This window comes from Streptomyces vinaceus (assembly GCF_008704935.1).
Lineage (GTDB): Bacteria > Actinomycetota > Actinomycetes > Streptomycetales > Streptomycetaceae > Streptomyces > Streptomyces vinaceus.
The window spans coordinates 3,193,917-3,250,124 of record NZ_CP023692.1; the positions used below are offsets into that span (position 1 = coordinate 3,193,917).

The 56,208-nt window shown below is 71.3% G+C and carries 54 protein-coding genes and 1 pseudogene (1 of these 55 cut by a window edge); 20 read left to right on the forward strand and 35 right to left on the reverse strand.

What is annotated here, in order from left to right; translation table 11 throughout:
• The 4 genes in view from CP980_RS14135 to CP980_RS14150 are tightly spaced (each overlapping or abutting the next) and all read right to left on the reverse strand, a layout consistent with a single transcriptional unit that may run on beyond the window.
• Nucleotides 1-107, reverse strand: partial view of a complex I subunit 1/NuoH family protein gene (locus CP980_RS14135; protein WP_099889974.1) — the 5' portion only. The gene continues 853 nt to the left of window position 1, outside the view; 107 of the gene's 960 nt are visible here — the first part of the coding sequence; its start codon is at nucleotides 105-107; its stop codon lies beyond the left edge, outside the window.
• Nucleotides 104-1,324 (reverse strand): NADH-quinone oxidoreductase subunit C, encoded by a 1,221-nt coding sequence (locus CP980_RS14140; protein ID WP_150528297.1) that lies wholly within the window; start codon nucleotides 1,322-1,324, stop codon nucleotides 104-106. Before CP980_RS14140 ends, CP980_RS14135 begins: the two co-directional genes overlap by 4 nt.
• Nucleotides 1,321-1,923, reverse strand: coding sequence for an NADH-quinone oxidoreductase subunit B (locus CP980_RS14145; RefSeq protein ID WP_099889976.1), 603 nt, complete (start codon nucleotides 1,921-1,923; stop codon nucleotides 1,321-1,323). Before CP980_RS14145 ends, CP980_RS14140 begins: the two co-directional genes overlap by 4 nt.
• Entirely contained in the window at nucleotides 1,914-2,321 is a 408-nt protein-coding gene (locus CP980_RS14150; RefSeq protein ID WP_099889977.1) for an NADH-quinone oxidoreductase subunit A, read from the reverse strand. The genes CP980_RS14145 and CP980_RS14150 overlap by 10 nt, the downstream gene beginning before the upstream one ends.
• Before the next feature lie 147 nt (nucleotides 2,322-2,468).
• Between CP980_RS14150 and CP980_RS14155 the strand changes: the two genes are divergently transcribed.
• The 5 genes from CP980_RS14155 to CP980_RS14175 all read left to right on the forward strand — a co-directional run bounded on the left by CP980_RS14155 (nucleotide 2,469) and on the right by CP980_RS14175 (nucleotide 9,314).
• The gene (locus tag CP980_RS14155) at nucleotides 2,469-3,668 is read left to right on the forward strand and encodes a sensor histidine kinase (RefSeq protein ID WP_150528298.1); all 1,200 of its coding nucleotides are present in this window, start codon (nucleotides 2,469-2,471) and stop codon (nucleotides 3,666-3,668) included.
• Nucleotides 3,669-3,942: 274 nt separating this feature from the next.
• Nucleotides 3,943-5,226, forward strand: a complete 1,284-nt coding sequence (locus tag CP980_RS14160) for a sensor histidine kinase (protein ID WP_373312928.1) — start codon at nucleotides 3,943-3,945, stop codon at nucleotides 5,224-5,226.
• A gap of 144 nt (nucleotides 5,227-5,370) precedes the next feature.
• Entirely contained in the window at nucleotides 5,371-6,030 is a 660-nt protein-coding gene (locus CP980_RS14165; RefSeq protein WP_030161942.1) for a response regulator transcription factor, read from the forward strand.
• Nucleotides 6,031-6,310: 280 nt separating this feature from the next.
• Nucleotides 6,311-8,254, forward strand: coding sequence for a 2-oxoacid:acceptor oxidoreductase subunit alpha (locus CP980_RS14170; protein ID WP_150528300.1), 1,944 nt, complete (start codon nucleotides 6,311-6,313; stop codon nucleotides 8,252-8,254).
• Nucleotides 8,247-9,314 (forward strand): 2-oxoacid:ferredoxin oxidoreductase subunit beta, encoded by a 1,068-nt coding sequence (locus tag CP980_RS14175; protein ID WP_132759710.1) that lies wholly within the window; start codon nucleotides 8,247-8,249, stop codon nucleotides 9,312-9,314. The genes CP980_RS14170 and CP980_RS14175 overlap by 8 nt, the downstream gene beginning before the upstream one ends.
• Before the next feature lie 37 nt (nucleotides 9,315-9,351).
• Here the strand turns inward: CP980_RS14175 and CP980_RS14180 are convergent, their stop codons facing one another.
• Nucleotides 9,352-9,732: a winged helix-turn-helix transcriptional regulator gene (locus tag CP980_RS14180; RefSeq protein ID WP_150528301.1), complete on the reverse strand. Its 381-nt coding sequence runs from the start codon at nucleotides 9,730-9,732 to the stop codon at nucleotides 9,352-9,354.
• A 128-nt stretch (nucleotides 9,733-9,860) separates the two neighbouring features.
• Between CP980_RS14180 and CP980_RS14185 the strand changes: the two genes are divergently transcribed.
• From CP980_RS14185 to CP980_RS14195, 3 genes are all read left to right on the forward strand, one after another.
• Nucleotides 9,861-10,715: an NAD(P)H-binding protein gene (locus tag CP980_RS14185; protein ID WP_150528302.1), complete on the forward strand. Its 855-nt coding sequence runs from the start codon at nucleotides 9,861-9,863 to the stop codon at nucleotides 10,713-10,715.
• 154 nt (nucleotides 10,716-10,869) lie between these two features.
• Nucleotides 10,870-11,826, forward strand: coding sequence for an EamA family transporter RarD (rarD, locus tag CP980_RS14190; RefSeq protein ID WP_132759816.1), 957 nt, complete (start codon nucleotides 10,870-10,872; stop codon nucleotides 11,824-11,826).
• Between the two features lie 213 nt (nucleotides 11,827-12,039).
• Nucleotides 12,040-13,356 carry a M28 family metallopeptidase gene (locus CP980_RS14195; RefSeq protein ID WP_150528303.1) on the forward strand — a complete coding sequence of 439 codons (1,317 nt, stop codon included), beginning with the start codon at nucleotides 12,040-12,042 and terminating at the stop codon, nucleotides 13,354-13,356.
• A 22-nt stretch (nucleotides 13,357-13,378) separates the two neighbouring features.
• Here the strand turns inward: CP980_RS14195 and CP980_RS14200 are convergent, their stop codons facing one another.
• The 4 genes from CP980_RS14200 to CP980_RS14215 form a co-directional block, all read right to left on the reverse strand.
• A complete protein-coding gene (locus CP980_RS14200; protein ID WP_229907154.1) occupies nucleotides 13,379-13,774 on the reverse strand; it encodes a hypothetical protein in 396 nt (131 codons plus the stop codon).
• The gene (locus CP980_RS14205; protein WP_229337077.1) at nucleotides 13,771-13,974 is read right to left on the reverse strand and encodes a ribbon-helix-helix domain-containing protein; all 204 of its coding nucleotides are present in this window, start codon (nucleotides 13,972-13,974) and stop codon (nucleotides 13,771-13,773) included. Before CP980_RS14205 ends, CP980_RS14200 begins: the two co-directional genes overlap by 4 nt.
• Before the next feature lie 109 nt (nucleotides 13,975-14,083).
• The gene (locus CP980_RS14210; protein WP_150528304.1) at nucleotides 14,084-15,304 is read right to left on the reverse strand and encodes a LolA family protein; all 1,221 of its coding nucleotides are present in this window, start codon (nucleotides 15,302-15,304) and stop codon (nucleotides 14,084-14,086) included.
• A gap of 221 nt (nucleotides 15,305-15,525) precedes the next feature.
• Nucleotides 15,526-16,536 (reverse strand): polyprenyl synthetase family protein, encoded by a 1,011-nt coding sequence (locus CP980_RS14215; RefSeq protein WP_099889988.1) that lies wholly within the window; start codon nucleotides 16,534-16,536, stop codon nucleotides 15,526-15,528.
• 190 nt (nucleotides 16,537-16,726) lie between these two features.
• Here CP980_RS14215 and CP980_RS14220 point away from each other — a divergent pair, with 190 nt between their 5' ends.
• Both CP980_RS14220 and CP980_RS14225 read left to right on the forward strand, forming a co-directional pair.
• Complete coding sequence (locus tag CP980_RS14220) at nucleotides 16,727-18,253, forward strand: peptide MFS transporter (protein ID WP_189998900.1); 1,527 nt, start codon at nucleotides 16,727-16,729, stop codon at nucleotides 18,251-18,253.
• Between the two features lie 21 nt (nucleotides 18,254-18,274).
• Nucleotides 18,275-20,302: a CocE/NonD family hydrolase gene (locus tag CP980_RS14225; RefSeq protein WP_150528305.1), complete on the forward strand. Its 2,028-nt coding sequence runs from the start codon at nucleotides 18,275-18,277 to the stop codon at nucleotides 20,300-20,302.
• Between the two features lie 76 nt (nucleotides 20,303-20,378).
• On the opposite strand, the gene CP980_RS14230 is transcribed toward CP980_RS14225, so the two are convergent.
• On the reverse strand, nucleotides 20,379-21,200 hold the full coding sequence (locus CP980_RS14230; protein ID WP_123513095.1) for an HAD family hydrolase: 822 nt from the start codon (nucleotides 21,198-21,200) through the stop codon (nucleotides 20,379-20,381).
• A 140-nt stretch (nucleotides 21,201-21,340) separates the two neighbouring features.
• Between CP980_RS14230 and fahA the strand changes: the two genes are divergently transcribed.
• Complete coding sequence (gene fahA, locus CP980_RS14235; protein ID WP_150528306.1) at nucleotides 21,341-22,591, forward strand: fumarylacetoacetase; 1,251 nt, start codon at nucleotides 21,341-21,343, stop codon at nucleotides 22,589-22,591.
• Between the two features lie 170 nt (nucleotides 22,592-22,761).
• Here fahA and CP980_RS14240 read toward each other — a convergent pair whose 3' ends face one another.
• Nucleotides 22,762-23,061 (reverse strand): RNase A-like domain-containing protein, encoded by a 300-nt coding sequence (locus tag CP980_RS14240; RefSeq protein ID WP_150528307.1) that lies wholly within the window; start codon nucleotides 23,059-23,061, stop codon nucleotides 22,762-22,764.
• Between the two features lie 28 nt (nucleotides 23,062-23,089).
• Complete coding sequence (locus tag CP980_RS14245; protein WP_150528308.1) at nucleotides 23,090-23,680, reverse strand: hypothetical protein; 591 nt, start codon at nucleotides 23,678-23,680, stop codon at nucleotides 23,090-23,092.
• A gap of 123 nt (nucleotides 23,681-23,803) precedes the next feature.
• Here CP980_RS14245 and CP980_RS14250 point away from each other — a divergent pair.
• Nucleotides 23,804-24,306 (forward strand): annotated as a pseudogene (locus tag CP980_RS14250) (Uma2 family endonuclease).
• A gap of 66 nt (nucleotides 24,307-24,372) precedes the next feature.
• Here CP980_RS14250 and nuoN read toward each other — a convergent pair.
• From nuoN to CP980_RS14320, 14 genes are read right to left on the reverse strand one after another with little or no spacing between them, the layout of a single operon-like run.
• Nucleotides 24,373-26,019, reverse strand: coding sequence for an NADH-quinone oxidoreductase subunit NuoN (gene nuoN / locus CP980_RS14255; RefSeq protein WP_189998914.1), 1,647 nt, complete (start codon nucleotides 26,017-26,019; stop codon nucleotides 24,373-24,375).
• 5 nt (nucleotides 26,020-26,024) lie between these two features.
• The gene (locus CP980_RS14260) at nucleotides 26,025-27,617 is read right to left on the reverse strand and encodes an NADH-quinone oxidoreductase subunit M (protein WP_150528309.1); all 1,593 of its coding nucleotides are present in this window, start codon (nucleotides 27,615-27,617) and stop codon (nucleotides 26,025-26,027) included.
• Nucleotide 27,618: 1 nt separating this feature from the next.
• A complete protein-coding gene (gene nuoL / locus CP980_RS14265; RefSeq protein ID WP_150528310.1) occupies nucleotides 27,619-29,514 on the reverse strand; it encodes an NADH-quinone oxidoreductase subunit L in 1,896 nt (631 codons plus the stop codon).
• 12 nt (nucleotides 29,515-29,526) lie between these two features.
• The gene (gene nuoK, locus CP980_RS14270; protein WP_030864698.1) at nucleotides 29,527-29,826 is read right to left on the reverse strand and encodes an NADH-quinone oxidoreductase subunit NuoK; all 300 of its coding nucleotides are present in this window, start codon (nucleotides 29,824-29,826) and stop codon (nucleotides 29,527-29,529) included.
• A complete protein-coding gene (locus CP980_RS14275; RefSeq protein WP_132759695.1) occupies nucleotides 29,823-30,632 on the reverse strand; it encodes an NADH-quinone oxidoreductase subunit J in 810 nt (269 codons plus the stop codon). Before CP980_RS14275 ends, nuoK begins: the two co-directional genes overlap by 4 nt.
• A complete protein-coding gene (nuoI, locus tag CP980_RS14280; protein WP_099889996.1) occupies nucleotides 30,629-31,237 on the reverse strand; it encodes an NADH-quinone oxidoreductase subunit NuoI in 609 nt (202 codons plus the stop codon). Before nuoI ends, CP980_RS14275 begins: the two co-directional genes overlap by 4 nt.
• Entirely contained in the window at nucleotides 31,230-32,600 is a 1,371-nt protein-coding gene (gene nuoH / locus CP980_RS14285; RefSeq protein WP_132759693.1) for an NADH-quinone oxidoreductase subunit NuoH, read from the reverse strand. The genes nuoI and nuoH overlap by 8 nt, the downstream gene beginning before the upstream one ends.
• A complete protein-coding gene (locus CP980_RS14290; protein WP_150528311.1) occupies nucleotides 32,597-35,104 on the reverse strand; it encodes an NADH-quinone oxidoreductase subunit G in 2,508 nt (835 codons plus the stop codon). The genes nuoH and CP980_RS14290 overlap by 4 nt, the downstream gene beginning before the upstream one ends.
• A complete protein-coding gene (nuoF, locus tag CP980_RS14295; RefSeq protein WP_132759691.1) occupies nucleotides 35,101-36,447 on the reverse strand; it encodes an NADH-quinone oxidoreductase subunit NuoF in 1,347 nt (448 codons plus the stop codon). Before nuoF ends, CP980_RS14290 begins: the two co-directional genes overlap by 4 nt.
• Nucleotides 36,447-37,211, reverse strand: coding sequence for an NADH-quinone oxidoreductase subunit NuoE (gene nuoE, locus CP980_RS14300; protein WP_132759690.1), 765 nt, complete (start codon nucleotides 37,209-37,211; stop codon nucleotides 36,447-36,449). Before nuoE ends, nuoF begins: the two co-directional genes overlap by 1 nt.
• Nucleotides 37,208-38,548: an NADH-quinone oxidoreductase subunit D gene (locus CP980_RS14305; RefSeq protein ID WP_099890001.1), complete on the reverse strand. Its 1,341-nt coding sequence runs from the start codon at nucleotides 38,546-38,548 to the stop codon at nucleotides 37,208-37,210. The genes nuoE and CP980_RS14305 overlap by 4 nt, the downstream gene beginning before the upstream one ends.
• A complete protein-coding gene (locus tag CP980_RS14310) occupies nucleotides 38,548-39,267 on the reverse strand; it encodes an NADH-quinone oxidoreductase subunit C (protein WP_132759689.1) in 720 nt (239 codons plus the stop codon). Before CP980_RS14310 ends, CP980_RS14305 begins: the two co-directional genes overlap by 1 nt.
• Nucleotides 39,264-39,818 (reverse strand): NuoB/complex I 20 kDa subunit family protein, encoded by a 555-nt coding sequence (locus CP980_RS14315; protein ID WP_030028258.1) that lies wholly within the window; start codon nucleotides 39,816-39,818, stop codon nucleotides 39,264-39,266. Before CP980_RS14315 ends, CP980_RS14310 begins: the two co-directional genes overlap by 4 nt.
• Before the next feature lie 15 nt (nucleotides 39,819-39,833).
• Nucleotides 39,834-40,193, reverse strand: coding sequence for an NADH-quinone oxidoreductase subunit A (locus tag CP980_RS14320; protein ID WP_099890003.1), 360 nt, complete (start codon nucleotides 40,191-40,193; stop codon nucleotides 39,834-39,836).
• Between the two features lie 757 nt (nucleotides 40,194-40,950).
• Here CP980_RS14320 and CP980_RS14325 point away from each other — a divergent pair.
• On the forward strand, nucleotides 40,951-41,787 hold the full coding sequence (locus tag CP980_RS14325) for a C40 family peptidase (protein WP_132759688.1): 837 nt from the start codon (nucleotides 40,951-40,953) through the stop codon (nucleotides 41,785-41,787).
• A gap of 223 nt (nucleotides 41,788-42,010) precedes the next feature.
• Nucleotides 42,011-42,307 carry a hypothetical protein gene (locus CP980_RS14330; protein ID WP_150528312.1) on the forward strand — a complete coding sequence of 99 codons (297 nt, stop codon included), beginning with the start codon at nucleotides 42,011-42,013 and terminating at the stop codon, nucleotides 42,305-42,307.
• A gap of 20 nt (nucleotides 42,308-42,327) precedes the next feature.
• Here CP980_RS14330 and CP980_RS14335 read toward each other — a convergent pair whose 3' ends face one another.
• On the reverse strand, nucleotides 42,328-43,611 hold the full coding sequence (locus tag CP980_RS14335) for a geranylgeranyl reductase family protein (RefSeq protein ID WP_099890006.1): 1,284 nt from the start codon (nucleotides 43,609-43,611) through the stop codon (nucleotides 42,328-42,330).
• Nucleotides 43,612-43,709: 98 nt separating this feature from the next.
• Between CP980_RS14335 and CP980_RS14340 the strand changes: the two genes are divergently transcribed.
• On the forward strand, nucleotides 43,710-44,237 hold the full coding sequence (locus CP980_RS14340) for a GNAT family N-acetyltransferase (protein WP_150528313.1): 528 nt from the start codon (nucleotides 43,710-43,712) through the stop codon (nucleotides 44,235-44,237).
• Between the two features lie 54 nt (nucleotides 44,238-44,291).
• Here CP980_RS14340 and CP980_RS14345 read toward each other — a convergent pair whose 3' ends face one another.
• Nucleotides 44,292-45,203, reverse strand: a complete 912-nt coding sequence (locus CP980_RS14345; protein WP_150528314.1) for a glutaminase — start codon at nucleotides 45,201-45,203, stop codon at nucleotides 44,292-44,294.
• Between the two features lie 19 nt (nucleotides 45,204-45,222).
• Nucleotides 45,223-45,918, reverse strand: a complete 696-nt coding sequence (locus CP980_RS14350) for a demethylmenaquinone methyltransferase (protein WP_150528315.1) — start codon at nucleotides 45,916-45,918, stop codon at nucleotides 45,223-45,225.
• Nucleotides 45,919-46,091: 173 nt separating this feature from the next.
• Between CP980_RS14350 and CP980_RS14355 the strand changes: the two genes are divergently transcribed.
• Both CP980_RS14355 and CP980_RS36730 read left to right on the forward strand, forming a co-directional pair.
• The gene (locus tag CP980_RS14355; RefSeq protein ID WP_229907153.1) at nucleotides 46,092-47,033 is read left to right on the forward strand and encodes a DUF3152 domain-containing protein; all 942 of its coding nucleotides are present in this window, start codon (nucleotides 46,092-46,094) and stop codon (nucleotides 47,031-47,033) included.
• The gene (locus CP980_RS36730; RefSeq protein WP_150528316.1) at nucleotides 46,999-47,406 is read left to right on the forward strand and encodes a response regulator transcription factor; all 408 of its coding nucleotides are present in this window, start codon (nucleotides 46,999-47,001) and stop codon (nucleotides 47,404-47,406) included. The genes CP980_RS14355 and CP980_RS36730 overlap by 35 nt, the downstream gene beginning before the upstream one ends.
• Here CP980_RS36730 and CP980_RS14365 read toward each other — a convergent pair.
• From CP980_RS14365 to CP980_RS14380, 4 genes are all read right to left on the reverse strand, one after another.
• Complete coding sequence (locus CP980_RS14365; RefSeq protein ID WP_150528317.1) at nucleotides 47,372-48,016, reverse strand: imidazolonepropionase-like domain-containing protein; 645 nt, start codon at nucleotides 48,014-48,016, stop codon at nucleotides 47,372-47,374. The genes CP980_RS36730 and CP980_RS14365 overlap by 35 nt on opposite strands.
• A gap of 7 nt (nucleotides 48,017-48,023) precedes the next feature.
• Nucleotides 48,024-49,223 carry a cyclic dehypoxanthinyl futalosine synthase gene (gene mqnC, locus CP980_RS14370; protein ID WP_132759680.1) on the reverse strand — a complete coding sequence of 400 codons (1,200 nt, stop codon included), beginning with the start codon at nucleotides 49,221-49,223 and terminating at the stop codon, nucleotides 48,024-48,026.
• A 72-nt stretch (nucleotides 49,224-49,295) separates the two neighbouring features.
• Nucleotides 49,296-51,101 carry a serine/threonine-protein kinase gene (locus CP980_RS14375; protein ID WP_150528318.1) on the reverse strand — a complete coding sequence of 602 codons (1,806 nt, stop codon included), beginning with the start codon at nucleotides 51,099-51,101 and terminating at the stop codon, nucleotides 49,296-49,298.
• 221 nt (nucleotides 51,102-51,322) lie between these two features.
• Nucleotides 51,323-52,186, reverse strand: a complete 864-nt coding sequence (locus CP980_RS14380; protein WP_132759678.1) for a menaquinone biosynthetic enzyme MqnA/MqnD family protein — start codon at nucleotides 52,184-52,186, stop codon at nucleotides 51,323-51,325.
• A 237-nt stretch (nucleotides 52,187-52,423) separates the two neighbouring features.
• Between CP980_RS14380 and CP980_RS14385 the strand changes: the two genes are divergently transcribed.
• Nucleotides 52,424-52,627 carry a cold-shock protein gene (locus CP980_RS14385; protein WP_030162033.1) on the forward strand — a complete coding sequence of 68 codons (204 nt, stop codon included), beginning with the start codon at nucleotides 52,424-52,426 and terminating at the stop codon, nucleotides 52,625-52,627.
• A 188-nt stretch (nucleotides 52,628-52,815) separates the two neighbouring features.
• On the opposite strand, the gene CP980_RS14390 is transcribed toward CP980_RS14385, so the two are convergent.
• Nucleotides 52,816-54,489 carry a lytic transglycosylase domain-containing protein gene (locus CP980_RS14390; protein WP_229907152.1) on the reverse strand — a complete coding sequence of 558 codons (1,674 nt, stop codon included), beginning with the start codon at nucleotides 54,487-54,489 and terminating at the stop codon, nucleotides 52,816-52,818.
• A gap of 324 nt (nucleotides 54,490-54,813) precedes the next feature.
• Between CP980_RS14390 and CP980_RS14395 the strand changes: the two genes are divergently transcribed.
• Nucleotides 54,814-55,290 carry an SRPBCC family protein gene (locus CP980_RS14395; RefSeq protein WP_132759676.1) on the forward strand — a complete coding sequence of 159 codons (477 nt, stop codon included), beginning with the start codon at nucleotides 54,814-54,816 and terminating at the stop codon, nucleotides 55,288-55,290.
• A gap of 106 nt (nucleotides 55,291-55,396) precedes the next feature.
• Nucleotides 55,397-55,594, forward strand: a complete 198-nt coding sequence (locus CP980_RS14400; protein WP_229907163.1) for a hypothetical protein — start codon at nucleotides 55,397-55,399, stop codon at nucleotides 55,592-55,594.
• A gap of 86 nt (nucleotides 55,595-55,680) precedes the next feature.
• Here CP980_RS14400 and CP980_RS14405 read toward each other — a convergent pair whose 3' ends face one another.
• Nucleotides 55,681-56,100, reverse strand: a complete 420-nt coding sequence (locus CP980_RS14405) for an ATP-binding protein (protein WP_373312925.1) — start codon at nucleotides 56,098-56,100, stop codon at nucleotides 55,681-55,683.
• Nucleotides 56,101-56,208 lie beyond the last annotated feature (108 nt).

Below are 56,208 nucleotides of genomic sequence, written 5' to 3' on the forward strand. Positions count from 1 at the left end.
ATGTGGGCCATGACCTTGTGCTCGGTCTGCCCGACGACGAGCGGGAGCACGAGGAACACGGCGAAGACGACGATGAGTCGCAGCGCGACGTCGAGGACGTCGTTCACGCGTCGCCTCCGTTGGTCTCGGATTCGGATTCGGCGGGTCCCGTGCCGGGGGCGGGTCCGCCCCCGGTCCCGCGGGCGGGGTCCGGCTCGGCGTCGGGCCGGGGGGCGGCCTCGGGCGCGGGCTCCGGTGCGGCGTCGGGTTCCGGTTCCACGAAGGCGGGCTGCGGGTTGTGCCAGGGGGCGTCGGTGCTGCGGGGGGCGGGGCGCCTGCCCGGCGCCACCGTACGGCCGCGGACCGCCTGGCCCGGAGCCGCGTCGTCCTGCCCGCCCTCCGCCTCCGGCTCGGCCGGGGCAGCCGGAGCGGCGGCCTGGCTGGCCGAGCCCTCCGACGCGGAGCGGGTACGGCGGGCGGGGCGCGGGGTGTCGGCCTGCGCTCCGGGCTCCACCGGGGTCGCCGGGGCGGCCGGGGTCGCCGCCTGGCTGGCCGAGCCCTCCGACGCGGAGCGGGTACGGCGGGCGGGGCGCGGGGTGTCGGCCTGCGCTCCGGGCTCCACCGGGGTCGCCGCCTGGCTCGTCGAGCCCTCCGTCACCGAGCGGGTACGGCGGGCCGGGCGGGCGGGGGCTTCGGCTCCCGGTGCCGCCGCGGCACCGGCCGCGGCCGCGCGGGCGCCTCGGGCGGGGCGGGCCGGGGCCGGCGGGAGCTGGCCCTTCATCGGGCCCCAGTCGTTGGGGTCCGGGACGCCCGGCGGAAGCATCTGGCGCCGCTTCGGCGCATTGGGGTCATGCGCCTCGCCCGGCTCCTTGGCTCCCGGCCAGGCCTTCGCGACGCGCGCGGCCAGGACGAAGTCCTTGCGCAGCGGGTGGCCTTCGAAGTTCTCCGGGAGGAGGAGGGGGACCAGGTGCGGGTGGTCGGTGAAGACCACGCCGAACATCTCGTGCGTTTCGCGTTCGTGCCATTCCGCGCCCGCGTAGACCGCGACCGCGGAGGGCAGGGAGGGCGCCGAGTGCGGGACCGTCGTACGGAGCAGCAGGCGGCGTACGTGGTGGTTCTCCAGGGACACGACGTGCGCGCAGACGCGGAAGCCCGTACCCGGCTCGTCCACGGCGCTCAGCCAGTCGAAGTAGGTGCAGCCCAGCTTATCCCGGGCGATCTCCAGCGAGGAGATCCAGCTTCCGGCCGGGACGTCCACGGTCAGGACCTCGTAGGAGCGCTCGGCCAGCGCCTCGGCACCGAAGATCGTCGCCGCGGCGTCCGGGAGCGAGTCGTAGAGGTTCATGCGCCGGCTCCCGGGGCGGGCGGCGGGGTGATCAGACCGCTCGTGAGCTGGGCGGTCGACGGCCCCGTCGCGTAGCGGTCCGCCAGCGACTCCCGGGCGATCTTCTCCTGGAGCTTGAGGATGCCCTGGAGCAGCGCCTCCGGGCGCGGCGGGCAGCCGGGGACGTAGACGTCGACCGGGATGATCTGGTCGACGCCCTTCGTCACCGAGTACGAGTCCCAGTAGGGACCGCCGCAGTTGGAGCAGGCGCCGAAGGAGATGACGTACTTCGGCTCCGGCATCTGCTCGTACAGCCGCTTCACGGCCGGCGCCATCTTGTCCGTCACCGTGCCCGAGACGATCATCAGGTCCGCCTGGCGCGGGCCGGGCGCGAACGGGATGACGCCGAGGCGGATGAAGTCGTGCCGGGCCATCGACGCGGCGATGAACTCGATCGCGCAGCAGGCGAGGCCGAAGTTGAAGACCCACAGGCTGTAGCGGCGGCCCCAGTTCAGGACCACCTTCATGGGCTCGGGCGCGAGGCGGGAGAGGACTCCCAGGCGCTTGGGCTCCGGGAGCAGCTGGGGCTCGGCCGGCGTCCCGGCCGGTGTCACGTCCATTCGAGGACGCCCTTCTTGTACGCGTAGAGCAGGCCGACGGCCAGGAAGCCCAGGAAGATGAACATCTCCACGAGCGTGGTGGCGCCGTAGCCGGTGTCGGCGAACACCGTCGCCCACGGGAAGAGGAAGATCGAGTCGACGGCGAAGATGACGTAGAGGAACGCGTACACGTAGTAGCGGACCTGGGTGTGCGCCCAGCCCTCGCCGACGGGGTCCACGCCGCACTCGTACGTCAGCAGTTTCTCGGGGGTCGGGACGACCGGTCTCAGCAGGCGGCCCGCGCCGAACGCGACGGCCACGAAGAGCACACCGAGGACGGCCAGCAGGCCGACGACCGAATAACTCCGGAAATAGTCCGCTGCGAGCACGGTTACGGTCGATACCGTTGGGTCGGGCACGTCCGTTCCTCGCTCCTTGGCCACTGTCGACGATCAGGTACGGACGGGAGTCTAGGGCCTGGTCCACACAGGGTGGGGTTATCCCCCGTTTACAGCGGCCCGGCTGCCCCATGGCACCGGCGGACCGGAATTGGCAGGCTGGGCCGCATGAGCGCGCGCATTCAAGTCTCCCACTCGGGCCCCGACGACGACCGGCCTCCGCCCGTACGCCCGGCCCTGGGCGCCGTGGCGTGGAAAGAGACCGTCCATCTGCTGGGCAATCTGCCGCTCGCGCTCGTCGGCTTCGTCTACACGGTGACCATGGTGGCGACCGCGGGCGGCCTGTCCGTGACCGCGATCGGCCTCCCGCTGCTCGCGGTCGGCCTGTTCGGGGCCCGCCAGCTGGGACGGCTGGAGCGGGCGAGGGCGCGCGTACTGCTGGGCGTACGGGTGGAGGAGCCGACCCCGCTGCCGGGGCCGCGGCGGGCCGGCGGGTTCTTCCCCTGGCTGTGGGCGGGCGTGAAGGACCCGGTGGGCTGGCGGAGCGTGCTGTACGGGCTGGTGCGGCTGCCGTGGGGGGTGCTGACGTTCACGGTGGCGCTGGTGGGGCTGCTGGTGCTGTGGCCGGTGCTGCCGTACGTGGTGCGGTGGCTGTCGAACGTGGACCGGCTGATGGTACGGGGGCTGCTGTCGCCCTCGGACGAGCTGGAGCGGCGCATCGCGGAGCTGGAGACCGACCGGGGGGTGGTGGTGGACACCGCGGCCGCCGACCTGCGGCGCATCGAGCGGGACCTGCACGACGGGGCGCAGGCGCGGCTGGTGGCGCTCGCGATGGGGCTCGGTCTGGCGAAGGAGAAGCTGCTGGAGGACCCGGACGCGGCGGCGCTGATGGTCGACGAGGCCCACGGGGAAGTGAAACTGGCGCTCCAGGAGCTGCGGGACCTGGCGCGGGGGATCCATCCGGCGGTGCTGACGGACCGGGGGCTGGACGCGGCGCTGTCGGCGGTGGCGTCGCGGTGCGTGGTGCCGGTGAAGGTGGCGGTGGACCTGGAGGAGCGGCCCGCGGCCGCGATCGAGGGCATCGCGTACTTCACGGTGTCGGAGCTGCTGCAGAACGTGAGCAAGCATGCGAGGGCCCGGGGGGCGAGCGTGGAGGTGTGGCGCAGCGCCGGCGCCTCCCCCGCTTCGGCTCGGCTGCTGATCCGCGTCTCGGACGACGGGCGGGGCGGGGCCGATGTGGGCGGCGGGTCGGGACTGGCGGGGCTGGCGGAACGGCTGCGGGCCGTGGACGGGGTGTTCGTGCTCGACTCCCCCCAGGGGGAGGGAACGGTGGTGACGGCGGAGCTGCCGTGGCGCGGGCGCGGCTGACGCCGCCGCCCCGGGCCGTGTCCGCGCGCGGGGCCGGGGTGGTCGCGGGGCTCCGCCCGAGGCCCCCGGGGGCGGCTGCGGGCCGAGATGGGGTGGAGCGGGACTCGGACCGGGCTCAAGGGCGGGTGGGGAGGGTGGGTCCTGCGGGCGGCCGATGCCGGGTGGTGGGGTTATCCCCACCACCGGGACGCCCACCCGCCCGATGCTTCCGGGGGCCGCCGGCCGGGAGGCTGGGGGTGTGGTGACGGATGCTGCGAGAGGGCGGGTCGGGATGATGGGTTTCGTGCGTGCACTGCGGGCTCCCGTTGAGGGGCGGACCTGGCGGGAGTTCGGGTACCTCGTGCTCGGGCTGCCGCTGAGCGTGCTCTACTTCTCGCTCGCGATCACCGGTGTCAGCCTCGGCGCCGGGCTGCTCGTCACCTTCCTCGGGGTCCCGGTGCTCGCCGGGGTGCTCGCCATGTGCCGGGGCTTCGGGCGGATCGAGCGGGGCCGGGCGCGGGCCATGCTCGGGGCGGACATCGGCGAGCCGGCACCCGTCCGGGCCCGCAAGCGCGGGGCGCTCGCCGCCATGGGGGCCCTGCTCAAGAGCGGCAGCGCCTGGCGGCACGTCCTGTACTCCGTGGTCCACCTCCCGTGGGCCGTCTTCGCCTTCACCCTGGCACTGGTGTTCTGGGCGTACGGGTGGGCGTTCCTGCTGTACCCCCTCTGGTTCTGGGTCTTCCCCGCCTACACCGACATGCCCGGGCTCCAGCTCTTCCAGAACGACGACTACACCTTCTATCTCGACTCCCCCGCCGAGATCCTCCTCGCCTGCCTGGTCGGACTGGCCTTCACCCTGGCCACGCCCTGGGTGGTGCGGGCCCTGGCCACCGTCGACCGCGTCCTCATCGCCGGGCTGCTGGGACCGTCCCGCCTCGACGACCGCGTGAGCGAGCTGGAGACCGACCGCGGGATCGTCGTCGACACCGCCGCCGCCGACCTGCGCCGCATCGAACGCGACCTGCACGACGGGGCGCAGGCCCGCCTGGTGGCGCTGGCCATGGATCTCGGACTGGCGAAGGAGAAGCTGGCCGAGGACCCGCGGGCCGCCGCCCGGATGGTGGACGAGGCGCACGGCGAGGTGAAGGTCGCGCTCCAGGAGCTGCGCGACCTGGCCCGCGGGATCCACCCGGCGGTGCTGACCGACCGCGGTCTGGACGCGGCGCTGTCCTCGGTGGCCTCCCGCTGCGCGGTGCCCGTACGGGTGTCCGCGGACCTGCCGGACCGGCCCGCGGCCGCGATCGAGGGGATCGCGTACTTCACCGTCTCGGAGCTGCTCCAGAACATCAGCAAGCACTCCGGGGCCCGCACGGCGAGCGTGGACGTGTGGAAGTCGGGGGACCGGCTGCTGATCCAGGTCGTGGACGACGGCCGGGGCGGCGCGCACAGCGACGGTTCCGGCACCGGGCTGGCCGGTCTCACCGAGCGGCTGGACGCCGTGGACGGGGTGCTGGTGGTGGATTCCCCGGCCGGCGACGGCACCACCGTCACCGCCGAGCTCCCCTGGCGTTCGCGCTGAGGGCTGTCCCGTAGGTCCCGCTCCCTCGTACGGCGCCTCCGATGATCCCCACTCGCCCCCGTTCGGCCCCCGGGCTGGGATGCTTGGCTGCGTCAGGCACATCGGACGACATGGACGCGGGAGCTGCTGGACGTGGAAGACAGGGTGCGGGTGGTCATCGCCGAGGATTCAGTGCTGCTGCGCGAGGGCCTGACCCGGTTGCTGACCGACCGGGGGCATGACGTCGTGGCAGGCGTCGGGGACGCGGAAGCCCTGATCAAGACGGTGGCGGAGCTGGCCGCCGAGGACGCGCTGCCGGATGTGGTGGTGGCCGACGTACGGATGCCGCCGACCCATACCGACGAGGGCGTGCGGGCCGCCGTGCGGCTGCGGCGCGAGCACCCCGGGATAGGCGTGCTCGTACTGTCGCAGTACGTGGAGGAGCAGTACGCCACCGAACTGCTGGCCGGTTCCAGTACCGGGGTGGGGTACCTGCTCAAGGACCGGGTGGCCGACGTGCGCGAGTTCCTGGACGCCGTCGTCCGCGTGGCCCGCGGCGGGACCGCCCTGGACCCGGAGGTGGTCGCGCAGCTGCTCGGCCGCAGCCGCAAGCAGGACGTACTGGCGGGGCTGACCCCGCGCGAGCGCGAGGTGCTGGGCCTGATGGCCGAGGGGCGGACCAATTCGGCCGTGGCCAAGCAGCTCGTGGTCAGCGACGGAGCCGTGGAGAAGCACGTCAGCAACATCTTCATGAAGCTCGGGCTGTCGCCCAGCGACGGGGACCACCGGCGGGTTCTGGCCGTTCTGACCTACCTGCGGTCTTGATCGCAAGATCCGGGGCATTGATCAAAACCTTGATCAACTGACACCCTGTCAGGTGCGGCGTTACCGCACCCGGCCGCACGGGGCTCGCACTATTTCTGCACGGCACGAAATCTCGGAATCTCTCGGAATCCCGTGGACCCGCTCAATCCCACGGGATTCTCTCGACAGACCGCCGCGGACGACGGTCCAGAATACGAGCGTCCCCCGGTCAGGCCATCCCCGCCGACGTAGGGTTGACCTTGGGAACGGGAACGCCACGCCTCGAAGGAGGTCCAGTTCAGTGACCAGCCAGGTCAGTAGTCCAGCCGAGCAGGCCGACGGGGCAGAAGGTGCCGTAGTCGGCGAACAACGGACACCCCCGGCCCCGGGCGGCAAGGAAGTACGCCGTCTGGACCGGGTGATCATCCGCTTCGCGGGTGACTCGGGTGACGGCATGCAGCTCACCGGTGACCGCTTCACCTCGGAGACGGCCTCCTTCGGGAACGACCTCTCCACGCTGCCGAACTTCCCGGCCGAGATCCGCGCCCCCGCCGGCACCCTGCCGGGCGTGTCGTCGTTCCAGCTGCATTTCGCCGATCACGACATCCTGACGCCGGGCGACGCCCCGAACGTACTGGTCGCGATGAATCCGGCGGCGCTGAAGGCGAACATCGCGGACGTACCGCGCGGCGCCGAGATCATCATCAATACCGATGAATTCACCAAGCGCCCGATGGCGAAGGTCGGATACGAGACCTCGCCCCTGGAAGACGGCTCGCTGGGCGGCTACAACATCCACCAGGTGCCGCTGACCACGCTGACCGTCGAGGCGCTGAAGGACTTCGGGCTCTCCCGCAAGGAGGCCGAGCGCAGCAAGAACATGTTCGCGCTGGGGCTGCTGAGCTGGATGTACCACCGGCCCACCGAGGGCACGGAGAACTTCCTGCGGCAGAAGTTCGCGAAGAAGCCCGACATCGCCGAGGCGAACGTGGCCGCCTTCCGGGCGGGCTGGAACTTCGGCGAGACCACCGAGGACTTCGCGGTCTCCTACGAGGTGGCCCCGGCCACCCGCGCCTTCCCGACGGGCACGTACCGGAACATCTCCGGGAACCTGGCCCTGTCGTACGGGCTGATCACGGCGAGCCGGCAGGCGGACCTGCCCCTCTACCTGGGCTCCTATCCGATCACCCCGGCGTCGGACATCCTGCACGAGCTGAGCAAGCACAAGAACTTCGGCGTACGGACCTTCCAGGCCGAGGACGAGATCGCCGGCATCGGCGCCGCGCTCGGCGCGGCCTTCGGCGGCGCGCTCGGCGTCACCACCACCTCCGGCCCCGGAGTCGCGCTCAAGTCCGAGACGATCGGACTCGCCGTCTCGCTGGAGCTGCCGCTGCTGATCGTGGACATCCAGCGCGGCGGTCCCTCCACCGGCCTGCCGACCAAGACGGAGCAGGCGGACCTGCTCCAGGCGATGTACGGGCGCAACGGCGAGGCCCCGGTCCCGGTCGTGGCCCCGCGGACGCCCGCCGACTGCTTCGACGCCGCGATCGACGCCGCACGGATCGCGCTGACCTACCGGACCCCGGTGTTCCTCCTCTCCGACGGCTACCTCGCCAACGGCTCCGAACCCTGGCGGATCCCGGACGTCGCCGACCTTCCCGACCTGAAGGTGCAGTTCGCCTCCGGGCCCAACCAGCGGCTCGCGGACGGTACGGAGGTGTTCTGGCCGTTCAAGCGCGACCCGCAGACGCTGGCCCGCCCCTGGGCGGTCCCCGGCACGCCCGGGCTGGAGCACCGCATCGGCGGCATCGAGAAGCAGGACGGCACCGGCAACATCTCCTACGACCCCGCCAACCACGACTTCATGGTCCGCACCCGCCAGGCCAAGATCGACGGCATCCAGGTCCCCGACCTGGACCTCGACGACCCGGACGGCGCCCGCACCCTCGTCCTGGGCTGGGGCTCCACCTACGGCCCCATCACCGCCGCCGTCCGCCGGCTGCGGGGCGCCGGCACCCCGGTCGCACAGGCCCATCTGCGCCATCTCAACCCGTTCCCGAGGAATCTCGGGGAGGTCCTGAAGCGTTACGACAAGGTAGTGGTGCCGGAGATGAACCTCGGGCAGCTCGCCACCCTGATCCGGGCGAAGTACCTGGTGGACGCCCAGTCGTACACCCAGGTCAACGGAATGCCGTTCAAGGCCGAGCAGCTCTCGAAGGTTCTCGAGGAGGCCATCAATGACTGAGGTGACCGACGCCCCCCATCTGCTCTCCCTCGTGCCGAAGGCCGAGGCCAAGCAGTCGATGAAGGACTTCAAGTCGGACCAGGAGGTCCGCTGGTGTCCCGGGTGCGGTGACTACGCGGTACTGGCAGCCGTGCAGGGGTTCATGCCAGAGCTCGGACTGGCGAAGGAGAACATCGTCTTCGTCTCCGGGATCGGCTGTTCCTCGCGTTTCCCGTACTACATGAACACGTACGGGATGCACTCGATCCACGGCCGCGCCCCGGCCATCGCCACCGGGCTCGCCACCTCGCGCCGCGACCTGTCGGTATGGGTGGTCACCGGCGACGGCGACGCGCTCTCCATCGGCGGGAACCACCTGATCCACGCCCTGCGCCGCAACGTCAACCTCAAGATCCTGCTCTTCAACAACCGGATCTACGGACTGACCAAGGGCCAGTACTCGCCCACCAGCGAGGTCGGCAAGATCACCAAGTCCACCCCCATGGGCTCGCTGGACGCACCCTTCAACCCCGTCTCCCTCGCGCTCGGCGCCGAGGCCACCTTCGTGGCCCGGACCGTCGACTCCGACCGCAAACACCTCACCGAGGTGCTCCGCGCGGCCGCCGACCACCAGGGCACGGCGCTGGTGGAGATCTACCAGAACTGCAACATCTTCAACGACGGCGCCTTCGAGGTCCTGAAGGACAATGCCCAGGCCCAGGAGGCGGTGATCCGGCTGGAGCACGGCCGGCCGATCCGCTTCGGCACCGACGGCCACAAGGGCGTCGTGCGCGACCAGGCCACCGGGGAACTGGAGGTCGTGACGGTGACCCCGGACAACGAGTCCGCGATCCTGGTCCACGACGCCCACGCCGCCGGCCCCACCACCGCCTTCGCGCTCTCCCGGCTCGCCGACCCGCACACCCTGCACCAGACGCCCATCGGGGTCTTCCGCAGCGTGGAGCGGCCCGTCTACGACACCCTGATGGCCGAGCAGCTCGACCAGGCCGTCGACGCCAAGGGCAAGGGGGACCTCAGCGCCCTCCTCGCCGGAAGCGACACCTGGACGGTCGTCGGCTGACGCCGCACCCCGCCCGCGAACGGACGCCCGGAGCTCCTCAGGAGCTCCGGGCCTCGTCGTACGCGGCCCGGGCCGCCTGGACGTCGGCGGTGCGCCGTTCGGTCCAGCGGGCGAGGGCGTACACCTGCTCGGCGGCCTCGCGCCCGAGCTCGGTCAGCGAGTAGTCCACGCGCGGCGGGATCACGGGCTTGGCGTCGCGCAGCAGGAACCCGTCGCGCTCCAGCGTCTGGAGGGTCTGGGCCAGCATCTTCTCGCTGACGCCGCCCACCTCCCGGCGCAGTTCGCTGAAGCGGTACGAGCGCTCGACGAGCGCGGCCAGCACCAGGACGCCCCAGCGGCTGGTGACGTGCTCCAGCACGCCCCGGGAGGGGCACATCGGGGCCTTCACGTTCACCGCCGGCTGCTCACTTACCTTCATACCAGTACCTTACTTTGAAGTGGGTACTTACGAAAGGTTAGCGCTATCCCTAGGGTGGTGTCATATCCCGAAGCCGGACACGGCCCCCCGGCCGGATGACCATCCGGCCACCACGCAAGGAGCGCACCATGAGCATCGTCGTCACCGGAGCCACCGGAGCCCTCGGCCGCCTCGTCGTCGAGGACCTGCTGAACCGGGTACCCGCCGAGCGGGTCGCCGTCGTCGTCCGCAGCGAGGAGAAGGCCGCCGACCTCGCGGAGCGCGGGGTCGAGGTGCGCGTCGCGGACTACGACCTCCCCGAGACCCTGGCCGGCGCCTTCCGCCCGGGCGACCGCGTCCTGCTGATCTCCGGCAACGAGGTCGGCCGCCGGGTGCCGCAGCACCTCGCCGTGATCGCGGCCGCGCGCGCCGCCGGCGTCGCCCAGCTCGCGTACACCGGGATCCTCGGCGGCCCCGAGGCCGACTTCGACCTGGCCGCCGAGCACAAGGTCACCGAGCAGGCCATCCTCGACTCCGGCCTGCCCTACACGTTCCTGCGCAACGGCTGGTACCACGAGAACTACACCGGCCAGCTGGGCACCGTCCTGGAGCACGGCGCGGTCGTGGGCAGCGCGGGCGAGGGCAGGATCGCCTCGGCGGCGCGCGCGGACTACGCCGCCGCGGCCGCCGCCGTACTGACCGGCGAGGGCCACCTGAACCAGGTGTACGAGCTGTCCGGCGACTCCGCGTGGAGCCTGGCGGAGTACGCGGCCGAGGTCGCGGCGCAGAGCGGCAAGGAGGTCGCGTACAGCGAGGTCCCCGCCGAGGCGCACCTGTCGATCCTGACCGGCGCCGGGGTCCCGGAGGGCTTCGCGGCGATCCTCGTCGACGTGGACGCGGCCATCTCCCGCGGCCGGCTGGCCCACACCGGCGGGGACCTGTCCCGGCTGATCGGCCGCCCGACGACCCCGGTGGCCCACGCGATCACCTCCGCCCTGGCCTGAGCGGCCTGAGCGGGTCGGCCGCGGCCCGAGTCCGCCCCGCCGCGGCCACGCAAGGCCCAGGGCGTGTCATGAGTATCTCCTGTAGACGGGCATGACATCCGCTCCGCCCGGCGCTACCTTCGTGAGGTTGGCCGAATCACGACTGGAGGGCCCCGTGAAGGCGGAGAACGAGCAGCGCACGGGTTTGCTCTACGGATTCGGCGCATACGGGATGTGGGGGCTGGTCCCCCTGTTCTGGCCGCTGCTCAAGCCGTCCGGAGCCATCGAGATCCTCGCCCACCGCATGGTGTGGTCACTGGGCGTCGTCGGGATCCTGCTGCTGGCCATGCGCCGCTGGGCCTGGATACGGGACCTGCTCCGCCGGCCCCGCAAGCTGGGCCTGACCGCGCTGGCCGCGTCGGTGATCTCCGTGAACTGGGGCCTGTACATCTGGGCCGTCAACAACGGCGCGGTGGTCGAGGCCAGCCTCGGGTACTTCATCAACCCGCTCGTCACCATCGCCATCGGCGTGCTCGTCCTCGGCGAGCGGCTACGCCGGGCGCAGTGGGCGGCGGTCGCCATCGGCGTGGCCGCCGTGCTCGTGCTCGCCGTCGGGTACGGGCGGCCGCCGTGGATCTCGCTGGTCCTGGCCTTCTCCTTCGCCACGTACGGGCTGATCAAGAAGAAGCTCAACATGGGCGGTGTCGAGTCGCTCGCCGCCGAGACCGCGCTGCTCTTCCTGCCCGCCCTCGGCTACCTGCTGTGGCTGGGCGCGCAGGGCAGGTCCACGTTCGCCTCGGAAGGGCTCGGGCACGCCTCGCTGCTCGCCGCGACGGGGCTGGTCACGGCGATCCCGCTGGTCTTCTTCGGGGCGGCCGCGATCCGGGTCCCGCTGTCCACGCTCGGGCTGCTCCAGTACCTGGCCCCGGTGTTCCAGTTCGGGCTCGGCGTCGTGTACTTCCACGAGGCGATGCCGCCGGAGCGCTGGGCCGGCTTCTCCCTGGTCTGGGTCGCGCTGGCGCTGCTGACCTGGGACGCGCTGCGTACGGCGCGCAGGACGCGGGTCCGGCTGGAGGCCGCCCGCGCCGCGGCCGGGCCGGTGCCCGCCCCGGCGACCGAGCCGGCGGCGTAGCCGCGTACCGCGCGTCCCCGATACCCCCACGATCCCCGCTACGGAACCCCCGTAGCGGGGATCGTCCGTTTACCGAACCACCCTGACCGAATCGCGGTCTTGACGGGCAGTCACCCTTCCGCTGAACATCAGGCTCGCACTGACGCACGATCGCTCAATTGCGCCACCCCGCTCGTTCCGTTCAATCCCCAACGGAAGCCCGGAGTCCCCCACATGAGCCTGTCCGTCTCCCGGCGTCTCGCCGCCGTGACCGTGATCGCGGTCGCCGGCCTGTTCGCCTCCACCGCTCCCGCCGCACTCGCCGCCCCCACGGCGGCGACCGCGGCGCCGACCCCGCCCGACATCCCGGTCGCCAACGTCAAGGCGCACCTGGCGCAGCTCCAGTCCATAGCCACCGCCAACGGCGGCAACCGGGCCCACGGCCGGGCCGGCTACAAGGCCTCGATCGACTACGTGAAGGCCAAGCTGGACGCGGCCGGGTTCACCACCACGCTGCAGACCTTCACCAGCAGCGGCGCGACCGGCTACAACCTGATCGCCGACTGGCCGGGCGGCGACCCGAACTCGGTGCTGATGTCCGGCTCCCACCTGGACTCGGTGACCGCCGGTCCCGGCATCAACGACAACGGATCCGGCTCGGCCGCCATCCTGGAGACGGCGCTGGCCGTCTCGCGCGCCCAGCTCCAGCCCACCAAGCACCTGCGGTTCGGCTGGTGGGGCGCCGAGGAGCTCGGCATGGTCGGGTCGAAGTACTACGTGAACAACCTGCCGGCCGCGGAGAAGTCGAAGATCTCCGGATACCTGAACTTCGACATGATCGGCTCGCCGAACCCGGGCTACTTCGTCTACGACGACGACCCGACCATCGAGCAGACCTTCAAGAACTACTACGCGGGCATCGGCATCCCGACGGAGATCGAGACCGAGGGCGACGGACGCTCCGACCACGCCCCGTTCAAGAGCGCGGGCATCCCGGTCGGCGGCCTGTTCTCCGGCGCCGACTACACGAAGACCGCGGCGCAGGCGCAGAAGTGGGGCGGCACCTCCGGCCAGGCCTTCGACCGCTGCTACCACGCCTCGTGCGACACCTCGGCGAACATCGACGACACCGCCCTGGACCGCAACTCCGACGCCATCGCGTACGCGATCTGGAACCTGGGGGCGGCCACCCCCGTCCCGCCGGGCAAGTCCTTCGAGAACACGGCGGACGTGAACATCCCGGACTCCCCCGGCGCCGCGGTGAACTCGCCGATCACGGTCTCCGGCGTCACGGGCAACGCCCCGGCCACCACCAAGGTCGACGTGAACATCGTCCACACCTACATCGGTGACCTGGTGGTCGACCTGGTCGCCCCCGACGGCACGGTCTACAGCCTGCACAACCGCAGCGGCGGCAGCGCGGACAACCTCGTCAAGTCGTACACGGTCAACGCGTCGAGCGAGGTGGCCAACGGGGTCTGGAACCTGCGGGTGAAGGACGGCGCGGCGCAGGACACCGGCTACGTCAACAGCTGGAAGATCACCTTCTGAGCCGGGGCCGCGACGGCACGGCCTAGGAAGAGGCCGTCTGCGGCTCCTGTATGAGGGCCCTGAGTTCCTCGGCGACCGTCCCGATGTCGGCGCGGCCCAGCTTCGCCGCCTCCACCAGGTCGCCGAGGTCCTCCGGCGAAGGCAGTTGTCTGGCTCCCGCCACGCGCAGGTACGAGCGCGTGGCGGCGGCCGCGTAGAACTCGTTCATCGGCGATTCCAGCGCCGGGCACACCGCGAGGGTGTGCAGAAACGCGGCGGCCCGCCACGCGGTGTCCGGGGCGGGCTGTTCGGGCACCAGGACGAGGTCGTTCTGGTGCCGGGCGACCGCGGCGGCCACACCAGAGGGATCCCACACGGCGGGATCTGACGGGAGATGGTGGGCCAGAGCGGTCCAGGCCCACTCCATGGTGATCTTCAATTGCCGAACCGCTCCTGGAAGTAGCTCCAGTGGTCGGCGAACTCCTCGATGCCGGACAGGAAGTTCTTCCGGTCCTCGTCGAGCTCGCGTTCCGTTACCTCGGTGATCAGCGCGGTGACCGTCGTCCCCAGTGCCGCCGCGCGCGCCTTGAGGCGCTCGTGGAACTCTTCGTCCAGGCGGATGGTGACGTGTCTCGACATGCTTTTCACGGTACAGCGGGCTCGCTGTACACAGGGCCGGAACGGCCGAAGGGTGGGCAGGGACACAGTCCCCGCCCACCCTTCGGACAGCTCTACCGCAGCTGCGGCCCTACTTGTTGGCGTCGGCCGCCTGCACCAGCGCGTCCTTGGTGACCGCGCCGACGTAGACCTTGCCGTCGTCCGTGATCAGCGCGTTGACCAGGCGGGTCTTGAAGACCCGACCCTCGCCGAACTTTCCGTTGACCTTGCCGCCGAGGGAGTCGAGGAACTGCTTGGCCTCCTTGGGGGCGTCCTTGCTGTTCTCCAGCTCCTGGAGGCCCTTGCCCGCGCCGGTGTCGATGCGGGCGATGGTCGCCCAGCCCTCGCCGAGCACCTTCGTCTCGCCGCCCTTGCCGTCCTTGCCGCCCATGCCGCCGGTCAGGGCGTCCAGGCCGGGGAAGGCGTCCAGGCCCTTGAACTCCTTGCCGTGGCCGTCCTTGCCCGCCTCGGCGGCGCCCTCGGTCACCTTGGCGCCCTTGGGCGCGGTGAACGCGAACGTGTCGGCGGAGGGCTTGGCGAAGTCCACCTTGGTGAACCCGGCGTCGACGATCGGCTTGCCGCCCTCGGCCGCGAGCAGCTGGACCCGCAGCGGCACGCCGTTCGCGGCGTCCACCGCGATCTTGACCGAGCCGACGGTCGATCCGCTCTGCTTCGGCTTCAGCACGAGCTGGTAGGCGTCCCGGCCGGCCACCTGCGCGGTCTCGCCGACGCTGACGTCCGTGGTCTGGCCGGCGGCCTTCAGCACGTCCTGGGCCAGCTGCTGGGGCGAGGCGCCGCCCAGCCGCTCGGCCGTCTTCTTCTGGTCCTTGCCGGCCGCCGCCTCGGGGTTCTTCTCGTGCCAGACCTCATTGGCCTTGCTGTCGTACCCCCACACGTCGGCGCCGTTGTGGATGAGGCTGTACTCGTCCTTGCCGTCCACGAACGTGAGCTTCTGGCGGTCCGGGCCGTCGGCCGCGACGCGCACGGTGTGCGAGCCGTTCGCCAGCTGCGCGATCTTGTCCTCGGGATTGGCCGAACCGCCCGCGACGCCCCCGCCGCCGGCGCCGCCGAGGAGGCCGCTCGCCAGCTTCGGCAGACCCAGGTCGGTGCTGATCTTCGCGCTGCCGGACAGCTGCTGCACGTCGGAGGCCGCGACCTTCTCGATCAGCTGCTGCGCGGTCATCTTCGGCAGGTCCGGTCCGCCGGAGTTCGCGAAGGCCGGGACCATCGCCACGGTCGCGGCGGCCACACCCGCCACCGCGACCGGTACGGCGTACCGGGCGGCCTTGCGGGTCTTTGCGTTCGTTGCCATGTCTGCCCTACCTCTGTGTCACCCGTTCTGGTGTGTCTCCATCTGACCAAAGGGGAGGGGGCCGGGGCGTCACTCCCCGGGGCCAACTCGGCGTACGCCCCAGGGATGACACGACGGGGGCCCGGCCTCCCCCACCCGTAGGGGTTGCCGGGCCCTCGCCCCTGCCGAAAGTCCTGCCCGGACGTATCCGGGCGTACCGGCCGCGTCCCGGCCGACGGGCCCTAGCCGGCTCGGTGCACCACCGCGTCGCACAGCTCTTCCAGCGCCGACTTCGCGAAGCACTCCGGCAGCGGCGCCAGGGTGGCCCGCGCGTCCTGCGCGTACCGGATCGTGTCGCGGCGGGCCTGCTCCAGCGCGGGGTGCACCCGCAGCCGGGCGAGGACCTCCGCGTGCACGGCGTCGTCGCTCAGGTCCCCGTCGAGGAGGCCCACGAGCTCCAGGTCGCCGGGGTCGCCGCCCTGGGCCGCCATCTCGCGCAGCCGCAGCACGGGCAGCGTCGGGATGCCCTCGCGCAGGTCGGTCCCCGGGGTCTTGCCGGACTCGTGCGAGTCGGAGGCGATGTCCAGGACGTCGTCGGCGAGCTGGAAGGCGGTGCCGAGGCGCTCGCCGTACTGGGTGAGGATGTCGACGACCGACTCGTCGGCCCCGGACATCAGCGCGCCGAACCGGCCGGAGACCGCGATCAGCGAGCCGGTCTTGCCGGCGATGACGTCGAGGTAGTGCGCGACGGGGTCGCGCCCGTCGCGCGGGCCGGCCGTTTCCAGGATCTGGCCCGTGACCAGCCGCTCGAAGGCCTCCGCCTGGATGCGTACGGCCTCGGGTCCGAGGTCGGCCAGGATGTGCGAGGCGCGGGCGAACAGGAAGTCACCCGTCAGGACCGCGACCGAGTTGCCCCAGCGGGCGTTGGCGCTGGCCACCCCGCGGCGCACGTCCGCCTCGTCCATGACGTCGTCGTGGTAGAGCGTCGCCAGATGGGTGAGTTCCACGACCACCGCGGAGGGCACGATTCCGGGCGCGTAGGGATCGCCGAATCGGGAGGCGAGCATCACCAGCAGCGGCCGGAACCGCTTGCCTCCGGCCCGCACCAGGTGCTGTGCGGCCTCGGTGATGAAGGGGACTTCGCTCTTGGTGGCCTCCAGCAGACCCGCCTCGACGGCGGCCAGTCCGGCCTGGACATCGGTCTCAAGAGCCTGGTCCCGCACGCTCAGTCCGAACGGCCCGACGACGGTCACGAGGGGTACTCCTGTCTGCTGACGATCACGGTGACGATCACCTGGATTGTCGATGTGTCGCTGCCATCACTCAAGCCAGCGTATCCGGTCTGTTTTCGATCACCGAGAGCGGCCGCCATGTCGCCACCCGCGCACTGCCCGATGCGCACCGGTATGTTCTTGAGGAGCCGAAACAACCGGAGAATGCGTTTTGTCCAGAACTGACACTGCAATAGAGGAGCCGGCGGAGCCGGTCGACCCGGAGGCGGACCAGCCGCCGCCCTCCGACGACCACGCCTTCCTCGGGCACCCCCGGGGCCTCGCCACGCTGTCCGGACTGGAGGTCTGGGAGCGCTTCTCGTTCCTCGGCATGCAGGCCATCCTCGTCCTCTACTTCGCGGACGCGGTGGCCGACGGCGGCCTCGGGATGGACCCGGGCACCGCGGCCTCCGTCGCGGCGGCCTACGGGACCATGGTCTACCTCGTCTCCGTCGCCGGCGGATGGCTCGCCGACCGGATCCTCGGTTCGTACCGGGCCGTGCTCTGGGGCGGCATCCTGATCGCCTGCGGCCACTACGCCATGGCGGTGCCGACGGCCGCCATGACCTGGACGGGCCTCGGCCTGATCAGCGCGGGCACCGGCCTGCTCAAGCCCAACGTGGCCAGCATGGTCGGCAAGCTGTACCGGACGAGCGACGACCGGCGCGACGCCGGCTTCGCCCTCTACTACATGGCCATCAACATCGGCGCCTTCGCCGGCCCCCTGATCACCGGCTGGCTCGGCGAGCACCAGGGCTGGCACTGGGGCTTCTCCGCCGCCGCACTCGGCATGACCGCGGGCCTGGTCCAGTACGTCCTCGGCCGCCGCCATCTGGCCGGTCGAAAGCACTCGGCCGAGTACGCCCTCGCCCCCGACGCGATGCGCCGCGCCGTCCGGCGGACCGTCGCCGGACTCCTCGCCGCGGGCGCCCTCGCCACCCTTCTGGCGGCCCTCGGGTGGCTCACCATGGGCCGCTTCGTCGACCTGCTCACCCTCGTCTCGGTGATCGCCCCGGTCGTCTACTTCGCGGTGATGTTCCGCAGCCCGCGGGTGACGCGCGAGGAGCGCGGGCGGCTGCGGCCCTACGTGGTGCTCTTCCTCGCCTCGGTCGCCTTCAACTTCATCCTCTTCCAGGCGTACTCGACGATGATGCTGCTCGCGTCGACGAACGCCCGGACCGAGATCCTCGGCTTCCACTTCCCCGCGAGCTGGTACGCCTCCGCGCTCGGCGCCTTCGAAGTGGCGCTCGCCCCGGTCGTCGCCGCGCTGTGGGTCAAGATGGGCCGCCGCCAGCCGCACGCCTCCAACAAGATCGCCATCGGGGTGGTCCTGGGCGGCCTGTCCTTCCTGCTGATGGTCATCCCGACCTCCGGGCACGGCGGGGAGGCCTACCGGATGGCCGCCTGGTGGATCGTCGGCTCGTACCTGCTGCTCGGGCTCGGCGACGTCCTGCTGGAGACCTCCGGCATGTCGGCCACCACGAAGCTCGCCCCGAGGGCCTTCGCCAGCCAGACCATGGCGCTGTGGTTCCTCTCCCTGGCCCTGGCCAACGGCATCCAGGCCCAGGTGGTCAAGGTCTACGGCCACGTGTCCGCCCCCGCGTACTTCGGCGTCAACGGCGCGATCGCGGTGGCGGCCGGCCTGGCCGTGTTCGCACTGGCGCCGTGGCTGCGGCGCACGATGCACCCCGTCCACTGAGGCCCAGGTGGTGGTTTCCGCATGATCATCCGTACCGAGTTCCCGTACAGGACGACCCACGAGGATGTCCGGATCCCGATGCCTGCGGGTACCTCCCAGGCCGAAGGCTCCGGGGGAGGCGTGGAGCTGTACGCCCGGATCTGGCGGCCCGTGACCGACGAGCCGGTCCCGGCCCTGCTGGAGTACCTGCCGTACCGGCTGACCGACTGGACCGCGCCGCGCGACTGGCAGCGCCACCCCTGGTACGCGGGGCACGGCTACGCCTCGGTCCGGGGGGACGTACGGGGCCACGGATGCAGCGGCGGGAACCCGGGCGACGAGTACGACGCGCAGGAACTGGCCGACGGGGTCGCGGTGGTGGAGTGGCTCGCGCGGCAGCCGTGGTGCACGGGGTCGGTGGGGATGTTCGGGATCTCGTGGGGCGGCTTCAACTCCCTCCAGATTGCGGCGCTGGCCCCCGAGGCCCTGAAGGCCGTGGTCACGGTCTGCTCGACGGACGACCGGTACGACAACGACGTCCACTACATGGGCGGCTCCGTGCTGGCCGTGGACATGCACGCGTGGGCGGCGACCATGCTGGCCTTCGCGGCGCGGCCGCCGGACCCGCTGTTCGCCGGGGACGGCTGGCGGGAGCAGTGGCTGGCGCGGCTGGAATCCGTCGAACCCCTGATCCACACCTGGCTGTCGCACCAGACGCGGGACGGCTACTGGCGCCACGGCAGCGTCTGCGAGGACTACGGGGCGATCGGCGCGGCCGTCCTCGCGGTGGGCGGCTGGCACGACCCGTACCGGGACACCGTGCTGCGGCTGGTCTCCCACCTCCCGGACGACCGGGTGCGGGGGCTGATCGGGCCGTGGTCGCACCAGTACCCGGACCGGGGGCTGCCGCCGGGGCCCGCGATCGGCTTCCTCCAGGAGACCCTGCGGTGGTGGGACCACTGGCTCAAGGGCGCGGAGAACGGGGTGATGGACGAGCCGCTGCTGCGGTCGTGGATCTCGGAGTCCCATCCACCGGCGACCACGTACGAGGTGCTGCCGGGGAGGTGGGTCGGGGACGCCGAGTGGCCCTCCCCGGCCGTCACCCCGGTCACGTACGCGCTCCAGGGCGCGCCGGTGGTCGTGGCCTCGCCGCAGCACACGGGGCTGGACGCGGGGCGGTTCTTCCCGTTCGGCAACGACGCGGACCTGCCGCCGGACCAGCGGGAGGAGGACGCGAAGTCGGCGTGCTTCGAGTTCCCGGTGGGGCGCGAGCCGGTGGAGGTCCTGGGCCGGGCGCAGGTGACGGTCCGGCTCCGGATGGACGTCCCGTACGGGCAGGTGGTGGCGCGGCTGTGCGACGTGGCGCCCGACGGGTCCTCGACGCTGGTGACGCGGGGCGCGCTGAACCTCTCGGCGCGGCTGGGGCGGGACAAGGCGGTGCCGTGGCCGGTGGGCGCGTACGAGGACGTGGTGTTCGAGCTGAACGGCATCGGGCACCGCTTCGCCGCCGGGCACCGGATCCGGCTCGCGCTGTCCTCGGCGTACTGGCCGTGGATCTGGCCGCGGGCCGGGTCGGAGGCGGGGTGGACGGTGGATCCGGCGGGGAGTTCGGTGGTCCTGCCGGTGCGCGCGGCGTCCGCGGAGCCCGAGGTCGGCTTCGAGCCGCCGGAGCAGGCCGAGCCGCTGGGGGTGTCGTACCCGGCCACGCTGGACGAGCCGCGGCCGGAGCGGCTGGTCGTACGGGACGTGGCGCGGGGGCGGTGGCGGCTGGAGGTCGACCCGCGGTACGGGGGGACCCGGGTGTATCCGGACGGGCTGGAGTACGGGGAGGACGCGGAGGAGGTCTACGAGATCGACTCGGCGGACGCCCTGTCGGCGCGGACGGGCTCGCGCTGGCGGATCCGGCTGCACCGGCCGGAGCTGGGCTGGGAGGCGCGGGTGGAGACGCGGTCGGAGATCTCGTGCGACGAGGGCGGCTTCCTGACGTCGAACGAGGTGGTGTGCCGGGAGGGCGACGAGGTGGTGTTCCACCGGACGTGGGAGCGGCGGCTGCCGAGGACGGCGGGCTGAGGGCAGGGCCCTGCGGAGCCCGGAGGACCCGGGAGCGGCGGGGCCGGGCACGCCCGGCCCCGGCCCCCGGACACCCCTAGTGGGCGTAGAGGCGTTCCAGGACCACCGCGATGCCGTCCTGCTCGTTGGAGAGGGTCAGTTCGTCGGCCACCGCCATCAGCTCGCGGTGGGCGTTGGCCATGGCCACTCCGTGGGCCGCCCACGCGAACATCGGGATGTCGTTCGGCATGTCGCCGAAGGCGATCGTCGACGCCGGGCCGACGCCCAGCGCCTGCGCCGCCAGTTCCAGCCCGCTCGCCTTGCTGACGCCCGGCGGCTGGAGCTCCACCGTGTGCTCCCCCGCCATCGTCACGTTCACCAGGTCCCCGACCACCGCGCGCGCCACCCGCGTCAGCTCGTCGTCGTCCAGCTCCGGGTGCTGGAGCAGCACCTTGTTGATCGGCGCGGCCCACAGGTCCCCGCGCCTGCGCACCCGCACCGTCGGCAGGTGCGGATGCCACATGCGGTAGCCCGGCCCTATCAGCATTTCGGCGTCCAGGCCCTCCTGGTTGACCGCCGCGTACACCTCGCCGATCTCCGCCTCGATCTTCCCGAGCGCCACCTCGGCCAGCTCCCGGTCCAGCGCGACGGAGTGCAACAGGCGCGCGCCCGCCGTGTCGTACACCTGCGCGCCCTGCCCGCACACCGCGAGCCCCTCGTAGCCGAGGTCGTCGAGTACGTGACGGACCTGCGGAACGGGGCGTCCGGTGACGATGATGTGCTGGGCGCCCGCGGCGCGCGCCGTCGCGAGCGCCGCGTACGAGCGGGCGGAGACGGTGTCTCCGGCGCGCAGCAGGGTCCCGTCCAGGTCAGTGGCGATCAAGGCGAACGGGAGGGCCGAAAGCGGGGCGGAAGTCACGGCGCAAGGATACGGACCCCTTTGGACAAGTCCTACAAATAGAGCCCGAATCCGGCCTCCCACCGGTCCCACTGGCCACGTAACGTATCAACCAGCCCCCGGGACACCCCCGGTCCGCAGCGAAAGCGAGGCAGTACCCCATGCCCCAGCAGAGCCCCCTCGATGTCCCCGAGGGCGACCCGTTCGGGCCGCACAACCTCCCGTACGGCGTCTTCTCGACCGCCGGGTCCACCGGCGGCGAGCCGGCCCGCCGCCGTATCGGCGTGCGCATCGGCGCACACGTGCTCGACGCGGGGGCGGTCGCGGCCGCGCTCGGTTCCCCGTACGCCGCGCTGCTCGGGCAGCCCTCGCTCAACCCGCTGCTCGCCGCCGGCCGCACCACTTGGCGCGACGTGCGCCGCGCGCTGACGGCGTGGGTGACCGACCCGGGCCACCGCGAGACGGTCGAGGCGCACCTCTTCCCGCTGGACGCCGTCACCCTGCACCTGCCGTACGAGGTCGCCGACTACGTCGACTTCTACGCGAGCGAGCACCACGCCACCAACGTGGGCCACATCTTCCGCCCGGACGGCGAGGCGCTGACCCCCAACTGGAAGCACCTGCCGATCGGTTACCACGGCCGCTCCGGCACGGTCGTGGTCTCGGGGACGGACGTCGTACGGCCCTCCGGTCAGCGCAAGGCACCCTCCGACCCGGCGCCCGTCTTCGGCCCGTCCGTCAAGCTCGACATCGAGGCCGAGGTCGGCTTCGTCGTCGGTACCCCGTCCGAGCAGGGCCGCCCGGTGCCGCTGGCCGACTTCGAGGACCACGTCTTCGGGCTGTTCCTGCTCAACGACTGGTCGGCGCGCGACATCCAGGCCTGGGAGTACGTGCCGCTCGGCCCCTTCCTCGGCAAGTCCTTCGCCACCTCCGTCTCGGCCTGGGTCACCCCGCTGGAGGCGCTGGAGGCGGCCCGGGTCGCCCCGCCCGCCCGCGACTTCCCCCTCCTGCCCTACCTCGACGACGCCGAGGCCGACCGGCCCGGCGGCTTCGACCTGCACATCACCGTCTCCATCAACGGCCAGGAGGTCGCGCGGCCGCCGTTCGCGACGATGTACTGGACCGCCGCCCAGCAGCTCGCGCACATGACGGTCAACGGCGCCTCCCTGCGCACCGGCGACGTCTACGGCTCGGGCACGGTCAGCGGACCCGAGGTCGGCCAGCGCGGCTCGCTGCTGGAGCTGACGTGGAACGGCCGCGACGCCATCGAGCTCGCCGACGGCAAGCGCACCTTCCTGGAGGACGGCGACACCGTCACCCTCACCGCGTGGGCGCCGGGCCCCGGGGGCACCCGCGTCGGCCTCGGCGAGGTCACCGGCCGCATTGTGGGATCCCTCCCGGCGCAGCCCTGACGGACACGGCCGGCCCGGCCGGGCAGGTCGAACGGACCTGGCCGGCCGGTCAGCGGCCGGGTCGCTCAGCCGGCCGGCCGCTCAGCCGCTCAGCCGCGTGACAGGCTCAGCGCCACCGCCTGGAACCAGGCGCCGTGTTCGAGGGGCTTCATGGACACGCTCGGCTGCCTCTACAGGTAGAACGGGACGGTGGTCTGGACGGCGAAGCCGTACGGGCTCGCGGGCTCGCGGCGCAGGACGACCCGGGCCGCGCGGACCTCGACGGGTTCCTGTCCGGCGAGCGCCATCGCCTCCAGCAGCACCCGGCCGACGGGCTCCCCCCGGGACGGCCAGGAGGCCTCGATGGTGAGGCGGGCCCGCGTCCCCTGGGCCGGCCAGCGGTGGATGACCTGCTCATTGGCGGTCACCACCTGCTGGGTGGCCCACTGGGCGGTCTCCCGGTCGGGGTAGGTGGCGGATCGGGTCAGCATGGGTTCGTCCTCTCAAAGCACCCCTGCGTCAGTAGGCGGCGAAGTTCCAGAACAGCCCGACCTCGGTGTCGGAGACGACGACCAGGCCGGAGTCCTCCCAGTAGAAGGTCATCGGGCTGTAGCTCCAGTGGGAGGCCCCGAAGTCCAGCGTGCCGTTCCCGGGTGCGCCGACGGTGACGTTGGTGTGGCAGGTGAACGTGGACCCGTAGCGGGCCAGGAGGGTGCGGGCCAGGTCCTGAAGCTCCTCGGGGCTCTCGGTGAACCGTTCGAGGTTGCGCAGGGTGCAGCCGTCGTCGGTGAGCGCGAGCAGGAGGTTCTGCGCGCTCGTACGGTCGATCTCCCGCAGCCGTTCCCCGATGTCGACCGGGGTGAGCGGGCGGAAGGGGTCGGCCGGCGGGGGCGGGCGGAAGGGGAAGGCCGGCCGCGCCGCCCGTTCGGGGTCGTCCGCGGTGTCGTCGAGCCCGGCCCAGCCGCGCGGGTCGGGGACGGCGCGCTCCATGACGGCGAGCACGTCGGCCCGCCAGTCCTCGTGCGTGCGCGGACCGGTGGCGATGAACGCGTACGCGTCCTCGTAGAGGTGCCGTACCGCCGCTTCCCAGGACGCCTGGTCGATGGACATCTTCGAAGAACCGTTTCTCACTTGCTGGGCATGGACGTCATGACGGTGAACGGAGGATTGCGGCGGGACGGTTCCGTGCGGAACCGCGGCGATACGCTGGGCGCACCCGCGAGACTCCAGTTCATGGGAGCACTGATGAACCCGGAATACAGCTGGCCGAAGCCACCCGAGGGCGGCTGGACCGCGGACGACCTGGACACGCTTCCGAATCTGCCCCCGCACACGGAGCTGATCGACGGGAGCCTGATCTTCGTGGGTCCGCAGACCCTCTTCCACTCGCGAGCGGTCAGCTTCTTCGAGAGGCAGATCGAGTCGCTGGCCCCGGAAGGGCTGGAGGTCCTGCGCGAGTTCACCATCGACATCGATCGACACAACCGCCCCGAGCCGGATGTCATCGCCGCGACCGCGAGACCAAACCCCTGAAGTACGCGCGCGCCAAGATCCCCCACTTCTGGCGGGTCGAGAACCGGGAGGGGCGGGCCGTTGTCTACGTCTTCGAACGCGAACCGGCCACCGGCACCTACACGAGCACCGGAATCTTCCACGACCGGCTGAAGGTCTCCGTCCCCTTCCCCATCGACCTGGACCTTTCCGAGGTCTGGCCGCAGCGGCGGAAGACGGAATAGCCGGCACACGCACCAGGGCCCGGCTCCCCGAAGGGGGCCGGGCCCGGGTGCGTGCGGGGCGGACGGTCAGCGCACGAACGTGCTCGCCTGGCCCGCCAGGTCCAGGAAGTACTGCGGGGCCACGCCCAGGACCAGGGTCACCGCCACGCCCACCGCGATCGTCGTCATCGTCAGCGGCGAGGGGACGGCCACCGTCGGGCCGTCGGCCTTCGGCTCGCTGAAGAACATCAGGACGATGACCCGGATGTAGAAGAACGCGGCGATCGCGGACGAGATCACACCGACCACGACCAGCGCCCCGGCTCCACCCTCCGCCGCCGCCTTGAACACGGCGAACTTCCCGGCGAAGCCGGAGGTCAGCGGGATGCCGGCGAAGGCCAGCAGGAACACCGCGAAGACCGCCGCCGTCAGCGGCGAACGGCGGCCCAGGCCGGCCCACTTGGACAGGTGCGTCGCCTCGCCGCCCGCGTCGCGCACCAGCGTGACCACCGCGAACGCGCCGATCGTCACGAAGGAGTACGCGCCCAGGTAGAAGAGGACGGACTGGACGCCCTGCGCCGAGGTCGCGATCACGCCGGCCAGGATGAAGCCCGCGTGCGCGATCGAGGAGTACGCCAGCAGCCGCTTCACGTCGGTCTGGGTCACCGCGATCACCGCGCCGGCCAGCATCGTCAGGATCGCCACGCCCCACATCACCGGCCGCCAGTCCCACCGCAGGCCCGGCAGGACCACGTACAGCAGGCGCAGCAGCGCACCGAACGCGGCCACCTTCGTCGCCGCCGCCATGAAGCCCGTGACCGGGGTCGGGGCGCCCTGGTAGACGTCCGGGGTCCACATGTGGAACGGGACCGCGCCGACCTTGAAGAGCAGGCCCATCAGGATCAGCGCGCCGCCGATCAGCAGCAGCGCGTCGTTGCCCATGGTGTCGGCGAGCGCCGGGTCGATCTTGCTGACCGTGCCGTCGACCACGTCGGCGATGGCCGCGTACGAGACCGAGCCCGCGTACCCGTAGACCAGCGCGATGCCGAAGAGGAGGAAGGCGGAGGAGAAGGCGCCGAGCAGGAAGTACTTGACCGCGGCCTCCTGCGACATCAGCCGCTGGCGGCGGGCGACGGCGCACAGCAGGTACAGCGGGAGGGAGAAGACCTCCAGGGCCACGAACAGCGTCAGCAGGTCGTTCGCCGCCGGGAAGATCAGCATGCCGGAGACCGCGAACAGGGCCAGCGGGAAGACCTCGGTGGTGGTGAAGCCCGCCTTGACGGCGGCCTTCTCGCTCTCGCTGCCCGGTACGGACGCCGCCTGCGCGGCGAAGGAGTCCACCCGGTTGCCGTGGGCCGCCGGGTCCAGGCGCCGCTCGGCGAAGGTGAAGACCGCGACGATCGCGGACAGCAGGATGATCCCCTGGAGGAACAGTGCCGGGCCGTCCACGGCCACCGCGCCCATCGCCGCGATGTGCGCCTTGTCGCTGCCGTACCCGCCGGCGGCGAGGCCGACGACCGCCGCGAAGGCCGAGGCCAGCGCGGCGACGGCGAGGAACACCTGGACGTAGTAGCGGGACTTGCGCGGTACGAAGGCCTCGACGAGGACTCCGAGGACCGCCGCGCCCACCACGATCAGCGCGGGCGCGAGCTGCGCGTATTCGATGTGCGGGGCCGGGATCCGGTCGATCGGTTCCCCGGCCGCCAGTGTCAGCAGCCCATGGGCCGCAGCCATGGTGCTCACTTCGCCGCCTCCCCGTTCTTGGCCTCGACGGCCACCTGTGGCTTCGGGTCCTTCTCGTGGACGTCGGACATGGTGTGCTCCACCGCCGGGTTGACGATCTGGGTGAGCGGCTTCGGGTACACGCCGAGCCCGATCAGCAGCACGACCAGCGGGGCGACCACCAGCACCTCGCGCAGGCGCAGGTCCTTCATCGTGCGGACCTCCTCCTTCACGGGGCCGGTCATCGTCCGCTGGTAGAGCACCAGGGTGTAGAGCGCGGCCAGCACGATGCCGATGGTGGCGATGATGCCGATGACCGGGTACCGGGCGAACGTGCCGACCAGGACCAGGAATTCACTGACGAAGGGGGCGAGGCCCGGCAGCGAGAGGGTGGCCAGGCCACCGATCAGGAAGGTGCCGGCCAGCACCGGGGCCACCTTCTGCACACCGCCGTAGTCGGCGATGAGCCGGGAGCCGCGGCGCGAGATCAGGAAGCCGGCGACCAGCATCAGCGCCGCCGTCGAGATCCCGTGGTTGACCATGTACAGCGTCGCGCCCGACTGCCCCTGGGAGGTCATCGCGAAGATGCCCATGATGATGAACCCGAAGTGGGAGATCGAGGCGTACGCGACCAGGCGCTTGATGTCCCGCTGCCCGACCGCGACCAGGGCGCCGTAGACGATACTGATCAGGGCCAGGACGAGGATCGCGGGCGTGGCCCACTTGCTGGCCTCGGGGAACAGCCCGAGGCAGAAGCGGAGCATCGCGAAGGTGCCGACCTTGTCGACGACCGCGGTGATCAGCACGGCGACCGGGGCGGTGGCCTCGCCCATCGCGTTCGGCAGCCAGGTGTGCAGCGGCCACAGCGGGGCCTTCACCGCGAAGGCGAAGAAGAACCCGAGGAACAGCAGCCGCTCGGTGTTGGCCGCCATGTCGAGCGTGCCCGCGGCGCGGGCGGCGGTGATCTCCTGGAGCGAGAAGTTCCCGGCGACCACGTACAGGCCGATGACGGCGGCCAGCATGATCAGGCCGCCGACCAGGTTGTAGAGGAGGAACTTCACCGCCGCGTACGAGCGCTGCGCGGCCGCGTTCTCGTCGGAGCCGGCGTGCGCCCGGTCCCCGAAGCCGCCGATGAGGAAGTACATCGGGATCAGCATGGCTTCGAAGAAGATGTAGAAGAGGAAGACGTCGGTGGCCTCGAAGGAGATGATCACCATCGCCTCGACCATCAGGATCAGGGCGAAGAAGCCCTGCGTCGGCCGCCAGCGCGAGGAAGAGGTCTCCAGAGGGTCGGCGTCGTTCCAGCCGGCCCCGATCACGAACGGGATCAGCAGGGCGGTGAGCCCGATGAGCGCCACCGCGATGCCGTCGACGCCCAGTTCGTAGCGCACGCCGAAGTCGGCGATCCAGGCGTGCGATTCGGTGAGCTGGTAGCGGGCGCCACCGGGCTCGAAGCGGACCGCGACGAGCACGGCCAGGACCAGTGTCGCCAGCGAGAAGAGCAGCGCCAGCCACTTGGCGGCGGTCCTGCGGGCGGCCGGGACGGCCGCCGTCAGGACGGCGCCGACCGCGGGGACCGCCGCCGTCACCGTCAGAAGCGGGAAACTCATCTCACACCGCCCTCATCAGCAGGGTCGCGGCGATGAGGATCGCCGTGCCCCCGAACATCGAGACCGCGTAGCTGCGGGCGTAGCCGTTCTGCAGCTTGCGCAGCCGGCCCGAGGCCCCGCCGACGGCGGCCGCCGTCCCGTTGACCACCCCGTCGACCAGGCTGTGGTCGACGTACACGAGCGAGCGGGTCAGGTGCTCCCCGCCACGCACCAGCACGACGTGGTTGAAGTCGTCCTGGAACAGGTCCCGCCGGGCCGCCCGCGTGAGGAACGAGCCGCGCGGGGCGACCACCGGGACGGGCCTGCGGCCGTACATCGACCAGGCGATGGCCACGCCGACGACCAAGACGACCATGGTGGACGCGGTCACCGTCATGGCGCTGACCGGCGAATTGCCGTGCTCGTAACCGGTGACGGGCTCCAGCCACTTCAGGAAGCGCTCGCCGATCTCGAAGAACGCCCCGGCGAACACCGACCCGAACGCCAGGACGATCATCGGGATGGTCATCGACTTCGGGGACTCGTGCGGGTGCGGCTCGTGACCCGCCTCGTCCGGCTGCCAGCGCTTCTCACCGAAGAAGGTGAGGAGCATGACCCGGGTCATGTAGAAGGCGGTGATTCCGGCGCCCAGCAGGGCGACCCCGCCCAGGATCCAGCCCTGGGTGCCGCCCTTGGCGAAGGCCGCCTCGATGATCATGTCCTTGGAGAAGAAGCCGGACAGGCCCGGGAAGCCGATGATCGCCAGGTAGCCGAGGCCGAAGGTGACGAAGGTGACCGGCATGAACTTCCGCAGGGCGCCGTACTTGCGCATGTCCACCTCGTCGTTCATCCCGTGCATGACGGAACCCGCGCCGAGGAAGAGGCCGGCCTTGAAGAAGCCGTGCGTGACCAGGTGCATGATCGCGAAGACGTACCCGACGGGGCCGAGGCCCGCGGCCAGGATCATGTAGCCGATCTGCGACATCGTCGACCCGGCGAGGGCCTTCTTGATGTCGTCCTTCGCGCAACCGACGATCGCACCGAAGATCAGCGTGACCGCGCCCACGACGGTGACCACCAGCTGGGCGTCCGGCGCCCCGTTGAAGACGGCGGCCGAGCGGACGATCAGGTACACGCCCGCCGTCACCATCGTCGCCGCGTGGATCAGGGCCGAGACCGGGGTCGGGCCCTCCATCGCGTCGCCGAGCCAGGACTGGAGCGGCACCTGGGCCGACTTGCCGCAGGCGGCCAGCAGCAGCATCAGGGCGATCGCCGTCAGCTTGCCCTCGGTGGCGTTCCCCACGGAGGCGAACACCGGGCCGAAGGCGAAGGTCCCGAAGGTGGTGAACAGCAGCATGATCGCGATCGACAGGCCCATGTCGCCGACCCGGTTGACCAGGAAGGCCTTCTTCGCGGCGGTCGCCGCGCTGGGCTTGTGCTGCCAGAACCCGATGAGCAGGTACGAGGCGAGACCGACGCCCTCCCACCCGACGTACAGCAGCAGGTAGTTGTCGGCGAGGACCAGCAGCAGCATCGCCGCGAGGAACAGGTTCAGGTAGCCGAAGAAGCGCCGGCGGCGCTCGTCGTGCTCCATGTACCCGATGGAGTAGATGTGGATGAGCGTGCCGACCCCGGTGATCAGCAGGACGAACGTCATCGACAGCTGGTCGAGCTGGAAGGCGACGTCCGCCTGGAAGCCCTCGACGGGGATCCAGGTGTACAGCTTCTCGTGCAGGGTGCGGTCCTCGGCACCGCGGCCCAGCATGTCGGTGAACAGGGCAACGCCGATGCCGAAGGAGGCGGCGGCGAACAGGGTGCCGAGCCAGTGCCCGGCCTTGTCGAGGCGCCGGCCGCCGAGGAGCAGCACCGCCGCTCCGAGCAGGGGCGCCGCGATCAGCAGCCCGATCAGATTCTCCACTGTGAGCGCCCCTTACAGCTTCATCAGGCTGGCGTCGTCGACCGAGGCCGAGTGGCGGGTACGGAACAGCGACACGATGATCGCGAGGCCCACCACGACCTCCGCGGCGGCGACGACCATCGTGAAGAAGGCGATGATCTGGCCGTCGAGGTTGCCGTGCATCCGGGAGAAGGCGACGAAGGCGAGGTTGCAGGCGTTGAGCATGAGCTCGACGCACATGAACAGCACGATCGCGTTCTTGCGGATGAGCACGCCGGCCGCGCCGATGGTGAACAGCAGGGCGGCCAGGTACAGGTAGTTGACCGGATTCACTTCGATGCCTCCTCGCGGCCGAGGCGCTCCGCCGACGCCTGCTCCAGCGCCTTCAGGTCGTTCAGCGCCTCGCTCGACACGTCGCGGATCTGGCCGCGGGCGCGCAGCGTCTTGTTGACGGTCAGCTCGGACGGGGTGCCGTCCGGGAGCAGACCGGCGACGTCCACCGCGTTGTGCCGGGCGTAGACGCCGGGTGCGGGCAGCGGCGGGAGCTGGACGCCCTCGCGCACGCGCCGCTCGGCGAGCTCGCGCTGGGTGGCGGCGCGCTCGGTGCGCTCGCGGTGGGTGAGGACCATCGCGCCGACCGCGGCGGTGATCAGCAGCGCGCCGGTGATCTCGAAGGCGAACACGTACTTGGTGAAGATCAGCGTGGCCAGCCCCTCCACGTGCCCGGCGGAGTTGACCCGGCCGAGCCCGTTGAAGTGGGTCAGCTTGGCGTTGGCGATGCCCGCGATCAGCAGGACGCCGAAGCCGAGCCCGCACAGGACGGCCAGCCAGCGCTGCCCCTTGAGGGTCTCCTTCAGCGAGTCCGCCGCGGTGACGCCGACGAGCATGACCACGAAGAGGAAGAGCATCATGATCGCGCCGGTGTAGACGATGACCTGGACCACGCCCAGGAAGTACGCCCCGTTGGCGAGGTAGAAGACCGCCAGGATGATCATCGTCCCGGCCAGGCTGAGCGCGCTGTGCACGGCCTTCTTCATCAGGATCGTGGACAGCGCGCCGATGACGGCGACGGTGGCGAGGACCCAGAACTGGACCGCCTCGCCCGTGGAGGTCGTGGTGGCCGCTGCGAGGGCGCTCATGCCTGCACCTCCTCGGCACCGGCCGCGGTCTCCCCCTTGGAGACCGCCACCTGACGGACCGTCCCGGGAGCCGCCCCCGTCACCAGCCCGCGGTAGTAGTCCTGCTCGTCCGTGCCGGGGAAGATCGAGTGCGGGGACTCGACCATGCCCTCGGTCAGACCGGCGAGCAGCTGCTCCTTGGTGTAGATGAGCGATTCGCGGCTGGAGTCGGCCAGTTCGAACTCGTTCGTCATCGTCAGCGCCCGCGTCGGGCACGCCTCGATGCACAGCCCGCACAGGATGCAGCGGGCGTAGTTGATCTGGTAGACCCGCCCGTACCGCTCTCCCGGGGAGTAGCGCTCCTCCTCGGTGTTGTCCGCGCCCTCCACGTAGATGGCGTCGGCGGGGCAGGCCCAGGCGCAGAGCTCGCAGCCGATGCACTTCTCCAGACCGTCCGGGTGCCGGTTCAGCTGGTGGCGTCCGTGGAAGCGCGGAGCGGTGGTCTTCTGCTGCTCGGGGTACTGCTCGGTGAGGCGCTTCTTGAACATGGCCTTGAAGGTCACGCCGAAGCCGGCCACCGGGTTCTGCCACTTCTCGCCCTGCTCGGCGTCAGACTTGTCAGACATTCTCAGCACCCTCCTCTCGGTCACTGTCAGTATTCGTCCCGCCACTGACAATCAGCTCCCGCTCGTTGCGAGGCCGCCTGCGCGGTACGGGTGCCAGGTGCTGGCCGGGCTTGGGCGGTACGGGGAACCCGCCCGCCAGCGGGTCGAAGGGCTCGGCCCCGGCGGCTTCGCCGGCCTTCTCGGCGACGGCCTTCTCCTTCCGGTCGCGGAAGAGGTCCGCCACGAAGGACAGCAGCAGGATCGCGACGACCCCGCCGCCGACGTACAGGACGATCTCCGAGAAGTCGTAGTTCTCGTTGCGCAGGGCCCGGACGGTCGCGACCAGCATCAGCCAGACCACGGAGACCGGGATCAGGACCTTCCAGCCGAGCTTCATCAGCTGGTCGTAGCGCACGCGCGGCAGCGTGCCGCGCAGCCAGATGAAGAAGAACAGCAGCAGCTGGACCTTGATGACGAACCAGAGCATCGGCCACCAGCCGTGGTTCGCGCCCTCCCAGAAGTGGCTGATCGGGTACGGGGCCCGCCAGCCGCCCAGGAACAGGGTGACCGAGACCGCCGAGACGGTGACCATGTTGACGTACTCGGCCAGCATGAACAGCGCGAACTTGATGGAGGAGTACTCGGTGTTGAAGCCGCCGACGAGGTCGCCCTCGGACTCCGGCATGTCGAACGGCGCGCGGTTCGTCTCGCCGACCATCGTGATCACGTAGATGATGAACGAGACCGGCAGCAGCACGATGTACCAGCGGTCCGCCTGCGCCTCCACGATGGCCGAGGTCGACATCGACCCGGAGTAGAGGAAGACGGAGGCGAAGGCCGCGCCCATCGCGATCTCGTACGAGATCATCTGCGCGCAGGAGCGCAGGCCGCCGAGCAGCGGGTACGTCGAGCCCGAGGACCAGCCGGCCAGGACGATGCCGTAGATGCCGACCGAGGCCACCGCGAGGATGTAGAGCATCGCGATCGGCAGGTCGGTGAGCTGCATCGTCGTGCGCTGGCCGAAGATCGAGACCTCGTCGCCGGCCGGGCCGAACGGGATCACCGCGATGGCCATGAAGGCCGGGATCGCCGCGATGATCGGGGCCAGGACGTACACCACCTTGTCGGCCCGCTTGACGATGATGTCTTCCTTGAGCATCAGCTTCACGCCGTCGGCGAGCGACTGGAGCATGCCCCAGGGGCCGTGCCGGTTGGGGCCGATGCGCAGCTGCATCCAGGCGACGACCTTGCGCTCCCACACGATGGAGAAGAGCACGGTCACCATCAGGAAGGCGAAGCAGAACACCGCCTTGATCACGACCAGCCACCAGACGTCCCTGCCGAACAGGGAGAGGTCCTCGGCCGCGAGCTGTACCGCGTTCACGCGCCCACCTCCGCGGGGGTGCCGCTGCCGTCGGCCGGGGTCGCCGGGCCGATCCGTACGAGGGTGCCCGGGTGGGCGCCGGTGTCGGCGAGGACGCCGCGCCCGGTGGAGTTCAGCGGGAGCCAGACCACCCGGTCGGGCATCTCGGTGATCCGCAGCGGGAGTTCCACCGAGCCGGCCGGGCTGGTCACCGCGAGGACGTCTCCGTTCTTGACGCCGGTCTCGGCGGCCGTCGCGGCCGACAGCCGGGCGCTCGCCTCGTGCCGGGTGCCCGCCAGGGCCTCGTCGCCCTCCTGGAGCAGGCCCTGGTCCAGCAGGAGCCGGTGGCCCGCCAGGACCGCCTCGCCCGCGGCCGGGCGGGGCAGCGGCGCGGTGTCCGCGGACTGCTCGGCGGCCCGCTCCCCGGCCCACGGGCCGAGCGCGTCGAGCTCGCGGCGTACGGCGTGCACGTCGGGCAGCGCGATCGGCCGGTCGGCCGCGTCGGCCAGCATGTGCAGGACGCGGGCGTCGGCGGGGGCGAGCCGGCGGGTCATCTGGTCGGGCTTGAGCGCGGCCTCGAACGGCCGGACCCTGCCCTCCCAGTTGATGAACGCGCCGGACTTCTCGGCGACGGCCGCGACCGGGAACACCACGTCCGCGTGGTCGGTGACCTGGCCGGGCCGCAGTTCCAGCGAGACCACGAAGGCCTCCTGGAGGGCGACCAGCGCCCGGGCCGGGTCCGGCAGGTCGGCGATCTCCACGCCCGCGACCAGCAGGGCGGAGAGCTCGCGGCCCGCTGCGGCCTCGACGATCTGGCCGGTGTCGCGGCCGTAGCGGTGCGGGAGTTCGTCCAGCCCCCAGGCGGTGGCGACCTCGTCGCGGGCCCGCGGGTCGGTGGCCGGCCGGGCCCCCGGCAGCAGCGAGGGCAGCGCGCCCGCCCAGATCGCGGCCCGCTCCCCGGCCCGCCGCGGGATCCACACCAGGTGCGCGCCGGTCGCGGCCGCGGCCCGTACGGCGGCGGTCAGCGCGCCCGGCACACCGGCCAGGCGCTCACCGACGACGATGACCGCGCCGGAGGTGCGCAGCGCCTCGGCGGCCTCGGCGCCGCCGGCCTCCAGGCCGGTGCGCGAGGCCAGGGCGTCGAGCCACTCGGGCTCGGTGCCGGGGGCGGCCGCCAGCAGGGTGCCGCCCGCCTTCTCCAGGCCGCGGGTGGCGAACGGGGCGAGGGCGAAGGTCCGCTGCTTGTGCTTGCGGTGGGCCTTGCGCAGCCGCAGGAAGACCCCGGGGGCCTCCTCCTCGGACTCGATGCCGGCGAGCAGGACGGCGGGGGCCGCCTCCAGCTTCGCGTACGTCACACCACCGCCGTCGAGGTCCGTGCCGGTGCCGGCGACGGTGGCGGCCAGGAAGTCGGCCTCCTCCGCGCTGTGGATCCGGGCCCGGAAGTCGATGTCGTTGGTGTCGAGGACCACGCGGGCGAACTTGGCGTACGCGTACGCGTCCTCGACGGTGAGCCGGCCGCCGGTCAGGACCCCGGCGCGGCCGCGCGCGGCGGAGAGCCCGGCGGCCGCGGCCTCCAGGGCCTCGGGCCAGCTCGCCGGGGCGAGGACCCCGTCCGCGCCGCGCACCAGCGGGGTGGTGAGCCGGTCGGGGCGCTGCGCGTAGCGGAACCCGAAGCGGCCCTTGTCGCAGATCCACTCCTCGTTGACCTCGGGGTCCTCGGCGGCCATCCGGCGCAGCACCTTGCCGCGGCGGTGGTCGGTCCGGGTCGCGCAGCCGCCCGCGCAGTGCTCGCACACGCTCGGGGAGGAGACGAGGTCGAACGGGCGGGAGCGGAACCGGTAGGCGGCCGAGGTGAGGGCGCCCACGGGACAGATCTGGATGGTGTTGCCGGAGAAGTACGACTCGAAGGGGTCGCCCTCGCCGATGCCGACCTGCTGGAGCGCGCCGCGCTCCAGGAGCTCGATCATCGGGTCGCCCGCGACCTGGTTGGAGAAGCGGGTGCAGCGCGCGCACAGCACGCAGCGCTCGCGGTCCAGCAGCACCTGCGTGGAGATCGGGACGGGCTTCTCGTACGTGCGCTTCCTGCCGTCGAAGCGCGAGTCGCTCTGTCCGTGGGACATCGCCTGGTTCTGCAGCGGGCACTCGCCGCCCTTGTCGCAGACCGGGCAGTCCAGGGGGTGGTTGATGAGCAGCAGCTCCATCACCCCGCGCTGGGACTTCTCGGCGACCGGGGAGGTCAGCTGCGTCTTGACGACCATGCCGTCGGTGCAGGTGATGGTGCAGGAGGCCATCGGCTTGCGCTGGCCCTCGACCTCGACGATGCACTGGCGGCAGGCGCCGACCGGGTCGAGGAGGGGGTGGTCGCAGAACCGGGGGATCTCGATGCCGATCTGCTCGGCGGCCCGGATGACCAGGGTCCCCTTGGGCACCGACAGTTCGACGCCGTCGATGGTCAGGGAGATCAGGTCCTCGGGGGGTACGGCGGCCTCTCCGCCACCGGTCGGAGCATTAGTGGTGACGGTCATGCGTTCACCTCCGTGTCAGCCCAGAGGGTCGACTTCCTGGGGTCGAAGGGGCAGCCCTTGCCCGTGATGTGCTGCTCGTACTCCTCGCGGAAGTACTTCAGCGAGGAGAAGATCGGGCTGGCGGCGCCGTCGCCGAGCGCGCAGAACGACTTGCCGTTGATGTTGTCGGCGATGTCGTTCAGCTTGTCGAGGTCCGACATGACGCCCTTGCCGGCCTCGATGTCGCGGAGCAACTGGACCAGCCAGTACGTGCCTTCGCGACAGGGCGTGCACTTGCCGCAGGACTCGTGGGCGTAGAACTCGGTCCAGCGGGTGACGGCCCGCACCACGCAGGTCGTCTCGTCGAAGCACTGGAGCGCCTTGGTGCCGAGCATGGAGCCGGCCGCGCCGACGCCCTCGTAGTCCAGCGGCACGTCCAGGTGCTCGGCCGTGAACATGGGGGTGGAGGAGCCGCCCGGGGTCCAGAACTTCAGCCGGTGCCCGGGCCGCATCCCGCCGCTCATGTCGAGCAGCTGGCGCAGGGTGATGCCGAGCGGGGCCTCGTACTGGCCGGGTCCGGCGACGTGCCCGGAGAGCGAGTAGAGCGTGAAGCCGGGGGACTTCTCGGTCCCCATCGCCTTGAACCAGTCCTTGCCCCTGTTCAGGATCGCGGGAACCGAGGCGATGGATTCGACGTTGTTGACGACAGTGGGGCAGGCGTAGAGCCCCTCGACGGCGGGGAAGGGGGGACGCAGCCGGGGCTGACCGCGCCGGCCTTCGAGGGAGTCGAGGAGTGCCGTCTCCTCACCGCAGATGTAGGCGCCCGCGCCCGCGTGCACCGTGATGTCGAGCTTCAGCCCGCTCCCCAGGATGTCCTCCCCGAGGTATCCGGCCTCGTACGCCTCGCGCACCGCCTCGTGCAGGCGCCGCAGTACCGGCACGACCTCGCCGCGCAGGTAGATGAAGGCGTGCTCCGACCGGATCGCGTAGCAGGCGATGATCATTCCCTCGATGAGGGAGTGCGGGTTGGCGAAGAGGAGGGGGATGTCCTTGCAGGTTCCCGGCTCCGACTCGTCCGCGTTCACGACGAGGTAGTGCGGCTTTCCGTCGCCCTGCGGGATGAACTGCCACTTCATTCCGGTGGGGAAGCCCGCGCCGCCGCGGCCGCGCAGACCGGAGTCCTTGACGTATGCGATGAGATCGTCCGGGGTCATCGCGAGCGCCTTGCGCAGGCCCTCGTACCCCTCGTGGCGCCGGTAGGTGTCCAGCGTCCACGACTGCGGCTCGTCCCAGAAGGCCGACAGCACGGGCGCCAGCAGCTTCTCCGGGGCGCCGTTCTCATGCATTTCGGCAGTCACCGTCATCACTCCCCCTCCTCGGTGGCAGCAGAAGCCTCACCACGCGGGTGCACGACCTTGCCGAGCTGCGGGGTCTCGCCGCGCGCGATGCGCAGCCCGATCAGGGAGGCGGGGCCGGCGCCGCCGCTCGCCTCGACCGCGCCCTCGCGCTCGTCGGGGAAGCCGGCCAGGATCCGGGCCGTCTCCTTGTACGTGCACAGCGGCGCGCCCCGGGTCGGCGCGACGGGCCGGCCGGCGATCAGGTCGTCGACCATGGCCTTGGCCGATGCGGGGGTCTGGTTGTCGAAGAACTCCCAGTTGACCATCACCACGGGGGCGTAGTCGCAGGCCGCGTTGCACTCGATGTGCTCCAGCGTGACCTTGCCGTCGGGGGTGGTCTCGTTGTTGCCGACCCCGAGGTGCGCCTTGAGCTCGTCGAAGATCGCGTCGCCGCCCATGACCGCGCACAGGGTGTTCGTACAGACGCCGACCTGGTAGTCGCCGGAGGCCTTGCGCCGGTACATCGTGTAGAAGGTGGCCACGGCGGTGACCTCGGCGGTGGTCAGTCCCAGCACCTCGGCGCAGAACCGGACGCCGGTGCGCGAGACGAAGCCCTCCTCGGCCTGGGTCAGGTGCAGCAGCGGCAGCAGCGCGGACCGGCTGTCGGGGTAGCGGGCGATGACCTCCTTCGCGTCCGCTTCGAGCCGGGCGCGTACGTCGGCCGGGAAGTCGGGGGCCGGAAGCTGGGGCATGCCCAGACCCACCCCTTGACCGGTCGGATTGGCTGTCATCGGTCGACGCCTCCCATCACGGGGTCGATGGAGGCGACGGCGACGATGACGTCGGCGACCTGGCCGCCCTCGCACATCGCGGCCATGGCCTGCAGGTTGGTGAAGGACGGGTCGCGGAAGTGGACCCGGTAGGGGCGGGTGCCGCCGTCGGAGACGACGTGGACGCCGAGCTCGCCCTTGGGCGACTCGACGGCCGCGTACGCCTGCCCGGCCGGCACCCGGAAGCCCTCGGTCACCAGCTTGAAGTGGTGGATGAGGGCCTCCATGGAGGTGCCCATGATGTTCTTGATGTGGTCGAGCGAGTTGCCGAGGCCGTCCGGGCCCATCGCGAGCTGCGCCGGCCAGGCGATCTTCTTGTCGGCGACCATGACCGGGCCCGGCTCCAGCCGCTCCAGGCACTGTTCGACGATCCGCAGCGACTGGCGCATCTCCTCCAGGCGGATCAGGAACCGCCCGTACGAGTCGCAGCTCTCGGTGGTCGGCACGTCGAACTCGTACGTCTCGTAGCCGCAGTACGGGTCCGCCTTGCGCAGGTCGTGCGGCAGGCCGGCGGAGCGCAGGATCGGGCCGGTGGCGCCGAGCGCCATGCAGCCGGTGAGGTCGAGGTAGCCGACGTCCTGCATGCGGGCCTTGAAGATCGGGTTGCCGGTGGCGAGCTTGTCGTACTCCGGCAGGTTCTTCTTCATGGTCTTGAGGAAGTCGCGCAGCTGGTCCACGGCGCCCGGCGGCAGGTCCTGGGCGAGGCCGCCGGGGCGGACGAACGCGTGGTTCATGCGCAGGCCGGTGATCAGCTCGAAGATGTCGAGGATGAGCTCGCGGTCGCGGAAGCCGTAGATCATGATCGTGGTCGCGCCGAGCTCCATGCCGCCGGTGGCGATGCACACCAGGTGCGAGGAGAGCCGGTTGAGCTCCATCAGCAGGACGCGGATGACGGTGGCGCGGTCCGGGATCTGGTCGGTGATGCCGAGGAGCTTCTCGACGCCGAGGCAGTACGCCGTCTCGTTGAAGAACGGCGTCAGGTAGTCCATGCGCGTCACGAACGTGGTGCCCTGCGTCCAGTTCCGGAATTCGAGGTTCTTCTCGATGCCGGTGTGCAGGTAGCCGATGCCGCAGCGGGCCTCGGTGACCGTCTCGCCATCGATCTCCAGGATCAGCCGGAGCACTCCGTGGGTGGAGGGGTGCTGCGGGCCCATGTTGACGACGATCCGCTCGTCGTCGGCCTTGGCCGCGGACTGGACGATCTCGTCCCAGTCGCCGCCGGTGACGGTGTAGACGGTGCCTTCGGTGGTCTCCCGGGAGGCCGCGGCGTTCGAGGAGGCGTTGTTTGACGTGGACATCAGCTGTACGACCTCCGCTGGTCGGGAGCCGGGATCTGGGCGCCCTTGTACTCGATGGGGATGCCGCCGAGCGGGTAGTCCTTGCGCTGCGGGAAGCCCTGCCAGTCGTCCGGCATCATGATCCGCGTCAGCGCCGGGTGCCCGTCGAAGACCAGGCCGAAGAAGTCGTACGCCTCGCGCTCGTGCCAGTCGTTCGTCGGGTAGACGGAGACGAGCGAGGGGACGTGCGGGTCGGCGTCCGGCGCCGTGACCTCCAGGCGCACCACCCGGCCGTGGGTGATCGAGCGCAGGTGGTAGACGGCGTGCAGCTCGCGGCTCTTGTCGTCGGGGAAGTGGACTCCCGAGACGCCGGTGCAGAGCTCGAAGCGCAGGGCCGGGTCGTCGCGCAGGGTCTTCGCGACGCGGACGAGGTGCTCGCGGGCGATGTGGAGGGTCAGCTCGGCCCGGTCGACGACGACCTTCTCGATCGCGTTCTCCGGGAGCAGGTCCTGCTCCTCCAGCGCCCCTTCGAGCTCGTCGACGACCTCGTCGAAGTAGGAGCCGTACGGGCGGTGGCTGGCGCCGGGCATGGCCACGGCGCGGACGAGGCCGCCGTAGCCGCTGGTGTCGCCGCCGTCCCGGGCGCCGAACATGCCCTTGCGGACGCCGATCACCTCGGGGCCCTGGCCGCGCGGCGCAGGGACGTTGCTGCCGTTCTCCGGCTCTTGGGTCTCGCTCACCGGAGCAGCCCCTTCATCTCGATCGTGGGGAGGGCCTTGAGGGCCGCCGCCTCCGCCTCGCGCGCCGCCTCTTCCCGGTTCACGCCGAGCTTTCCGCCCTGGATCTTCTGGTGGAGCTTGAGGATCGCGTCCATCAGCATCTCGGGGCGGGGCGGGCAGCCGGGGAGGTAGATGTCCACGGGCACGATGTGGTCGACACCCTGGACGATCGCGTAGTTGTTGAACATTCCGCCCGAAGATGCACAAACCCCCATGGAGATGACCCATTTGGGAGCGGGCATCTGGTCGTACACCTGCCGCAGCACCGGCGCCATCTTCTGGCTGACCCGCCCTGCCACGATCATCAGGTCGGCCTGGCGCGGGGATCCGCGGAAGACCTCCATGCCGAAGCGGGCCAGGTCGTACCGGCCCGCACCGGTGGTCATCATCTCGATGGCGCAGCAGGCCAGACCGAAGGTCGCGGGGAACACGGATGACTTGCGCACCCAGCCCGCGGCCTGTTCGACGGTGGTCAGCAGAAAGCCGCTCGGCAGCTTCTCTTCCAGTCCCATGGGAAATTCAGCCCCTCAGTCCCATTCCAGACCGCCGCGGCGCCACACGTAGGCGTAGGCGACGAAGACGGTGAGCACGAAGAGCAGCATCTCGACGAGCCCGAAGATCCCCAGGGAGTCGAAGGTGACGGCCCAGGGGTAGAGGAAGACAACTTCGATGTCGAAGACGATGAAGAGCATCGCCGTCAGGTAGTACTTGATGGGGAAGCGACCGCCGCCCGCCGGCGTCGGCGTGGGCTCGATGCCGCACTCGTACGCTTCGAGCTTCGCCCGGTTGTACCGTCTCGGGCCGATCAGCGTGGCCATGACCACGGAGAAGATCGCAAACCCTGCGCCGAGGGCGCCGAGCACGAGGATGGGCGCGTACGCATTCACGCTCCTCGCTCCTTCCAGTCGTCCTTGACCGTTGGACCGCCGTGCCGGCCGCCTCGCGAAGATCGCCCAACTCGACGGGATCCCATGTGAGGCAGTTCACAAGCCGGACTGCTGCGCATCCTATGCCTGCTCCTCTGTGATCTGCGACACGGGTAACAACACCGAGTTTGTGATCTCCACCACCTGACGAACGATCATCAAGCCCGATAGGTGGTGATCTTCATACGCGAAGCATCCACATGATCACCAAAGGTGACATCCGGCCCCGTTACCGCAGGTAGAAGGCCGATGTCCCTACCAAAGGATGTCGAGTGCAGGCAAATTTGCCAGATCAAGACTTGCACGGTAAAGGAATCGCCGTCGCTCGGCCGGGGGAGGCGGCGAGGACGCGAGTGGACGGCGCCGGGCGCGTGCGCGCGTTCACGAGCGCGGGAGGGCGCGCCCACGGGAAGTTCACGGTCAGATCACGGACGGGGCACAGCGCCCTCACAGTGAGACGAATCTGTGACCTGCGCCACATCGAATTCTCGGTTCCGAAACAGGGCTTGGCCATCTGTGCGCAGTGATGGTAGGTCGTGGATCAATTCGGACTTATTGCGGAAACCCCTTGATCACAGCCTTGTGACGGCGTGTCCGATTCGCCCGTTACGGCGTCAATAAGACGCGCGGCGCGCCCGGTTCGCCCGGTTCGCGGACAACTGTGGCGCAGACCACGTTTCTTGAAGGGAACCCGGACCCCCTGATAGCGGTTGTCCTCATGTCCCACACCGCTCACATACCCAGCCACCGGAAGCCCCGGCGCAGCGCCTCGAAGCTCGCGGTCCGCGCCGGAGTCGCCGGTGGCGTCCTCAGCACCCTGGCGATGGCCGGCACGGCGAGCGCGTCCCCGTCCGAGCCCGTGACCGAGACGACGCTCGAAATGCCGGTCCTGAACCTGGACCTGGCAGCCGACGTCTCCTCCGCCGTCACCACCGCCGCCGAGAACACGGCCGCCGCCGCCGTCACCGGTGAGCTGCGCACCCAGGAGGAGCAGGCCCGTACGGGCGCTGCCGCCGAGGCGAAGAAGGCCAAGGAAGACGCCCAGAAGGCCGACGCCGAGAAGAAGGCGAAGGAGGAGGCGGACCGCAAGGCCGACGCCGAGCGCGCGGGCCGCAGCTCCTCCCGGGGCAGCCTCCAGAGCGCGTCCGCGTCGGACTCGGGCTCCGAGCTGGGCTCGGGCACCGTCACTGCCCCGGCGACCGGCTCCGCCGCCGCCATCGTCAACTTCGCCCGCGCGCAGGTCGGCAAGGCGTACATCAGCGGCGGCACCGGCCCGTCCTCGTACGACTGCTCCGGCCTCGTCCAGGCCGCCTACCGCCAGGCCGGCGTGACCCTGCCGCGCATGTCGCAGGACCAGTCCGCGCGGGGCACCTCGGTCTCCCTGAGCGCCCTCCAGCCGGGCGACGTCCTGTTCTGGGGCTCGCGCGGCAGCGCCTACCACGTCGCCATCTACGTCGGCGGCGGCAAGTTCGTGGGCGCGCAGAACCCCAGCACGGGCATCGTCGAGCGCTCGCTGAGCTACGACAAGCCGACGGGCGCCGTCCGCATCCTCTGAGGCTCCTGAGGTCCCCTGAGCACCCTGAGCTTCCCCAGGGGCTCCTGAGCCCCTCTCAGCGCGTCTCAGCGTGCTCCGGCGCGCGCCGGCACGCCTCAGCACGGCCCGAGGGCCGGCACTCCCCCGCTCGGGGGCGGAGTGCCGGCCCTTTCCGCGTCCGCCGGCGCCCTGAGAGGATGGCCGTGCGAAGCGCCCTGTTCAGGCCAGGAGGTGGCGGACCGTGATGACCGACGCGTACGAGCAACAGGACGGCGCCGCCGACCCCACCGCCGTACCCGCCGCGACCGGGCTCTTCCTGCTCGCGGTCGGGGGCTGGCTGCTGAACACCACCCGCCCCTGGCACAAACCCGGACATCCCGTCACCCTGGGGCTCGGCTGGGCCGTTGCCTTCGCCCTGCTGCTGTGGGGTGCGGTCCTGGTGGCCCGCTGCGTACGGACCGTCCACGGCGGGGCAGCCGGCCCGGCCGAAAACGACGAAGCGGGCCGAACCGGCGAAAACCCGGCCCGACCCGCTCCCTAGCGCATCCCGCGCCCCGGCCCTCAGGCCTTCGGCGCCACCTTCGAGAGGCCGTTGATGATGCGGTCCATCGCGTCGCCGCCCGCCGGGTCGGTCAGGTTCGCCAGCATCTTCAGCGTGAACCGCATCAGCACCGGGTGCGTCAGTCCGCGCTGCGTGGCGACCTTCATGACCTTCGGGTTGCCGATCAGCTTCACGAAGGCGCGGCCCAGCGAGTAGTAGCCGCCGTACGTCTCCTTGAGCACCTTCGGGTAGCTGTGCAGCGCCAGCTCGCGCTGGGCCGGGGTGGCCCGGGCGTGCGCCTGCACGATGACGTCCGCGGCGATCTGCCCGGATTCCATCGCGTACGCGATGCCCTCGCCGTTGAACGGGTTGACGAGCCCGCCCGCGTCACCGACCAGCAGCAGGCCCTTGGTGTAGTGCGGCTGCCGGTTGAACGCCATCGGCAGGGCCGCGCCGCGGATCGGCTGCGTCATGTTCTCGGGCGTGTAGCCCCAGTCCTCCGGCATGGACGCGCACCAGGCCTTGAGGACCTCGCGCCAGTCCAGCTCCCGGAAGGCGGAGGAGGAGTTGAGGATGCCGAGGCCGACGTTGGACGTACCGTCGCCCATGCCGAAGATCCAGCCGTAGCCGGGCAGCAGCCGGTCCTGCGCGCCGCGCCGGTCCCACAGCTCCAGCCAAGACTCCAGGTAGTCGTCGTCGTGCCGCGGCGAGGTGAAGTACGTACGGACGGCGACGCCCATCGGGCGGTCCTCGCGCCGGTGCAGGCCCATGGCGAGGGACAGGCGCGAGGAGTTGCCGTCGGCGGCGACCACGAGCGGGGCGCTGAAGGTGACCGGAGTCTTCTCCTCGCCCAGCTTCGCCTGGACGCCGGTGATGTGCCCGGTGCGCGGGTCGCGGACGGGCTCGCCTACGTTGCAGCGCTCGTACAGCCGGGCGCCGGCCTTCTGGGCCTGGCGGGCCAGCGTCTCGTCGAAGTCGTCGCGCTTGCGGACGAGTCCGTAGTCCGGGAAGGAGGCGAGTTCCGGCCAGTCCAGCTGGAGGCGCTGGCCGCCGCCGATGATCCGCAGGCCCTTGTTGCGGAGCCAGCCGGCCTCTTCGGAGATGTCGATGCCCATCGCCACCAGCTGCTTGGTGGCGCGCGGGGTCAGACCGTCACCGCAGACCTTCTCGCGCGGGAACGCCGTCTTCTCCAGCAGCAGGACGTCGAGTCCGGCCTTGGCGAGGTAATAGGCGGTGGTCGAGCCGGCGGGCCCGGCCCCGACGACGATCACATCCGCGGAGTGTTCGGAGAGGGGCTCGGTCACTGCGGGGTCTCCCGAAGGCTCGATAAGGGGTGCCCAACGGCACGGGACATGTGCAGTCTATGCAGCGAGAGAGATCACGAACCCGAAGGGCTGCCCCGATGACCGCTTCGCCCACCTCGCTCCCCGCCGTAGTACTGCGCGTCCCCACGCACGAGGACGCGCGGGCCTGGCACGGTGCCTTCGACGACCCCGACGTCATGGAGTTCCTCGGCGGCCCCACCGAACTGTCGATGTACGAGGAGCTCACGGCCCGGCAGCGGATGCACGACGCACAGCTGGGCTACTGCCTGTGGACGCTCCTGGACTCGCACGGACAGGTGATCGGCTTCACGGGCGCGCAGCCCTGGCCGGCGGAGAAGGCCTGGGGCCCCGTCGGCGAGATCGAGATCGGCTGGCGGCTGGCCCGCTCGGCATGGGGCAAGGGCTACGCGTACGCCGCCGCCCTGGCCACGCTGGAGCGCGTGCGCGCGGCGGGACTGGAACGGGTGGTGGCGATGATCAACGACGGGAACCACCGCTCGATCGCGGTGGCGGAGCGGCTGGGCATGACCCTGGCCGAGCGCTTCCTCCTCCCCGACGGACGCAGCTACGGCCGCCGCTACGAACTGGACCTCGCCGCCGCGTAGCCGGCTCCGGCGGGGCGCCGGCGCCCCGCGGGGCCGAACCGTCCGAGCGGCGCGTCAGAAGACGGACAGGCCGGTCAGCGTGGTGAACCGGTCCAGCGCGGCGGCCGCGGCGACGGAGTTGCCGTGGGGGTCCAGGCCCGGGCTCCACGCGGCCAGACTGCACACGCCCGGCACCACCGCCACGATCCCGCCGCCCACGCCGCTCTTGCCGGGCAGGCCGACGCGGTACGCGAACTCGCCCGCCGCGTCGTACGTCCCACAGGTCAGCATCACCGCGTTGACCTGCTTGGCCTCGCTCCGCGTCAGCAGCCGCGACCCGTCCGCCCGCAGCCCGTGCCGGGCCAGGAACCGCGCCGCCCGCGCCAGATCGGCGCAGCTCATCTCGATCGAGCACTGCCAGAAGTAGTGGTCCAGCAGGGCAGGCACGGGGTTGTCGATGTTCCCGTACGAGGCCATGAAGTGCGCGAGCGCGGCGTTGCGGTCGCCGTGCTCGTGCTCCGAGGCCGCCACCTCCGCGTCGAAGCCGAGCTCCGGGTTCCCGCTCTCCTCCCGGAGGAACTTCAGCAGCTCGCTGCTCGCGTCGCCCGTCAGCGTCTGGAGCCGGTCCGTGACCACGAGCGCGCCCGCGTTGATGAACGGATTGCGCGGGATGCCGTTCTCGTACTCCAGCTGCACCAGGGAGTTGAACGGGTTGCCCGAAGGCTCCCGCCCGACCCGCTCCCACAGGCGGTCGCCGCCCTCCGCGAGCGCCAGCGCGAGGGCGAAGACCTTCGTGATCGACTGGGCCGAGAACGGGACCTGCCAGTCCCCCACCCCGTACACGTTCCCGTCGAGATCGGCGACGGCCATCCCGAACTGCCCCGGGTCCACGGACGCGAGCGCGGGGATGTACTCGGCCGGAGTACCGCTGCCCACCAAGGGGGCGACATCGGCCGCTATCTGCTCCAGGAGGGGCTGGTAGTCCACTGCTCCGCCGCGCCCCGCGCTACGCCGACTTGACGCCGCGGTGCAGCGCCACGATGCCACCGCTCAGGTTCCGCCAGGCCACCTTCGACCAGCCGGCCTTCTGCAGCAGACCGGCCAGCGCCGGCTGGTCGGGCCACTCGCGGATCGACTCGGCGAGGTACACGTACGCGTCGGGGTTGGAGGAGACCGCGCGGGCCACCGGCGGCAGCGCGCGCATCAGGTACTCCGTGTACACCGTCCGGAACGGGCCCCACGTGGGCTGGGAGAACTCGCAGATCACGACCTGTCCGCCCGGCTTGGTCACCCGGTACAGCTCGCGCAGCGCCGCGTCCGTGTCCTGCACGTTGCGCAGCCCGAAGGAGATCGTCACCGTGTCGAAGACGTCGTCCTTGAACGGCAGCCTCGTCGCGTCGCCCGCGGTCAGCGGCAGCCAGGCGTGCCGCTTCTTGCCCTCGCGGAGCATGCCGAGCGAGAAGTCGCAGGGGACGACGTACGCGCCCGTCGCGGCGAACGGCAGCGAGGAGGTCGCGGTGCCGGCGGCCAGGTCCAGCACCTTGTGCCCCGGGCGCGCGCCGACCGCCTTGGCGACCTCCTTGCGCCACAGGCGGGCCTGCCCGAGGGAGAGGACGTCGTTGGTGAGATCGTAGTTCGCCGCCACGCCGTCGAACATAGAGGCGACTTCGTGCGGCTGCTTGTCCAGGGAAGCGCGGGTCACTGGCGTTGGCCCCTCAGGTGCGGTGCGGTACGGGTGGGCTGATACCGGGCCATTCTCGCAGGCGGGCCCGGGCCCCACCGCCGGGGGCACAACTGGCCCGATGGACAGTTACGCGGAGGTCACGACCCCGCGTTGACTGTCCGGTAGGGCCTGAAAAGGCCTACCGAAAAGCAATGCATGGACGAACAAAGGGCTCCACGATGCCGGCAGGCCATTCCACCGGTCGCGGTCGACGTTCCTCTCTCGGCCCCCGCGCGCAGCGGCGGGCCGAGCGGCGCAAGCGGCTCCGCCGCACGCTCCTCGGCTCGGCCGCGGCGGTCGCCGTGGCGGCGACGGCGTACGTGATCGTGCCGCTGGACGACGCCGAAACCGCCTCGGACGGCGTGGCGGCGCCCGCCGGTGCCCCCGCGGCCTCCGCCGCTCCCGCGGGGGACTCCGCCGCGCCCGCCTCCCCGTCGGCCTCGGCCGGACCGGCCGGCTCCGCCGCGTCGGGGGAGCCCTCGGGCGACCCGTCGAAGCCGGGCGGCGGGGCGAGCGCCGGCAAGACCCCGCAGTCCGGGCCGGGGACCTTCACGGGCTCCTCGCGTTCCGGGCAGCCGCAGGGCAAGGGGGCCGCCCGCAAGTGGCGGGTCGAGGTCGAGGAGGGCAGCGGGGTCGACGCCGACTCCGCCGCCCGGTCCGTCGAGAAGATCCTCGGGGACCCCCGCGGCTGGATCAAGGACCCGGCGTACGGGTTCCAGCTCGTCGGGGCCGGCCAGCCGGTGGACTTCACCGTGAAGATCGCCACGCCGAAGACCACCGACCGGCTGTGCGAGGTGGTCACCCCCGAGCTGATCGGCGAGACGAACTGCCGGGCCGGCCACACCGTCGTCGTGAACCTCAAGCGCTGGCTGGAGGGATCACCGCAGTTCAAGGGGGCCGTGGAGGAGTACCGCGCGCTGATCGTGAACCACGAGGTGGGTCACGAGATAGGCCGCGACCACGAGACCTGCCCGGGCCCTGGCAAGCCCGCCCCCGCGATGATGCAGCAGATCAAGGGACTGCTCGGCTGCACGGCGAACGCCTGGCCTTTCGACGGAAATGGAACCTACCTGTCAGGACCACCCGTCCCATAAGGCAGAGGAGCGGCCACCGGCCGCCGGCCAGGGACGAGGAGTGGTATCGGTGCGCGTCGTGAGCTTCAGCGTCCCCACCTGGTTCCCGCCCCGGGCGGGGGAGAAGGCACGGCGGCCCGAGGTCCAGCTCACGGACCAGGAGTCGGCCGTGTTCCTGTGCCTGGCGACCGGCGCGTCCAACGCGGAACTGGCCGTGGAGCTCCAACTCTCCGTCAGCACGGTCAAGTTCCACGTCCACAACATAAGAGCGAAGTTGGGCGGCATCAGCCGCCTCCAAGCCTGCCTCCTGGCCGCCCTGGCCCGCGAGGGCGCGAGGGCCCAGCCGCGCTGCGGGGGCGTCAGCGGCGGCGGTGGAGGAGGCGGCCGGATATGACCGTGGCCACGCAGGTGGTGGCGCCCTGCGCGAGGAGCTGTGCCGGGTCGGCCACCGCGAAGGCCGCGAAGCGGGCCGGGGCGCCCGCTTCCAGGACACCGTGGAAGGCCTCCTGCGGCGACCCGCATCCCGCGAACGGGTCCAGCGAGGGGGTCCCGGGGGCGGGCGACGGCGGGAGGAGGGTCAGGCCCGAGCGGGACACCGCCGTGCGCACCGCCGGGACCGTGAGCCTCCCCGCCACCGCCACCACCCCGCGGGCCAGCAGCTTCTGCGTGGCCCGGCGGGCGCTGTTGCCCCAGCGGGACTCGGTCAGCTTCAGGTCGGCCAGCGCCTCGGCGCCGCTGATCGGGCCGGTTCCGAGCTCGGCGGTCTCGTACGGGTCGTCCGGGTAGTACGTCCGCTCCAGCAGCTCGTCCGCCCCGCGCACCAGCAGCCCCGGGGTCAGCACCCCGGGCCAGCGCCGGACCCGCGCGTGCGGGCAGGCCGCCGCCAGCTCCTCGTACGGGCCCACCCGGGCGATCCGGTCCCCCTCGACCAGGACCGCCCCGGCGGGCAGCGGCTCGCGGCCGGGCCCGGGCAGCGCGACGTCGGCGGTGTGAAGCGTCAGCACGGGTGCGTCAGTTCGTGGAGATGAGCTTCAGCTCGGGGTGCGCCGTACCGCCCTCGATCGCCGTCGACGAGATGTGCGAGACCACGCGGTCGTCGACCGGGTCGTTCGCCGGGTCGTCGTGCACGAGGAGGTGCTCGTACGTCGTCGCGCGCTGCGCCGGGACCCGGCCCGCCTTGCGGATCAGGTCGATGATCTCCTGGCGGTTCGAGCGGTGCTTGGCGCCCGCCGAGGAGACCACGTTCTCCTCCAGCATGATCGAGCCGAGGTCGTCCGCGCCGTAGTGCAGCGAGAGCTGGCCCGCCTCCTTGCCCACGGTCAGCCAGGAGCCCTGGATGTGGGCGACGTTGTCGAGGAAGAGCCGGGCGATGGCGATCATCCGCAGGTACTCGAAGACCGTCGCCTGGGTCCGGCCCTTGAGGTGGTTGTTCTCGGGCTGGTACGTGTACGGGATGAAGGCGCGGAAGCCGCCGGTGCGGTCCTGCGTGTCCCGGATCATCGCGATGTGCTCGATGCGCTCGGCGTTGGTCTCGCCGGTGCCCATCAGCATCGTGGAGGTGGACTCCACGCCCAGCTCGTGGGCGATCTCCATGATCTCCAGCCAGCGCTCGCCCGACTCCTTGAGCGGGGCGATCGCCTTGCGCGGCCGCTCCGGCAGGAGTTCGGCGCCGGCGCCCGCGAAGGAGTCGAGGCCCGCCGCGTGGATCCGCTTGATGGCCTCTTCCGCCGAGACGCCCGAGATGCGGGCCATGTGGTCGACCTCGGAGGCGCCGAGGGAGTGGATGACCAGCTGCGGGAACGCCTTCTTGATCGCGGAGAAGTGCTCCTCGTAGTACTCCACGCCGTAGTCCGGGTGGTGCCCGCCCTGGAACATGATCTGCGTGCCGCCGAGCTCGACGGTCTCCGCGCAGCGGCGCAGGATGTCGTCGAGGTCGCGGGACCAGCCCTTCTTGGTGTCCTTCGGGGCCGCGTAGAAAGCGCAGAACTTGCACGCCGTGACGCACACGTTCGTGTAGTTGATGTTGCGCTCGATGATGTACGTCGCGATGTGCTCGGTGCCGGCGTAGCGGCGGCGGCGCGCCGCGTCGGCGGCCTGGCCGAGCGCGTGCAGCGGGGCGTGCCGGTAGAGGTCGAGCGCCTCTTCCTTGGTGATCCGGCCCCCTGCGGCGGCACGGTCGAGGACAGACTGGAGAGCGGCCTGGTCGGTCACCGGTGCGTCACCTTTCGGCGGTGTCAAGAGGTACGGACCGATCCAGCCTACGCCAGGGCCCGTCGGCGGTTCTCAGGGGATGCGGGTCAGGTCGCCTTCGGGGTTTCCGGCCGGGGCGTCGCCCGACTTGTAGTGGAGCGTCCCGTCGGCGTTGAGGGTGAAGCGCTCGTCGGCGGAGCCGTTGGAGCAGATGCCGGGCGCCGGGTTGGGGCCGCCCGCCGTGTCCAGGACGAGGGAGCGGTCGGTGGCGGAGGACAGCTTCCAGTCGCCGCTGCAGTCGGTGCCGAAGAGCGGGAGGACCGACTTGTCCCGGGCGACGACCTCGCCGACCTTGCCGGCCTTGATCGTGATCTCGAACTCGCTGGAGACTCCGGCCCGGGCGGTGGTGACCGTCCCCTTCCAGGTGCCGACGAGCTCCTTGGGGACGTCGCGCCGGGTGCCGGCGGGCGCCCCCGTCGAGGGCTTGGCCGTCGAGGGGGTGGCGGAAGGGGTCGCGGATTCCTCCGGGGCCGGGGTGCCGGACTGCGCCGACGCCGGGGGCCTGGCCGCGGCGTCGCCGGAGGCGTGCTGGTCGGCGTCGCCACCGGTGCCCGGGAGCAGCCCCAGCCCGTACAGCCCGCCGCCGGAGAGCACGGCCAGGGCGGCGGCCGCCGCGAGGACCAGCGAGCAGCTGAACCGCCGCCCGGCCGCGTTGAAGGTGACCTGCCGCCCGTGGTCCGGGGAGGTCCGCGGCGGCGGCACCGCGCCGCCACCGGTCTCGGTGGGGGTGTGCGCCGCGTCCGCGGGCGGCGGCCCGTACGGCCCGTAGGAGGGGACGGGGACGCCGGAGCCGGAGCCGCTCCCGTACGAGGGGTCCGGCGCTCCGAAGCCGACCGCGGGTCCCCCGTACGAGGAGGCCGTGAACGGCACCGGCCCGGACCCGGATTCGCCGGCCGGCGCCGCGCCGCCCTCCGGGGCGCCGACCGGGGCGGCCTCCAGGTCCAGCAGGGCCGTGGCGGCGCGGCTGGCGTCCTCCACCACCGGCGCGGGGAGCCAGCCGGGGGCGCGCAGGGCTCCGGCGAGCGCCTGCGCGATCTCGGCCGGGGCGGGCCGGTCGGCGGCGGCCTTGGCCAGGCAGGCCGCGATCAGCTCGCGCAGCCCGCCGGGCGGGACGGCGTCGAGCTCCGGCGGCTCGTGGACCACCTTGTAGAGGAGGGTCGCCGGGTTGTCCCCGGTGAACGGGGGCCGGCCGGTGGCCGCGAAGGCGAGCACGGCGCCGAGCGAGAACACGTCGGCGGCCCCGGTGACCCCCTTGCCGAGGATCTGCTCGGGGGACATGTAGCCGGGGGAGCCGACGGAGACGCCGGTGGAGGTCAGCGAGGCCGTACCTCCCCCGGACTCCGTCCGGGGGGACCCCCAGGCCCGGGCGATGCCGAAGTCGATGAGCCGGGGGCCGTCCAGGGTCAGCATCACGTTGGAGGGCTTCACGTCCCGGTGGACCAGCCCCAGCCCGTGCACGGCCACCAGGGCGCGCGCCAGGCCTTCGCCGACGGCTCGTACGGAGGCCTCCGGGAGGGGCCCGTGCGCGGCGACGGCGCCGCCCAGCGAGGGGCCCGCCACGTACCCGGTGGCCACCCACGGCACGGCCGCCTCCGGGTCGGCGTCCAGGACGGGCGCGGTCCACTCTCCGCCGACGCGGCGCGCGGCCTCGACCTCGCGGCGGAAGCGGGCTCGGAACTCCTCGTCGGAGGCGAAGTGCGGGTGCACGATCTTGACGGCGACGGTCCGGCCGCCGGCGCTGCGGCCGAGGTAGACCCGCCCCATGCCGCCCGAGCCGAGCCGGCCGAGCAGCCGGTACGCACCGATGGTCCGCGGTTCGCCGGCTTCGAGCGGCTGCATCGCGTCCCCCTCCCCCGTGGGTGCCTGAGCACTGAGCACTGAGCGCTGACGGCCGGTCCCGGACCGGCCAAGAGCACCTTAGGGGTGCCCGCCCCGCTGCGGGGAGGTATTCCCACCCCGTGGACGGGAAAGCGAAAAGAGGGGGAATTCCCGGGAAACGGCATTTCCGCCCGACCGGAACCGGGCCGACAACCGGAACCGGCGGCCCCTGACGGAAATGATCAGCAGCGCACGCCGTCGCCGTTCAGCAACTCCACCGCGACATCGGCCGCATAGCCCGTACTCGGTCCCGTACGACGGGCGAATTCCCTTACACCGGCCAACTGTTCGGGCCCGAAGCGGAAGTCGAGCGTCGTGAAGTACCGCTCCAGCAGATCGGCGTCGAAGGCCTCCCAGCGGGCCGCCTGCTCGGCGACCTTGGCGACCTCCTCCAGGGAGAGGTCACGGGAGTCGAGGAAGGCCTCGTGCACCTTCTGCACGACGAGCGGCTCACGGGCGAGGTAGTCCTTGCGGGCGGCCCAGACGGCGAAGACGAACGGCAGTCCGGTCCACTCCTTCCACATCTGCCCCAGGTCGTGCACGTGGAGGCCGAGCCGGGGCGCGTCGTGCAGCGAGGCGCGCAGCGCGGCGTCGCCGATCAGTACGGCGGCCTCCGCCTCCTGCATCATCAGGCCCAGGTCGGGCGGGCAGGTGTAGTAGTCCGGCCGGACCCCGTACCGCTCGGAAAGCAGCAGCTGGGCGAGGCGCACGGACGTACGGGAGGTCGAACCGAGGGCGACCCGGGCCCCGTCCAGCCGCTCCAGCGGCACCTGCGAAACGATCACGCAGGACATGACGGGGCCGTCGCAGCCGACCGCGAGATCGGGGAACGCGACGAGCTGGTCGGCGTTGCGGAGGAACTCCACGAGGGTGATCGGACCCATGTCGAGCTCCCCCTGGACGAGTCGCTCGCTGAGCTTCTCGGGGGTGTCCTTGGTCAGTTCCAGGTCCAGCAGCGTGCCGGTTCTGGCCAGTCCCCAGTAGAGCGGAAGGCAGTTCAGGAACTGAATGTGGCCGACGCGGGGCCGGCTGCGATAGACGTCCACATCGCGAGACTAGCCCCCGGGTCTCCGTCAGCCTTCGGGCGGGCCTCAAACGTCCGGGTGACGTGATCTTTCCCTCTGGTCTCCGCCGCAGGGTGCGTGCTAGGCTCGTCGCAAGTTGCAGTTTGGTTTCCCTTGCAGTACGAGGCCTGCGGAGAATGTGACCCGCAGGCTTTTGTAGTTTTCAGACTTCTTAGCAGGTTCTGGAGCAGGGCGACCCTTTGGCCCATAGGAGGGCTCATGGCTACCGGAACCGTGAAGTGGTTCAACGCTGAAAAGGGCTTCGGCTTCATCGCCCAGGACGGCGGCGGCCCGGATGTCTTCGTCCACTACTCCGCGATCAACGCCTCTGGCTTCCGCTCCCTCGAGGAGAACCAGATGGTGAACTTCGACGTCACGCAGGGTCCGAAGGGCCCGCAGGCGGAGAACGTCACCCCGGCCTAATCGCCTGGGCCAACTCTCATCGCGGGTTGGAAAAGCAGTACCCAAGGAGCCCTGCCTCCTCCGTGCGAGCGGAGGCGGCGGGGCTCCTGCCTTTCCCCCCGGGGACACGGGGTGAAACGCCGACCGCCCCTGGCCGCCGTCGAGACGGTGGCCAGGGGCGGTCGCTGTGCGACTGCGGAGCGGCCGGCCTACGAAGCCGGCGCCGGCGCCGCCGTGATCTTCAGGTCCAGGACCAGGACCACGTTGTCCTTCGTGATCAGGCGCAGGTGGTACGTGCCCGGGGCGACGTCCGTGGTGAACAGCTCCGGCAGCGCGATCTTGCCGTCGGCGCCGGCCGGGGCCAGCAGCAGGCTCGTGACCTTGTTGCCGTCCTTGTCCTTGAACCACGGGCCCTTGGACTTGGCCGCGTCCACCGGGACCCACGCCCCGCCGTCCTCGTGCCTCTCGACGAGTCCGGCCGTGACCTGCGTGCCCTCCGCGGCCTTGCCCTGCGCCGTGGCCGTGACCTCCAAGCCCTTCAGGCCCTTGCCCGCCTCGACCTCCAGCGGCTTGTCCGCACCGGCGTCGGTCCGGGACAGCTTGTCCGCGACCGGGGCCGGCTTCGCCGTGACCGTACCGGTGAAGGTCACCGTCAGCTGCGCCTCGGTGTTGTACGCCGCCACCCGCAGGGTGAAACCGCCCGCCTTGGCACCGGCCTTCAGGCCGGGCAGCGCCGCGATGCCCTCGGAGTCGGTGTCGACCACGAGGAACGTCTTGCCCTCGGCGCCGATGGAGGAGCCCGTGGTGTCGTCCTTGAGCTCGAACAGGATCGGCTTCCCGGCGGCCGGCTTGCCGTCGCTGAGCACCGCCTTGATCCGCGGGACCGCCGTGAACGCCGACCCGGCCTCGGCCTTGAGCTCCGCACTGCCGAGCAGCTCCAGCTTGGCCAGGGTCGGCGTCGGGGTCGGCGTGGGCTTCGGCTCCTCCGGCTTCGGCGTGGGCTTCGGCGTCGGGGTGGGGGTCGGCTTCGGGGTGGGCGTGGGCTTCGGGGTCGGGGTGGGAGTCGGCGTGGGCAGCGTCCTCGTGGGCGGCGGCGTGTAGTCGCCGACCGGCGGGTTCGCCACCCCGGTGGCACCGTTCTGGTACTGGTGCATGTACCCGAGCACCGTGTTCACGTACTCGCGGGAGTTGTTGTAGCTGAGGATCGCCCGGTCGAGCTGCGCCTGGTCCGAGAGGTTCCGGTCGCCCGCGCACAGGTAGAGGCCCGCGCCCAGCGCCGCGTCGTAGATGTTGTTCGGATCGCGCTTGGAGTCGCCGTTGCCGTCGGCGCCCCAGGTGGCCCAGGTGGAGGGGATGAACTGGAGCGGGCCGACGGCGCGGTCGTAGACGGCGTCCCCGTCGAACTCGCCCTTGTCGGTGTCCTTGATCTCGGCGAACCCGTTGCCGTCGAGGCGCGGGCCGCGGATCGGCTTCTCGGTGTAGCCGTCGGCCTTGAGCCCGTAGCCCGAGGCGTGTACGGACTCGACCCGGCCGATGCCGGCGATCAGCTGCCAGGGCAGCTTGCAGTTGGGGAGCGCGGCGGCCACCGCCACCTCGGCGCGGTGGTACGCGTCCAGGGCGGTCGCGGGTATGCCGCTGACCCCCTCACCGGCGCCCGCACCCGCGGCGGGCGGTACGGCCGGGTCGGCGAGCGGGTCGGGCAGGTCGAGGCGGGCGTCGCCCCGGTCGGTGGCCTGGGGGCTGTCCGGGGTGGGCTCGGACTCGCCCGCGTCGGCGGTGGACGTGTTGGTCACCACCGCGGCGGTCGTCAGGCTGGCCGCGAGCGCGGCCGTGCACAGGACCTTGCGCGAGGTGTTGACGAGGTGACGGTGAAGCGGCTTCACAGTGCGGCGATCCCCCCAAGGCGGCCGACAAGGTATACGACGGCGGGTCGAGCCGTGGATATCCACTGTCTATCAGGTATTCGGACGCGACTCACCGCCGCCCCGGCAGATATGACACACCATTCGTCTCGGCTTCACCGGCTCCTCACGGCCGTTCGCACAAAGGACGCCGGTCCCTGCCGGAAAGATCCCAAAGGCCTATGATCCGCCCGCGATCGCCCGCTTAGGGTCCTTTCATGGCGACCGGTACCAAGAACGACCCCCGGGGGCGCGGGCGGTGCGCCACGGACGGATCCGGCCCGGCCCGTCCTACGGTGGGATGCCATGACCACCATCGATCCGATCCGCGTCCCCGACCTGTCGGACCGCCCCCACCAGCTGACCGTCGAGCGGTCGATGATCGCCACCGAGCACACCCTGTACGCGGGGTGGACCGAGGAGTTCGACCGCTGGTTCGCCGCCCCCGGCTCGGTCCTGATGCGGGCCGAGGTGAACGCGCCGTTCTTCTTCGAGACCGAGTCCGCACCCGAACCGGACGGCCCGCGCACCAGGCACCCGCACTACGGGCGCTTCCTGCGGCTGGTCCCGAACCGGCTGGTGGAGCTGGCCTGGGTGACGGGCCGGGGCGGCACGGAGGGCGCCGAGACCGTCGTCACGGTCGAACTCCTCCCCCACCCGATCGGCACCCACGTCCGGCTGACGCACGCGGGCTTCCAGGACGAGGCGGCCCGCGACCGGCACGCGGCGGCCTGGGAGCAGGTACTGGTGCAGCAGGACGAGGCGCTGACCGGGGAGGAGTGAGGTCCGGGGGCCGGGCGGCTGCGCCCCTGCTCACAGGCTCTCGCGCAGCCGCCCTCAAGGCCGCCATCGCCGCCGGGCGTCGCGAACTGGCCGCCTCTTCGACGCGCTGCGCGCCGCAGACTGGCACGCCCCCGGCCTCCGTAAGGGCTGGACCGTCCGCGAGGTCGTCGCCCACTCCGCGACCACGCCCACCACCCGTGGACCGCCGCTCGGCGGGCCACCGGCCGCCCTCGGCCACGACGTGGTCCACGGCCTGGACCTCACCGGCGTACGGCTGTGCGCGCAGGACACCGACTGGCCCTAAGGTCCGGGGCGGAGCCGGTGTACGGCGATGCCCAGGACCTGCTCCTGCCGGCCGGCGCCTTCGGCTACGGGGCCGCCAACCTGCGCCTACAGACAGGCCCACACCGTCTTGCCCGGGTGGCCCGGCGGGCGGTCGCGCACCCCCCAGTCCCGGGCCACGGCCTCCACGACCACGAGCCCGCGCCCGCCCTCCGCCGAGGGATCGGCGGGGGCCGACGCCTCGGGCGGGCGGTGCTCCCCGCGGGCGTCGCTGACCTCCACCCACACCCGACGCCCGTCGTACCGGAGGACGACCTCGAAATTCCGCCCGGGTACGTGCCCGTGCACGACGGCGTTGGCGGCCAGCTCTCCGATCACGAGCTCGACGTCCTCGGCGAGCGTGCAGCCGTACGGGATCCCCCAAGCGGCCAGCTGAACCCCTACGAGCCGCCGCGCGAGCCGCGCCCCCCGGCGGGTGGCGCTGAGGAGCATGCGGGCCTGTGCCATGTCACTGATTTCGGTCGTCACCTCACCGAGCGTGTCCGGAGCGCCGTACGCTTTCCAGTGACGGCGGCACTACGGCCGAGTCCCGTAGGGCTGGCCGCTGTTGCGTGTACGGCCCGTACGGACGAGGGC

Coding starts and splice junctions, on each gene's coding strand:
- CP980_RS14140 (WP_150528297.1), bottom strand. CDS start 1,324: ATGAACCTCTACGACTCGCTCCCGGACGCCGCGGCGACGATCTTCGGT.
- CP980_RS14145 (WP_099889976.1), bottom strand. CDS start 1,923: ATGGACGTGACACCGGCCGGGACGCCGGCCGAGCCCCAGCTGCTCCCG.
- CP980_RS14155 (WP_150528298.1), top strand. CDS start 2,469: ATGAGCGCGCGCATTCAAGTCTCCCACTCGGGCCCCGACGACGACCGG.
- CP980_RS14160 (WP_373312928.1), top strand. CDS start 3,943: ATGGGTTTCGTGCGTGCACTGCGGGCTCCCGTTGAGGGGCGGACCTGG.
- CP980_RS14175 (WP_132759710.1), top strand. CDS start 8,247: ATGACTGAGGTGACCGACGCCCCCCATCTGCTCTCCCTCGTGCCGAAG.
- CP980_RS14180 (WP_150528301.1), bottom strand. CDS start 9,732: ATGAAGGTAAGTGAGCAGCCGGCGGTGAACGTGAAGGCCCCGATGTGC.
- CP980_RS14185 (WP_150528302.1), top strand. CDS start 9,861: ATGAGCATCGTCGTCACCGGAGCCACCGGAGCCCTCGGCCGCCTCGTC.
- CP980_RS14195 (WP_150528303.1), top strand. CDS start 12,040: ATGAGCCTGTCCGTCTCCCGGCGTCTCGCCGCCGTGACCGTGATCGCG.
- CP980_RS14205 (WP_229337077.1), bottom strand. CDS start 13,974: ATGTCGAGACACGTCACCATCCGCCTGGACGAAGAGTTCCACGAGCGC.
- CP980_RS14210 (WP_150528304.1), bottom strand. CDS start 15,304: ATGGCAACGAACGCAAAGACCCGCAAGGCCGCCCGGTACGCCGTACCG.
- CP980_RS14225 (WP_150528305.1), top strand. CDS start 18,275: ATGATCATCCGTACCGAGTTCCCGTACAGGACGACCCACGAGGATGTC.
- fahA (WP_150528306.1), top strand. CDS start 21,341: ATGCCCCAGCAGAGCCCCCTCGATGTCCCCGAGGGCGACCCGTTCGGG.
- CP980_RS14240 (WP_150528307.1), bottom strand. CDS start 23,061: ATGCTGACCCGATCCGCCACCTACCCCGACCGGGAGACCGCCCAGTGG.
- CP980_RS14245 (WP_150528308.1), bottom strand. CDS start 23,680: ATGTCCATCGACCAGGCGTCCTGGGAAGCGGCGGTACGGCACCTCTAC.
- nuoN (WP_189998914.1), bottom strand. CDS start 26,019: ATGGCTGCGGCCCATGGGCTGCTGACACTGGCGGCCGGGGAACCGATC.
- CP980_RS14260 (WP_150528309.1), bottom strand. CDS start 27,617: ATGAGTTTCCCGCTTCTGACGGTGACGGCGGCGGTCCCCGCGGTCGGC.
- CP980_RS14275 (WP_132759695.1), bottom strand. CDS start 30,632: ATGAGCGCCCTCGCAGCGGCCACCACGACCTCCACGGGCGAGGCGGTC.
- nuoI (WP_099889996.1), bottom strand. CDS start 31,237: ATGTCTGACAAGTCTGACGCCGAGCAGGGCGAGAAGTGGCAGAACCCG.
- CP980_RS14290 (WP_150528311.1), bottom strand. CDS start 35,104: ATGACCGTCACCACTAATGCTCCGACCGGTGGCGGAGAGGCCGCCGTA.
- nuoF (WP_132759691.1), bottom strand. CDS start 36,447: ATGACGGTGACTGCCGAAATGCATGAGAACGGCGCCCCGGAGAAGCTG.
- nuoE (WP_132759690.1), bottom strand. CDS start 37,211: ATGACAGCCAATCCGACCGGTCAAGGGGTGGGTCTGGGCATGCCCCAG.
- CP980_RS14305 (WP_099890001.1), bottom strand. CDS start 38,548: ATGTCCACGTCAAACAACGCCTCCTCGAACGCCGCGGCCTCCCGGGAG.
- CP980_RS14315 (WP_030028258.1), bottom strand. CDS start 39,818: ATGGGACTGGAAGAGAAGCTGCCGAGCGGCTTTCTGCTGACCACCGTC.
- CP980_RS14325 (WP_132759688.1), top strand. CDS start 40,951: ATGTCCCACACCGCTCACATACCCAGCCACCGGAAGCCCCGGCGCAGC.
- CP980_RS14330 (WP_150528312.1), top strand. CDS start 42,011: ATGACCGACGCGTACGAGCAACAGGACGGCGCCGCCGACCCCACCGCC.
- CP980_RS14340 (WP_150528313.1), top strand. CDS start 43,710: ATGACCGCTTCGCCCACCTCGCTCCCCGCCGTAGTACTGCGCGTCCCC.
- CP980_RS14355 (WP_229907153.1), top strand. CDS start 46,092: ATGCATGGACGAACAAAGGGCTCCACGATGCCGGCAGGCCATTCCACC.
- CP980_RS36730 (WP_150528316.1), top strand. CDS start 46,999: ATGGAACCTACCTGTCAGGACCACCCGTCCCATAAGGCAGAGGAGCGG.
- CP980_RS14375 (WP_150528318.1), bottom strand. CDS start 51,101: ATGCAGCCGCTCGAAGCCGGCGAACCGCGGACCATCGGTGCGTACCGG.
- CP980_RS14385 (WP_030162033.1), top strand. CDS start 52,424: ATGGCTACCGGAACCGTGAAGTGGTTCAACGCTGAAAAGGGCTTCGGC.
- CP980_RS14395 (WP_132759676.1), top strand. CDS start 54,814: ATGACCACCATCGATCCGATCCGCGTCCCCGACCTGTCGGACCGCCCC.